This is a genomic window from Agrobacterium sp. RC10-4-1 (assembly GCF_014138475.1).
GTDB lineage: Bacteria > Pseudomonadota > Alphaproteobacteria > Rhizobiales > Rhizobiaceae > Agrobacterium > Agrobacterium pusense.
In genome coordinates this window covers 226,980-283,522 of record NZ_JACJIT010000005.1, presented here as the reverse complement: position 1 = coordinate 283,522, position 56,543 = coordinate 226,980, and the positions used below count along the sequence as shown (strand labels likewise).

Sequence of the window (56,543 nt, the reverse complement as noted above, 5' to 3'; positions counted from 1 at the left end):
TTATCTCGACGATCTGGTCATCGTCCCGCTCGGCATCCTCCTTGCGGTGCGTCTTGTGCCGCCGCCACTGCTGGCGGAGCATCGATTGACGGCCGCGGCCGCGCAATCCCGTCCCGTCAGCCGCGTGGCTGCTGCCATATTCATCGCCCTGTGGCTGGCGGCGTCGTTCACGATTTTGTTTGCGGCAAAAAATTTCTTCTTCCCTTGACCTTCCCATCATGGGAAGCCCTACATAGGGTCTCGAAAGGGGATTTCCCATGAACGAGACAGTCAGACACGCCCATCCAAATCAACCGGTTTCCATTCCCGTGGAAGGCATGACCTGCGCTTCCTGCGTGCGGCGGGTGGAAACGGCCGCGGCCAAGGTGCCCGGCGTCATGTCGAGTTCCGTGAACTTCGCCACGAAGAAGCTTACGGTCGAGCCGGCTGAAGGTTTCTCAGCCAAAACGCTTGGCGCTGCCATCAAGAAGGTGGGTTACGATATTGCACCGGATCGGCATGAATTTACCGTCGAAGGTCTGCACAGCGACGCGGATGCGGCGCGGTTGAAGGCCGTTCTGGAAGCCGTCGCAACCACCATTAACGCCACTGTCGATACCGCAGCCGGCAAGGCCGCCGTGGAGACGATCGGCGGACGGCGTGAACGGGACGCGCTGGTGGAAACGGCAAAACTTGCCGGCTTTGCATTGGCAACGCCAAAGCCGCACGACCATTCCGCCCATCAATCCCACAACAGGCACGAGGGGCATCACCACGGCCACAGCCAGATGGCGACGGCCGGTGAAAGTGGCGGCCATGACCATATGCACCATGCGGGCGAAGAGGGCGCGCTGAAACGCGACCTGACAATCGCCGCCATCCTGACGGCACCGCTTTTCGTGCTGGAAATGGGCGGCCATCTCTATGAGCCGATGCACCACTGGCTGATGGGCATCATCGACACGCAGAACCTCTATTACATCTATTTCGTGCTGGCGACGGCAGTGATTTTCGGACCGGGTCTGCGCTTCCTCAGGACCGGTTTTCCGGCCCTGCTGCGCGGCGCGCCGGAAATGAACTCGCTGGTGGCGCTGGGCGTTACTGCCGCCTATCTCTATTCCGTCGTGGCGACCTTCGCGCCCGGCCTGCTGCCGGCAGAGGCGCAATTCGTCTATTATGAAGCGGCAACGGTCATCGTGACACTGATCCTGACCGGACGGCTTCTCGAAGCCCGCGCCAGCGGCCGCACCGGAGACGCCATCCGCAAGCTGATGAGCCTGCAGGCGAAGACCGCCCGCGTGGAGCGCGATGGCGCCACCATCGATATTTCCCCTGACGATCTGGTGATGGGCGATATCGTCGTCATCCGTCCCGGCGAGAGGCTGGCGGTGGATGGCGAAGTTGTCGAAGGCTCGTCCTATGTCGATGAATCCATGATATCAGGCGAACCGGTGCCGGTGGAAAAGACGGTTGGCGCAGCGGTCGTTGGCGGCACCATCAACAAGACCGGGGCCTTCAAGTTCAAGGCGACCAAGGTGGGCGCGGATACCATGCTGTCGCAGATCATCCGCATGGTGGAGGAGGCGCAGGGCTCCAAGCTGCCGATCCAGCTGCTGGTCGACCGGGTTACCGCGCTGTTCGTGCCCGTCGTCATTGCGATTGCGGTGCTGACCTTTATCGTCTGGGCGATTTTCGGTCCCGAACCTGCCTATACATTCGCGCTGGTCAATGCGGTGGCCGTACTCATCATTGCCTGCCCGTGTGCCATGGGTCTTGCCACGCCGACTTCCATCATGGTCGGCACCGGCCGGGCAGCGGAGCTGGGCGTACTGTTCCGCAAGGGTCAGGCCCTGCAGGAACTGCGCTCGGCTGAGATCGTCGTGGTCGACAAGACCGGCACCGTCACCAAGGGCCGCCCGGAACTGACCGATCTCGTGGTTGCGGAAGGGTTTGCCGATAACGACGTGCTGGCGCTGGTCGCCGCCGTCGAGGGCCGCTCGGAACATCCGATCGCCGAAGCCATCGTCCGGGCTGCGGAAGATCGGGGGGTGGTAGCGGGAGAGGGACTTGAACCCCCAACCGTCGAGAACTTCGAAAGCGTGACGGGTTACGGTATCGCCGCCACCGTCAATGGCCGCAAGGTCGAGGTCGGTGCGGATCGGTACATGGCCAAACTCGGCCATTCCGTCGATATTTTTGCCGAAGCTGCCGCAAGGCTGGGCGACGAGGGCAAGACGCCGCTTTATGCCGCGATCGACGGCAGGTTGGCGGCTGCGATCGCCGTCGCCGATCCGCTGAAACCGTCAAGTGTCACCGCCATCAAGGCGTTGCAGGCGATGGGCATCGAAGTGGCGATGGTGACGGGCGACAATGAGCGTACGGCAAACGCCATAGCCCGGCAGGTCGGTATTTCCCGCGTGGTTGCGGAAGTGCTGCCTGATGGTAAGGTAAAGGCGATCCATGAGATGCGGGCAGGCGGCAAGGTGCTGGCTTTCGTCGGCGATGGCATCAATGATGCGCCGGCACTGGCAGAGGCCGATATCGGCATTGCCGTCGGCACCGGCACGGATGTCGCCATCGAAAGCGCCGATGTGGTGCTGGTTGGCGGCGATCTTCTGGGCGCGGTCAACGCCATAGAGATGAGCCGGGCGACCATGCGCAACATCAAGGAAAACCTGTTCTGGGCCTTCGGTTACAACGTGGCGCTGATACCGGTTGCGGCGGGCGTGCTTTATCCCGCTTTCGGCATAACCCTGTCACCGATGATTGGCGCGGGTGCGATGGCGCTGTCCAGCGTCTTTGTTCTCGCCAATGCGCTGCGGTTGAAACGGGCGAAGGTCGCTCATCGGGAGGTGAAATCGTGAATATCGGCCAGGCATCGGAGGCATCGGGCGTTTCCGCCAAGATGATCCGTTATTATGAGCAGATCGGCCTCATCACCCCCGCCGCGCGCACCGGTAATAATTACCGCGTCTATGGAGAGCAGGATGTCCACAACCTGCGCTTCATCAAACGTGCGAGAACGCTCGGTTTTTCATTGGAAGAAACCGAGACGCTGCTGAAACTCTGGCAGGACAAGAGCCGTGAGAGTTCGGCGGTAAAGGAAATCGCGCTTGTCCACATCGCCGATCTCGAACAGAAGATCGCCGAAATGAAGAGCATGGTGAAAACCCTCTCCCATCTCGCCCATTGCTGCGGCGGCGACCACCGGCCCGATTGCCCCATCCTCGACGATCTCGCGGGTGCCGACAAGACAGACAGCAAGCCCGCCAGAACCCACTGAAAGAATGCCGGTGCGAAAATATCGGCGCCGAGCAATAGGAGAAATCATGACCCCAACCACCTTCCTCATCCCGGACATGACCTGCGGCCATTGCGAAAAGACCCTGCGCGGCGCACTTTCGGACGTTCTTCCCGACGCCGCCGTCAATATCGATCTTTCCACGCATAGGCTTACGGTAACGGGTGACGCCGCAACCGCGGAGGAAGCAATCCGCGAGGCCGGTTACTCGCCGGAACGGGCGGGCTGACGCACGTCGTTCCTGGAATGAAAAGGAAAGATATGCTGCTGAGTAGCATCATTTTTCCTTTGAAGGCAGAACTCCAATGTCCGTCTCGACCATCTCATTCAATCCTATCGCGGCCTTGGCGACACGCTGCCGGAGGCATTCGAGCGGGCGGTCCTGCGCATCGGCGATATTGAGGCGGATATGCAAATCCTCGGCAAGGCACCGTTTCGCGGGACATTCATGCCTGAACTGTTGCCCGGCCTTCGTCGGGTCACAAAAAATCAGGCGATCTTTCATTTTGATGTTGATGACGGCGAGAAGACGTTGCGTGTTCTCGCCATCTTCTTCGGTGGGCAGGATCATCAGCGCCACATGTTGAAACGCCTCGTATCCGGCCTGACAAGCGGTTAAACCTCGTCGAACGCCCCGCCCTCGCGCGAGGGATTGCGGTTGATCACCCGTTCCTCCGCATCGTCGGGCAGGGCCTCGTCGCTTTCTTGATAGGGGTCGTCCTCGCTCTCGGCCTCTTCTTCCTCGATTTCCTGCTCGATGAATTGAGGAATTTCTCCCTTGGCGGGGAGGGCGTCGATGTCGAGGTCGAGCAGGTCTTCATCCATGGCGTCTTCGTTCGAGGGCAGGATTTTTTTGCGGTCCATGACGGTATCCTTTCTATCGGTTATTCGGCAAACGAGCGGAAACGCGCAGGGTTCCTGTCGCCTGCGAATTCCTTCGGATCGAGTGGCGCGAAAAAGCTGTCTTGACCTCAATGGCGCTTGAGGTTCTAGTTTGCCCGCCGTATCGCGAAAATCGAAAGGATGCGGCTTTGACGAGTATGGAAATGACGGAGAAAAACGGCTGGGGTGAATTGTTGAGCGGAACCAATCTCTCGCTTTTAACCGTCATCTCCTCCGGTATCGGCCTGCACGCTTTCAACCAGTTCGCGGTCGTCACGGCTTTGCCGGTGGCCGTGAATGAAATCGGCGGAGCGGCCTTTTATAGCTGGGCCTACAGTCTTTATTTCGTCGGTTCCGTCGCTGGCGGCGTCACCGCCGTGCTGTTTCGCGAACGTTTCGGCGCGCGCACGGTCCTGCTGCTGTGCTGCCTGATCTTTTCTCTGGGTTCCATCCTTTCGGCAATCGCCGACGACTTCTTGTGGGTCGTCGTCGGTCGCGCCTTGCAGGGTCTGGCGGACGGGTTAATCGTTGCCGTGTGCTACAGCCTCATTCCCGCCGGTTTCCGCTCCGGCCTGTTGCCGAAGGTCTTTGCCATCGAGGCGGCGATCTGGGCGGTCGCCTCGTTCATCGGCCCGCTCACAGGCGGTTTCGCAACCGAACATATCTCCTGGCGCGCCACCTTCCTGTTGTCGGCACCCCTGATTCTGTTGCTCGTGGCCTATACTGCCATTGCCGTCTCCGCCGAGCGACCGGTGGTGACGACGCGCAGGCCGCTGGTGCCGCTGGCACTCTGCCTCGTCGGCGCATTGGCGTTTTCCGCTCCCTCTGCCTTCGAGGATGCGAGCCTGCGCGCCCTGTCCCTGCTGGCGGGTGCAGCACTCCTGTGGGCCTCGCTCCGCGCCGGTACACGGCCTTCCGTTGGATTGTTTCCGAAGGATTCGTTTCGGTTGAAGACGGTGCTCGGCAGCGGCTTCTGGGTGCTGTTCCTGATGTCCTACGCCCACGCTCTCGGCAGCGTCTATCTGGCCTATGTCGCCATCAATCTCTGGCGTCATGAACCCACCTTCGCCGGTTTTATCGTGGTAACGATGCCGCTCGCCTGGAGCCTGGTGGCAATGCTGATCGGAAGCCTGCGCTCCGATCGCCTGCGCGAGGTTTGCCTGCATTACGGCCCGTATCAGATGGTGCCGGGCTGCATTTTGCTCGGGCTCGGGCTTTCGTCCGGCAGTTCGGTCGAAATGCTGCTTGGGCAAATCCTGATAGGATCGGCTTTCGGCATGTCATGGGCAGGTATCAGCCAGGCGGCCATGGAAGCCGCACCGGAGGAGGAACGCAAGATGACGGGCGCTCTGCTCCCCACGGTCGCGACACTGGGAGCCGCCGCCGGTGCGGGTGCAAGCGGCACCGTGGCCGCTGCAACCGATCTCGTGACGCAAGTCGATCGGGCAGACGTGACGATGCCGATGATGTATCTTTACGGACTTGGTGTCGTGGTGTCGCTGCTGGCGATCTTCACGGCAAGGGGGCTGCGCAGCGTGCGCTAGCGCCCCCGCCGCGGCCTGGTCAGGACTGGGTAGTGGCGATGGTGATCGCCGTCAGATAGACCACAAAGGCCATGACGGCGATCGCGCCGATGACGATGACGATACCCTTTCCGGCGCGCTTCTTCTCGGTCTTGTTCTCGTTGGCTTCCGTCGGAAACAGGATGGGATCGCTGGTGTCGCGGATTTTGGTCATGCCGTTTCTCCTTTCGGCGGAATTTTTCGGGCGTTTCTGGTCTATCAACCACCCAATCCGCCAAAAGGTTCCTTAGGGACGCAGCGCCCAGGTCGTGGCGTGGACCACCGCCCCGGACTCGGCCTTCAAAAGAGCGGCGCGCACGGGCTCGAAGCCCTCGATGCGTTTCGTGCCGACATACCGTCCGCGATTGGCAAAAACCTCCATAGAGCCGTAATCCAGAAAGATACGGACGCGCGAGGCCCTTGCGCCTTTGGCAATGTAATGTGGGGAGTGGCCCTCCCGCCCATCCTCGTGGCGGATCCAGAGGCCCGTTTCGTCGCTGACGAGACCGAGCGTGACCGTCGGGTGATCAAGCGCGAGTTCGAAGGGCACCCCCGGCGACGCAAGCTCGATCAATATCTCCACTGCGCCGTTGATGAAGGTGACGCGCTCGCCGGCCGCAAGCCGGGTGCGGTCGAGAATGTGGCTGCGCAGGCTTTCGGCCGCGCCGATGGGTGGGGTCAGAAGCTCGCCATTCACATAAGTGATCCGGCGCGGTAACGTCATGGAGGTGGGGAAATCGATCTCGGGATTGGCGTCGGCCCAATTGGCCAGCCAGCCGATGCCGATGATGCTATCCCCGTCCAGAAAGGCCTGAAAGGCATAATTATCGGTGCCGAAATCGAGCTCCTGACCGGATTCCTTGGTGAAGACCTTGCCGTCGAACCAGCCCACATCGGCCATTGTCAGGTTCTTGCGGCCTGTCTCGGGGTCTTCCGAGTGCATCAGTCCGTAGATCAGCACCCAGCGCGTGGAACGGGCATTGGCGGGGCCATCGAGCGGCAGCAGGCAGGGGCATTCGATGGCTGTGGTTTTATACCGCGTTTCCACCCAGAGCTTGCCCACATAGGTCCAGCCGGAAGCAGCCGTGGGGTCGAGCGTTTCGTAAAGCAGGATGACACCGCCGCCCTCGCTCTGGCTGCCGAGCACCATTTTCCATAAGCCATCGGGACCGCGAAAGACGTAAGGATCGCGGAAATCCGGCGTCAGCCCCTGTCCGTCCGGACGATGGCCCAGAATGACGTCTGCCTGCCCTGCCATGATGAGATCGGAAGAGGTGGCGGTGAGCTGTATCTGCTGTTCGGGAATGCGGTCCTGCACCTGCTCGGTGAAGAACACGCGGATGCCGGTGCCTTCCACCAGCGGAATGGTGGAGCCGGAATAGGCGCCGCCGCGCTTGTCCGGCCGGGTGGTCAGGTCTTCTGACGGAAAAAGGAAGATCGGCAGATGCCGCCAGCGAAGATAATCGGAGGAGACAGCATGTCCCCAATGCATGGTGTTCCACCGCAGCCCGTGCGAATAATGCTGATAAAACAGATGCGGACGGCCCTCGAAGCGGCCAAAGCCGTTCGGATCATTCATCCAGCCGAAGGGCGGGCGGAAGTGGTAGCTCCCGGGAAGTTCCGGCGCGGCATTGTCAGGCTTGGTATGAACAACCGTGATGCCGGTTTCGAGTACATCCGATGCCGTGAACCAATAAATCACCGAAACGGCGGTGGTGACCGTGTCGTAACTCAGCTCCACATGGCCGCCGCCAAAAACCTGATAGATCCGAAACCCGTACTCTTCGGTGTTGACGCTTGAAACTTCAGCGAATTTTCCGTTTTGATTGGAGAAGGAAACCGCACCCGGCTCGCCGGCTTTTTTTGCCTTCAGCCAGACATGAAAGGTGGCGTTGACGGGCAGATCGGTGTGAATGGTACGGATGGCGCTTTCCGGTTCGGCGGTTACGGCTTCAACGACGGTCATTGCTTTTCCTTTCCTTTCGGCATTCTGCGGGTCAAGCATAGGAACGATGATGGCGATGGAAAGTTCATTGCGCAAAATTGAATGAGGCGAAGGAGCGGAGCTTTGGCATTTATCGCTCGCATCCGTCGCCCTCCGGCCCCATATAAAGGCAAAGCAGGGAGTTTATCCGTGATGAAATTTGACAATTCCTATGCCCGCCTGCCGGAGCGTTTCAGCGCCGCGGTGCTGCCGACGCCGGTAAAGGCACCGCGCCTCATCGCCTTCAACCGTGGGCTTGCCGACGAGCTTCGTCTCGACGTCACCGGCCTTGACGATGAAAGACTGGCGGCGATCTTTTCGGGCAATGTCGTGCCTCAGGGAGCCGAACCGCTGGCCATGGCCTATGCCGGCCACCAGTTTGGCGGTTTCGTACCGCAGCTGGGCGATGGCCGCGCGATTCTTCTGGGCGAGTTGATCGACAGGAACGGCAAACGGCGTGATATCCAGCTGAAAGGCTCCGGCCCGACGCCGTTCTCGCGCAGGGGTGACGGGCGCGCCGCGCTTGGCCCTGTGCTGCGCGAATATATCGTATCGGAAGCGATGTTTGCGCTGGGCGTTCCCGCAACCCGGGCGCTGGCGGCTGTCCTCTCCGGCGAAAGGGTGCAGCGTGAAGTCGGCCTGCCGGGCGGCGTCTTCACCCGTGTCGCGGCAAGCCACATCCGTGTCGGCACGTTCCAGTTTTTCGCCGCGCGCGAGGATGACGAGGCAATCAGGAACCTCGCGGACTATGTGATCGACCGTCATTATCCCGAGGCGAAAGAGGCAGATAATCCCTATCTCGCCCTGCTGCAAGGCATAGCGCAACGGCAATGCGACCTCATCGCCCGCTGGATGATGGTGGGCTTCATCCATGGCGTGATGAATACCGACAATATGGCGGTCTCCGGGGAGACCATCGATTTCGGCCCTTGCGCCTTCCTTGATGAATATCACCCCAACAAGGTTTTTTCCTCCATCGATGCGCAGGGCCGTTACGCCTATAACAACCAGCCCGGCATCGCCCAGTGGAACATCGCAAGGCTGGCGGAATGCCTGCTGCCGCTGCTCGATCCGCTGGTGGAAAAGGCCGCTGAACTCGCCAATGGGGTTCTCGCCGATTTCGCTGCCGCCTTTCCCAAACGCTGGCTTACCGGCATGCGCGCAAAACTTGGCCTGACGGCGGAGGAAGACGGCGATATGGATCTGGTGCAGGGGCTGCTGGCGCTGATGCAGGCATCGGAAGCGGACTATACGCTGACCTTCCGTCGTCTTTCGCATGCCGTCAATGGCGACGCCGAGCCATTCCGCGGCATGTTCATCGATATTGCGGGCGCGGACGAATTTCTCGCCCGTTGGCGGGAAAGAGCCGGTCGGGAGGGGATTTCCGATTCCGAAAGATCGGCGGCGATGCTGTCAGTTAATCCCGCCATCATCCCACGCAACCACCGCATCGAGGAACTGATCGAGGCGGCAGTGGAGGAGGATGATTTCGAGCCCTTTCACGCCATGCTGAAGGCGATTGCGACGCCCTTCGAGGAGCGGCCGGACAATTTCGTCTATATGCAGCCGCCGATGAGCCATGAGCGGGTGTTCAGGACGTTTTGCGGGACGTGACGACCTCACCGTCATGCCGACTTGATCCGGCATCCAGCCGACGCACGTCTGCGCGGCGAATAGAGTATTTCCAGCCCAAGGACTTGGGCTGGCTGGATACCGGCTCAAGGCCGGTATGACGGAATAAACTGAGGCCGGTAACTCACCCCACCCGAGCCAGTGGCTCATGCGCGCCATAATACCGGCCGAACCGGTTATCGAGGAACTTGGGCAGGTCCACTTCCTCCTGCCGCACGAAGCCCTTCTGCGGCAGCGTGCCTTCGGCAAGCAGATCGAGAACCGTGCAGATGCCTGAGGCGGTTGTGATCTGGATGGCGCTCATCATCCGGCCGGAAACGGGGCCGGCATAGACCTTGTTGGCGTAGGTTTCCTGCAGGAAGCGGCCGTTGCGGGTGCCGCAGACGGTGACGAAGACGATGACCACATCCTGCATGGTGCCGGGAAGGGCGTTCTCGAACAGGTCCTTCAGCACATCGCGGCGATTGCGCAGGTTGAGATCGTTCAGCAGCGCCTTCATGATCGCGACATGGCCGGGATAACGGATGGTGCGGTAATTCATCGTCCGCACCTTGCCTTCCAGCGTGGCGCAGAGCGTGCCGAGACCGCCTGACGTGTTGAAAGCCTCATAGGTGACGCCGTCGAGCGAGAATTCTTCACGCTCCTCAAGCGCCGGAACGGCGGTGAGGCGGCCTTCGACGATCGCTTCGCAGGGCTCGATATATTCGTTGATCAGCCCGTCCGTGCTCCAGGTGAGGTTGTAGTTGAGCGCATTGGACGGATATTGCGGCAGGGCGCCGACGCGCATACGCACGCTGTCCAGCTTGTCGAACTTGCCGGCAAGATCGGCGGCGACGATGGAAATGAAGCCGGGCGCGAGGCCGCATTGCGGGATGAGCGCCGTCTCCGCCGTTTCCGCCAATGCCTTGACCTTGCGGGTGGATTCCACGTCTTCGGTGAGATCGAGATAATGGGTGCCGACCGCGACCGCCGCTTCGGCAATGCCCGCCGTCAGGTGGAAGGGGGCGGCGGACAGCACGGCGAATTTGCCTTTTAGCAGTGCTTCCAGCGCAGGCCGGTCCGTGATGTCGACGATCTCGGTGTCGACGCGTTCGTGAGCAGGCACATTGGCCAGCTGGTCGGCCGAGCGATCGGCAACCGTGATGCGATAATCGCCTGTGGCGGCCAGCATCCAGGCGATGGCCGAGCCGATGTTGCCCGCACCTATGACGACGATGTTTTTCATGTTTTGTTCCCCGCAGAAAAATTCTTAGGGCACAATCATATTGCGGTTTCACTGCGATTCGGAGCTTCACTACGTGCAGATCGCTCGTTATTATTGAACGATAAGACGACAGGATTGATCACTATGACGATCACTGACAAGGACCGGGCGCTGCTGGCGCTGCTTTCCGAGAATGCCCGCATGCCGGTGGCGGAACTGGCACGCAGGCTCGGCCTTTCGCGCACCACGGTGCAGGCCCGCATCGAGCGCCTGGAGGCAGACGGCGTGATCGCGGGTTATGGCCTCAGGCTTTCGGAAAGTTATCTTTCCGGGTTGGTGCGCGCGCATGTGCTCATCACCATCGGGCCGAAGGCTCTGCCAGCGGTGACTGCGGCGCTTGCCGCCATCAAGGAAGTGACGACGCTGCATTCGGTGAGCGGCACATTTGACCTCATCGCCATTCTGGCCGCCCCTTCGATTCTCGATCTCGACCGGCTGATCGACCGTATCGGCGCGCTCGACGGAGTAGAGCGCACGCTGTCATCGATCATTCTGTCGACGCGGATTTCGCGGTAAGAAGCGTTTGAAAGAGTGGAAGATAAGCGAAACCCACTTCCGTAATGCCGGACTTGATCCGGCATCCAGTCGATGCGCGTCTGCGCGGCGAACAGAGTCTTTTCAGCCCATGGACTTGGGCTGGCTGGATACCGGATCAAGTCCGGTATGACGGAAGCGATGGTCTGCAAAACGAAACAACAAAGGAGCTTGCCACTCCTATGTTTCTCTCGCTACGCGAAAGCGAAGCCGTCTAAACCACCGTCCGCTCATCATAAGCCTTCTGTGCCGCCATCACCGCGTCCATATTGCCCTCCGCCCAATGGGCAAGCGCCGCCACGGTGTCCGTCAGCGTGCGCCCCAGCGGCGTCAGTGAATATTCGACTGTGACAGGAACCGTTGGAAAGGCCTGCCGCGAAATCAGCCCGTCACGCTCCAGCTTCTTCAGCGTCTGCGACAGCACCTTCTGCGATATGCCCTTGATCTCGCGCCGTAACAGGTTGAAGCGAACGGCATCACGCCGCAGCTTGTCGAGGATCAGCAGCGCCCATTTGTCGGCGATCCTGTCCAGCACCATGCGGGTGGGGCAGCGGTCCTCATAAACGTCATAGATATTTGCCATCGATTTCACCCTGTTGTTTCAAGGCCATACCGGTTTCCGCGAGGAAACCAGCTAACCGAAAAGTGCTCTCTTTTCATGATTTCTCTAACGCAGTATCTGTGTTTTCGAAACATGGTTTCCATTAGATACTAAGGAGATTTGAGATGGCAGGCAAGATACTCGTAATCGGTTCAACCGGCACCATCGGCACGCCGCTGGTCAGGGCACTGGTGGCCAAGGGCGAAAGAGTGAAGGCGGCGTCGCGCAGTGGCAGGGCGTCGGACGGCGCGGAAGGGGTGCGTTTTGATTATACCGACGTATCGACTTATGCGGATGCCTTCGACGGTGTTGACCGCCTGTTCCTGCTTCTTTCCGGCGGGCGTCTGGATGCCATCGACGCGCTGACGCCCGTTGTCGAGGAGGCCGCACGCCGGAAGGTGAAGATCGTGTTCCTCAGCGTTCTCGGCGTCGATGCCGACGATTCCATTCCCTATCGCCAGATCGAGCTGAAGATCATCGCGTCAGGCACGCCTTACGTCATCCTGCGTCCCAACTGGTTTGCCGATAATTTCCACAGCTACTGGAAAGCCGGCATCGACCACGGCCAGATCGCCGTTCCGGCGGGCGAGGGCAAGTCAAGCTTCATCGATGTGCGCGATATCGCCGATAGCGCCGCCGCCGCTCTGACATCCACGGCCTTTGACGGCAAGGCCTTCAATCTGACCGGACCAATGGCAGTTGGCTACGGCGAAGCGGCAGCACTGATTTCGCAGGCTATCGGCAAGCCAGTGTCTTATGCCGCCGTTTCGGACGAGGTCTTTATCGGCATCCTCACGGGTGCAGGTGTGCCGCAGGACTACGCGTCCTTCCTCGCCTCGATCTTCTATCCCGTTCGTGAGGGCTGGACCGCGGTGGTGACCGGCGACGTGGAAACGCTGACCGGCCATGCGCCGCGTTCGCTGGAGACCTATATCGCCGACAATCTGGACCGGCTTAAAGGCTGAGACTCAACGAGAGCCCGCCGCGCTTAAGCCGGATCGGTGGAGCCGCGGCGGGCCTTGAAGAACATCTTCAGCCGCTGGATATCCTCGGCATTCCAGCCCTGCGGCGCCGTCACCTCCGTCCAGGCATCGATGTAATGTTCCGGCGCATAGACATGGCCATATCCGATCGGCGCCGTGGTGGCGGCGGCAACATCGAGGCCGAGCTGCAGCAGGGTGACGACCGGGAACCAGCGAAAGGATGTGGAAACGTCTGGCCCGTGATGCACCATCCATTGCGGCCGCCGGTAAAGCGAGGCGGCCTCGAAGAAGGTGATGGGGTCGCTGGCATATTGCAGATAAACGATCCGCATCGGCCCCCAGGTCGCATCAGGCATATGCGCGGTGGTATATTGGTTGGCGAAGCGGATGACAGAGGAATCGCGGAAACGCGGCAGCCATTCCGGCGTGCCCTTCACCCGGCCATTGGTGGCCATGCGCCATGTCGGGCTGGAAAAAGGAGGGCCGCTCCACAGCGCGCCCTGGAAGGGGTCGGAGAGCACATCGTAAAGATCGGAGGACTTCTGCGAGTTGAGCGAACCGAGGCTCAAGCCGTGCAGATAAAGCCTCGGCCGCTTTTCCTTCGGCAAGGTGGTCCAGTAGCCATAAACGGCTTCAAACAACGCACGCGCCGTCTCGACGCCGTAATCCGGCTCCGTCAGCAAGGCTATCCAGCTTGAGAGATAGGAATATTGCACGGCAACGCTGGCGATATCGCCGTCATGCAGATACTCGACGGTATCGAGCGCTTCCGGATCGATCCAGCCGGTGCCGGTGGGGATGACCACCAGGAGCACCTTGCGTTCGAAGCCGCCGACACGTTTCAGTTCCTCAAGCGCCAGGGATGCCCTTTCATCCGGGGTCGAGGCGGAGTTCAGGCCTGCATAGACCCGGAGCGGCTCCTTGGCCGGGCGGTGGGTGAAGGCGGAGATGTCTGCGCCACGAGGGCCTTCAGCGACAAATTCGCGGCCGCGACGGCCGAGCGATTCCCATGTCATCAGCGAGGCGCTGCTGCCGGTCTTGAGCGAATCGGATGGGCGCGGCACATCGGGTTCGATCAGCGCATCCACCTGTTTCAGCGAGGAATCGGCAAATCTGAGGCCGATGTCGAATATCAGCCCGTTGAGCAGCATCCAGGACAGAATGATGGCCGCGGCGATGCCGAGCACATTGGCCAGCCGGCGCGGCAGGAAATGCCGGCTGCGCGTCGCAAAGAAACGGCGGATCAGCTGGAACAGCCGGCCGGCGCCGATGAGAATGGCAGCCACCAGTATGGCGATGGCGCCTGTCTTGGTGGGGTGCGCGCTGGGGAGCGGATCGAGCTCCATCAGCACGCGAATGGAGTTCTGCCAGTCTTTCGCCTGCCACAGAAACGCAATCGCCGTAATCGCGGCGGCAAGCGCAATGAGAAACCGAACGCCGCGGACATTATGACGCGAGGGTTCAGGCAGCTCCAGATAAGCCCAGATCGCATGAAGGGCGACGCCGATCATGTAACCGATCGCGAAAGAAAACCCGCACAGCACACCTTGCATCAGCCATGTTCGCGGCAGGAGCGATGGTGTGAGAGAAGCGCAGAAGAGAACCGTGCCAAAGACGATGCCGGTTGCTGAAAGACCCGCAAACAACCGCTCAACCCATTGTTTTACCAACTTGACTTGTCCCTTCTACTCACCGCCTGATGCTAAGTGTAATATGTGACGGACGAGGGTGCAAATCCCGTGATCAGGATAAAAATCACAGAAATAGGAAAATAATCCTTTACACCGTGACGATGGTTTGATAGTGTTTGGCTATAGTCGGAGATTTGCGGCTGAACGGCAATGGTTGTCCTTGGGACTGCCCGTAGCGCTTTCTTCACCACCGCGTTCCTGTGCTTGTCACAGGAATGAGGGTAAGTGAGGTGCAAGCAAACTTGCCTTGTTCGCGGGCTCCTCTTTATTTGTTCTTTCTCTCGCAGGCCAATCCCATGACAACGTCCAGCAATTGCGATCCGGCGCTCTACAGCGTCTGGCCGGAAACGCCCGCCTATGCGGCTGACGACATGCCGGAAGCCGCGCCCGAGACGAAGTCGCGGGCCGACAGGCTGGCCGCCGAAGATGCGGCGCGCAACGGCAGCCTGCGGCAATTGCTGAATGAGCTGACGGAGGAGATGCGCGAGCAGTTCTGCCTGTACCGCAATCTCCGCCAAGTGAGCGAAGCGGCGTTTCTGGCGACGGCGGAGGATGCTTCGGGCAAGCTCGCGCGCGCCGATGTGAAGGCTGCGACGGACCAGCTGTCGCTGATCGTCCGCACGCTGGAGCGGATCGACGCTTTGCAACGGGTGCTGGCGGAAGAAAGGGAAGCTCTTTTCAGCGAAGACGAAACCGATGTCGGGGACTACGAAGCGGCGGTGGCGCATTTCCTCAATCGCATCGATGAACTGGCTGAACAGAAATGCCGCGCAAAGACGGCAACCGATCCCGCTTGCAGCCCCTTCGCAGAAACCGACACATGACGGATATGTCGACCGGACCCCATCTGCCGGCGCAGGTTTTCAATCTTCTGCGCGACTGGCGTTTCATCGGCAACCTGCCGCAGCAACCGCCGGAGGGCGACTGGCGGACATGGCTTCTGATCGGTGGACGCGGATCCGGCAAGACCCGCGCCGGGGCGGAGTGGGTTCACGCCGTCGCTTCCGCCGGCAGGCAATCGGATTTGCGCATCGCGCTGGTTGCCGAAACGCTGGGTGACGCCCGGGAGGTGATGATCGACGGCATTTCCGGCATCTGCCGTATTGCCCGCCGCCATCGTCCCGCCTTCGAGGTGTCGCGTCGGCGGCTGCTTTGGCCCAACGGGGCGATGGCGCAGGTGTTCTCATCGGAAGACCCGGAAAGCCTGCGCGGGCCGCAGTTCCACATGGCTTGGGCGGATGAGCTGGGCAAATGGAAATATCCACAGGAAACCTGGGACATGCTGCAGTTCGGCCTGCGTCTGGGTGAATTGCCACGACAGCTGGTGACGACCACGCCACGGCCCATTCCATTGCTGAAGGCGCTTCTGGCCGATCCTTCGAGCCGGGTGGCCCGGATGCCGACGGCCATGAACGCGCGGAACCTTTCTCCCGGTTTTCTGAAAGCCATGCAGGACCGCTACGGCGGCACGCGGCTCGGCCGTCAGGAAATTGGCGGCGAACTGATCGATGAGCGCGAGGGCGCGTTATGGAAACGCGCCGATCTGGAAGCGATCGTTGAGGTCGCGGCTGCGCCGCTTTCGCGGATCGTGGTGTCGGTCGATCCGCCGGCCGGCAGTGGTGAAAATTCCTGCTGCGGCATCGTCGTGGCGGGACTGGGCATGGCCGGGCGTCTCACGGTGCTTGCGGATTGTTCGGTGGAAGGGGAGACGCCGGCCGGCTGGGCTCGCGCCGTCGTCGCCGCCTTCCGCCGCCACGAGGCTGACCGCGTCGTGGCAGAGGTCAATCAGGGCGGCGAGATGGTGCGCGCCATGCTGCAGAGCGTAGACGCCAACCTGCCGCTGACGCTGGTGCGGGCAAGCCGCGGAAAGTTCGCCCGCGCCGAACCGGTCGCCGCGCTCTATGAGCAGGGAAGGGTGCGCCACGCCGCGCGATTTGAAAAGCTTGAGGACCAGATGACGGATTTCGGACCGGAAGGCCTGTCGACCGGGCGCTCGCCGGACAGGCTGGACGCACTCGTCTGGGCGATCACTGCGCTGACGACGATGGTGACCAGCGAACCGAAGGTGCGGGGGATGTGAGACGGTGATTTAGTGGCTCCAGGGACCTAGAGCCAATAACGCCCCAAGCGTGCCGTCTGTTTCTTCTCCCGTTGGGCAGAAGGACCGCAGCGCGGGATGAAGAGGCAACGGTCAAGATGTGCCGCGAGAGCATGGATGTCAGGACCTTGCCCCGTCATCTGACCCTTGGGGCCATCTTCTCCCCAGCGGGGAGAAGAAAAAGTGAAGGACCCGCCCGATTTCGGACGTCGGGCAAATATTATTTCTTCGGAGATTGCGCCGGCTTCGGCTGGGAGCCGGTTTCACGCATCTGGCGCCACTCGTTTTCGAGACGGTCATAAACGGTCTGGGGGATTGTCGCTGTCATGGTGGCATTCCTCCTTGAATGGTTAACGCTGCAGGATTGCGCGGTAAATGGAGTTAGCGCGCTAAGGTTCCGGAATTCAAGGAATTTTTTACTCCAAAACCCCGGTCCGAGGATTAAAATCGATTAAGGTTTTTTCAAATCGATTTAGTCCTGACGGACGTCAGGGGTCATGAACCCCAAGTCATATCAAGTGTCATATCAGGAGCAGACTATGGTCTTTGACGAGGCGCGATTCGTCGCGTCGGTGCGGAAATCTCTGTTCGGCGGGCGGCTGCAGACGGCGCAGCTTGCCGGGATGAAGACGATCCTGTCGGGCTTTGCGACGGCGCTGCCCGGCGGCGATCCCCGGTGGCTGGCTTATATGCTGGCGACTGCTTTCCACGAGACGGCGGCAACCATGCAGCCGGTGCGCGAGACTTTGGCGACAACCGATGCCGAAGCGATCACACGGCTCGACCGCGCCTTTGCCGCCGGCGGTCTGCCGATGGTCCGCAGACCCTACTGGCGGCGTGATGCGGAAGGGAAAAGCTGGCTGGGACGTGGCTTCGTTCAGCTGACCCATCGCCGCAATTATGAGACCATGTCAGTGCTGACGGGGGTGGATCTAACCGGCCGCCCCGAGCGCGCCATGGAAGCGGACGTGGCGACGGCTATCCTGATCCGGGGCATGGTGGCCGGCAGCTTCACCGGCAGACGTCTTGCGGATTTCTTCGATGCAGAGCGCGAAGACTGGGATGCGGCGCGCGCCATCATCAATGGCAGCGACCGGGCCAGCCTGGTGGGCAATTATGGGCGCGCATTTCATCGGGCGCTTCTTGCGGCGCGGATTGAACCGGCGCGGCCCAGGTGATAACCCGTTACGCAGCGCCGAGAAGGCCGCCTTCGAATTTCGCATGACAGGTGACACCGTGATCCGCCATATCGTCTTTTTCACCGTTCCCGAGGAAAACCGCGACGCCGTCCGCAAGGGCCTTTCCGGCCTTACCGCGATTCCGCATGCGCTGACGCTGGAAATCGGCGAGAATGTGAAGAAGGACCAATGGGGCAATTCCGTCGATTTCATCGTTTATGGCGAGTTCGAAAACGAGGCGGCGCTGGCGGCCTACAAAGCCGATCCCGCCTATGATCTTTCCACCCGCACGGTGAAGCCGCTGCGGGAAACCCGCGTCGCCGCCGATTTCGACAGCGATACGGCAGTAAAAGCACCGATCCGGTAACGGTTCGGTTCAGCTTAGCAAGTGACGGGCATCTGCCCGTCGTCTGCCGAGAGCCGGCGAAAAAATCTTTTTCCGTTTGGGCTTTGAGTCCCGGTATCCCTTATTTCTGTGCCTGTCGCAGGAAACCAGCCGACGCGTGTCTGCGCGACGACAAGACTCTCTTCGGCCCAAAGAGCTGGGCTGGCTGGTTCCCTGTGACAAGCCAGGGATGAGGAACATCACAAACAAGGACACCGTCATGCGATTTCCCTTTTCCCTGCCGCGCAAGCGCCCGGCGGATGGCAACGCCATGCCCGAAAACCGGAAAATGGCTGGCGGCTTCATGGCCGTGGCCATGCAGGGCGGGCAGGCCTTCTGGTCCGGCCGGTCCTATGCCGCGCTTGCCCGTGAGGGTTTCATGAAGAATCCCGTAGCCCACCGGGCTGCCCGCATGGTGGCGGAAGCGGCCGCGTCGGTGAACTGGCTGCTTTACGACGGCGATGACGAGATAGGCGATCATCCGCTGCTGGCGCTTCTGGCGAGGCCGGGCGCGCACATGGGCGGGCCGGATTTCTTCGAGGCGCTTTATGGCCACCTCATGCTGGCCGGAAACGCCTATGTCGAGCCGCTTGTGATCGGCGGGCGGCTGCGTGAACTGCATCTTCTCCGGCCTGACCGGCTCAGCATTGTCGAAGGGCCGGATGGCTGGCCGGCGGCTTATGATTACCGCGCCGAAGGCCGGGCCACGCGGCGCATCGCCGCCGAGCGGGACGGGCTGGGGCTGCTGCATCTCAAACTGTTCCATCCGCTGGATGACCGGGTGGGGTTCGCGCCGCTCGCCTCCGCCGGCGCGGCGCTTGATCTCCACAACGCGGCCAGCCAGTGGAACAAGCGCCTGCTCGATAATTCCGCCCGGCCTTCCGGCGCGCTGGTCTATCAGCCGCGTGAAGGCGGCAATCTTTCCGCCGAACAATATGAACGGCTGAAGCGCGAGCTGGAGGAGGGCTATCAGGGCGCCATGAATGCCGGCCGGCCGCTGCTTCTGGAGGGCGGGCTGGACTGGAAGGCGATGGGACTATCGCCGCGCGACATGGACTTTCTGGAAGCCCGCAACGGCGCGGCCCGCGATATCGCGCTCTCACTCGGAGTACCGCCAATGCTGATCGGCATTCCCGGTGACAATACCTATGCGAATTACCAGGAAGCGAACCGCGCCTTCTATCGCCTCACCGTGCTGCCGCTCGTCAACCGCACGGCGGCGAGGCTTTGCGGCTGGCTTGCGCCGATCTTCGGCGTGGGCCTGCGACTGGAAGCCGATCTCGATCGGATTGCCGGGCTCGCGGGCGAGCGGGACGCGCTCTGGACACGCATCGGCGCAGCCTCGTTCCTGAGCGACGAGGAAAAACGCGAGGCCGTCGGTTATTGAAAGGACGGCGTTTCTTTCGCTTTGACGGTTCAAGCATTGTCTGAAGAAGCGGATTCTCTTTGTGAGCTCATCCGTCCAAGCGATTCCGAAGATTCGTAAAATCACCCGGTGCAGGCGCGCAGGAAGCGGCTGCGTGCGACGCGGCGCGTCCGCCCGATGACAACATCCTAGAACGGAATGATTACCCATGTCTGAATTCGCCAATGAGGCCGGCATCTGGGCCGCCCGCATCACCGGCGCCGTGGCGGGCGCGGGTGTATCGCTCGTTTATCTCCTGCCGAAAAGCAAACGCGAGGCCGCGAGCCGTTTTATCACCGGCGTCTCCTGCGGCATGATCTTCGGCGGGCCTATCGGCCTGTGGATCGTGCAGCAGCTTGATATTGCCGGTGCGCTCTCCGGTCGCGAAATCATGGTGGCGGGTTCCGCCGCCGCCAGCATGGGGGCCTGGTGGGGGTTGGGCGTGCTGGTGCGCATCGCCGACCGTTACAGCGCCCGCCCGCGCGCCTGATATTCCCCTCACATCGCAGGAGTTACCCATGCACGCCTATCGCGGGCCGCGTCCCGCCACGCGTAAATTCGCCAATCTGGAACTGCGCGGCATTGCCGGCGACGGCACTTTTTCCGGTTACGCCAGCGTCTTTGGCGAGATCGATCTCGGCCGCGATGTGATCGAGCGCGGCGCCTTCCGCCGCTCCATCGAGGAGCGCGGTGCGTCCGGTATCCGCATGCTCTACCAGCACGATCCGGCCCAGCCTATCGGCGTCTGGCGCACCATCCGCGAGGATGAGCGTGGCCTTTATGTCGAGGGTATCCTCACGCCCGGCGTCGCCCGGTCGAGGGAAGTCCATTCGCTGATGAAGACCGGCGCTCTGGACGGGCTGTCCATCGGTTTCCGCACGGTTCGTTCGAGTAGGGAAGGGCGTTCCGGCAAGGCGGCCCGCGCCGGCGTCCGGCGCATTCTGGAGGCCGATCTCTGGGAGATCTCCGTCGTGACTTTTCCGATGCTTCCCTCGGCTCGCGTCTCCGATGTCAAGCATGCCCGCTTCTTCCGCGACCGCGACACCGAACTGGTGCGCAGCATGCGCCGTGCCGCCCGTTCGCTTTTCGATACCGCCTTCAAACGCTGATTTCCGGACAAACCGCAACAAGGAAAACCACATGACAGAGCAGACAACGACACCGGCCCCGATGACGGTTGCGCCGCAGTTGAAGGCCGTCCCCGATACGATGACGGCCGCCTTCGACGAGTTCATGGAGGCCTTCGAAGCCTTCCGTGAGACCAACGATCAGCGGCTTGCCGATATCGAACGCAAGATGGGGGCTGATGTCGTGACCCGCGACAAGCTCGACCGCATCGACAGGGCGCTCGACGACAACCGCAGGCTCATGGACGATCTGGCTTTGAAGAAGGCGCGGCCCGCGCTCGGCCGGAAGGACACGCTGTCGCAGGATGCCGAAGAGCACAAGACCGCTTTCGAGGCCTATATCCGCCGGGGCGAGGAAGCCGCGCTGCGCGATCTCGAGGCAAAGGCCTTTGCCGGCTCGGCCGGGGCGGACGGCGGCTTTCTTCTTCCGACCGAGACGGATGGCGAGATCGGCCGGCGCATGACGGCGATTTCGCCTGTCCGGGCGCTCGCCACGGTGCGACAGGTTTCCGCTGCCGTGCTGAAAAAACCCTTCGCCGCCGGCGGGCTCGCCACCGGCTGGGTTTCGGAAACGGCGGCGCGCCCGGAAACGGCGACGCCGAAACTGTCGGAGCTTTCTTTCCCGACCATGGAGCTTTATGCCATGCCTGCCGCCACCCAGAGCCTGCTGGACGACGCGGCGGTCGATATCGAGGCGTGGATCGCATCCGAGGTGGACATCGCATTCGCCGAACAGGAGGCGGCGGCTTTCGTTGGCGGCGACGGCATCAACAAGCCCAGGGGGTTCCTCGCCTATACGACCGTTGCCAATAACGACTGGAGCTGGGGCAATATCGGTTATGTCGCGACCGGCGTATCGGCGGGCTTTTCCTCCGCCGGTCCCATGGACGTGCTGCTCGACGCCATCTATGCGTTGAAAGCCGGCCATCGCCAGAACGGCACCTTCCTGATGAACCGCAAGACGCAGGGTGCGCTTCGACGCTTCAAGGACACGACCGGCGCCTATCTTTGGCATCCGCCGGCTGCCGTCGGTCAGCCCGCCTCGCTGATGGGCTTTCCGGTGACGGAAGCCGAGGACATGCCCAATGTGGCGGCCAACAGCTTCGCCATCGCCTTCGGGGATTTCCGCGCCGGTTACCTCGTTGTTGACCGAACCGGCGTCCGCATCCTGCGCGATCCCTATTCGGCCAAACCCTATGTGCTTTTCTACACCACCAAACGCGTGGGCGGCGGCGTGCAGAATTTCGAGGCGATCAAGCTGGTGAAGTTCGGGGTGAATTGAACCTCGACGGTGCCGCGCGTTTCTTCTCCCCGCCGATGCCCGACAGGGCAGATGAGGGGGCAAGCTCTCGGGTTACCCCGACCCTTGCCCCCTCAACCCGCTGCCGCGACCTTCTCCCGGCGGGAAGAAGGCGAAAGACGCAGCCGCTCGCCCTAATCTCCGGAGACCCCATGACCTATGCCCTCATCCATCCGCCGCAGGCGGAGCCGTTGACCCTTGCCGACGTCAAGGCGCATCTGCGTCTCGACAGCGGTGACGAGGACACCTTGCTTGCCGCGTTGATACGCGCGGCCCGCGAGCATCTGGAACGCACCACCGGGCTGTGCCTCCTGCGCCAGACCTGGCGGCTTTATCTTGATCGGTGGCCCGAAACGGGCGTGATTCTGATTGGCAAGACGCCGGTGCAAGCCATCGAAACGATTCTGGTTTTCGACGGGCAGGGGCGCGTGGCAGACATCACCGCCACCGAAAAGCTGCTCGACGGCGCGGCGCGGCCGGCACGGCTGTGGCTGCGCGAACCGCCGGCCCCGGAACGGGAGCTGAATGGCATCGAGATCGATTTCACCGCCGGTCATGGCGAGGCCGCGACGGATGTGCCCGATACGCTGAAACGCGCCATGCTGATGCATGTGGCGCAGATGTTCGCCTTTCGCGGCGCCGTCGCGCCGGAAAACCAGCCGGCCGCCGTTCCGGCTGGTTATGAGCGGCTGGTGTCTCCTTTCTGCCGTCTGGGGCTTTAGGCCATGAACCTCGTCTTTCTTGATCCTGGCAGGCTGACGGCGCGACTGGAACTGGAAGTGCGGTCGGAAACGCCTGATGGACAGGGCGGCGCCGCCGAAAGCTGGAAGGCCGTGCGCGCGTTGTGGGGCGCCATCGAGCCGGTTTCCGAAGCCTCGCACGAGCGGGCTTCGGCCGAGGGGGCGACGATTACCCATCGTGTCTGGCTCGCCTGGCGCAACGACATCGACATCGGCACCGGGATGCGCTTTCGCAAGGGGTCGCGCATCCTCAACATCCGAACGGCGATGGATCCCGACGAAACCCGCCGCTTCATCGTCTGCCGTTGCGAAGAGGAAAACCGATGAGCGCCGCGAACCCGCTTCTTCAGGCGATCGTCGCAAAGCTCGCTGGCGATGCCGAATTGGCAGACCTCAACCCCGGCGGCATCGTCGACCGGCTTCTGACGCGTGGCCTTTTGCCATGTATTGTCTTCGACGAGGTCGAGACCCGCGATTATTCGACGGCGACGGAAAGCGCGGAGGAGCATTTTCTGACGCTGCAAATCTGGGGTGATGCCAATCGCCGCAGATCCACGGGTGAGATCGCCGCAAGGGTAAAAGCGCTGCTTGATGACGCCGCGCTGCCGCTCGTCGGCTTTTCGCTCGTCAACATGCACATGCTGTCCAGCCGCTCCCGCCGTGAGGCGAAGTCACGGAACTTCGTCCTTGAAATGCGGTTCAGGGCGGTAACGGAATGAAGGGCCCTACGCTTTCTGGCCGGCCACGGTTTTCCACAGCAGGATCAGCAGCAGCAGCGAAAGGGTGATCAGGATGGAAGCGATGCCAAGCATCGCCGCCACACCGCCGCGATCGAGCGCCATGCTGAAAATGACAGGTGCAAAGGCGATGGCGAGATTTTGCGGAAGCGAAATCCGTGCGGCCTGAAGGCCGTATTGCTGCGGAGAAAACACTGCAAGCGGCAGAACGGCGCGGCTGACCGTCAGCACGCCCGCGCCAAAGCCGAACAGGGCGATGAAGCCGGCAAAGGCTGGTATGGCCGGAGAAAAGACGAGCAGGACCAGAAAGGATGTCAGCAGAAGACAGAGGCCGATCAGGCAGGTGATGAAGGGATTGCCGCGTTTTCCCAGCAGGAAATCTAGCCCGCGTGCGGTAATCGCCAGCACGCTGCGCACCGATGCCAGCTGGATTGCAAGCGCTTGCGATGCGCCTGAATGCACGAGAAGCAAAGGCAGAAGCGGCGAGAAGCCAAAGGCGGTGAAGGCGCTGAGCGTGGTCATTGCCGCCAGAAGCAGGAAGGTGCGCCGCGTATCCACCGGCGAGGCCGGGATTTCGCCAGGATGCGGGCGCTGGCCTGGATTGCCGCCCTTTCTCTTCGGAAGAACGAAGAGGTAAAGCGGCAGAAGCAGGAACAGCTGCAGACAGCCGTAGAGGATGAGGGTGCCGCGCCAGCCGAGATGCTGCTCCGCAAAGGCTGTAACGGGCAGGAACACGGCCGCCGAAAGGCCGGTAAAGACCATCAGCAGCGTCAGGGATCGACCACTTTCCGCCCCGACGCGCTCCACCACGGCGGTGTGTGCCGCCGTTGTCAGCCCGCAGGCGCCGGCAAAGCCCATCACCGCCCAGCCCAGCAGATAGCTTGTCACGCCGCCTGCAAAAGCAAGCAGCGCAAAGCCGCAGGCAAAAAGCAGGGTGCCGCTGACCAGCACCGGCGCTGCGCCGTGGCGCACAAGCATCCGCCCGAGCAGCGGCCCGCAAAGCGCACTGATGGTCATCATCACGGTCAGGCCCGCAAAAACGACTTCGTTGGCGATGGCGAGTTCGCTGCCCATTCGTGGACCGAGAATGGCCAGCATGTCGAAACCGGAACCCCAGCTGACGACCTGCCCAAGCGCCAGCACGCCGATAAGGCGTGTACGGAACGTCGGGGAAGCAGCATCGGACATGGCAAGATCGCACAATGCGAGGGCAAGGAACATTTTTGGTCGCAGGCCCGCAACACCCTGCAACCGCAATCGAAACGGAAGGAAACAGGATGGTGGCGCAGAAGGGCAAGGATTTTCTGCTGAAATTCAACAATGCCGGAACATATGTCACTGTTGCCGGGCTCAGAACGCGGCGGCTGGCCTTTAACGCCCAGGCGGTGGACGTTACCGATGGGGAAAGCGTCGGGCGCTGGCGCGAGTTGCTGGCGGGTGCCGGCGTGCAAAGGGCCGCGCTGACGGCGTCAGGCATATTCAAGGATGCGGCGAGCGATGCGCTCGTGCGGGGCGCGTTTTTCGCGGGCACCATTCCCGGCTGGCAGATCGTCATACCCGATTTCGGCACGATTATCGGGCCGTTCCAGATCGTGGCGCTGGAGTATTCCGGCCGTCACGATGGCGAAGTGCAATTTGAGATCGCGCTGGAATCGGCCGGTCTTTTGACCTTTGGAGCGCTGTGATGCCGCAAGGGTTGCGTTATGGGCGGGCGAACCGCCATCGCGGCGAGATCGAAGCGCTGTTCGACGGCGAGAGGCGCATATTGTGCCTGACGCTCGGCGCGCTTGCCGAGCTCGAAACCGCCTTCGAAGTCGATGACCTGACAGCGCTTGCCGAACGTTTTGCGAGCGGACGCATGAAGGCCACCGACATGATCCGGGTGATCGGCGCGGGGTTGCGCGGCGCCGGCAATGTTTTTTCGGATGAGGATGTTGCCAGCGCCACGGTGGAGGGCGGCATTGCCGGCCATGCCGCCATCGTCGCCGAACTTCTGACCGCCACCTTCGGCGGTTTGAAAGGGGAGACGCCGCGGGACCCCTGAATGCCGCAGCAGGCGATGCGACGCCGCGCCCCTTTCCCTGGGATGCGGTTCTCCATGCGGGTTTCTGCCTGCTGCGGCTTTCTTCCGAAGTTTTCTGGCGGCTGACGCCCAGAGAGTTTTTCGCCATGACGGGCGGCGTGCGCTCCGGTTCACACGGCCCGGATCGACAGGAGATGGAGGCGATGATGCGGCGTTTTCCCGACAGGGACGCATCCGATCATCGCTTCGTGAAAATCTTTTAATTCAAACACTTGAAGCTCCAGTTTGAATCGGAAAGGCAGGTACGATGGCGGGTGAAGGATCGATCGCGGAAAATCGGGAGGAGGCGGAAGCCCTGTCCGAAGTGATGGGCGATCTCGAACGCCGCTCCGAACGGTTCGGAGCGGCGCTGACGTCTGCACTGCAGGCGGCAACGACAGGCGGCAAAGGGCTGGACGATGTGCTGCGCGGCCTTGGGCAGCGGCTGTCGGGCATCGCGCTCTCCGCCGGGCTCAAACCCTTTGAGGCCATGATTGGCAATGCCGTCGGCGGGTTGTTGAACGGCGGCGGCTCGCTCTTCGCTTTCGCCGACGGCGGGATGCCGGGGCGCAGCGTCACGCCTTTCGCCGAGGGTGGTGTCGTCTCCAGCCCGGCGTTTTTTCCCATGGGCGGCGGGCTTGGCCTGATGGGAGAAGCAGGGGCGGAAGCCATATTGCCTCTGAAGCGCGGCCCGGATGGTGCACTCGGTGTTGCGGCGCCTTCCGCCGGCGGCGGGTCCCAGATCATTTTCAACGTCACGGCGACGGATGCGGCAAGCTTCCGCAAAAGCGAAGGCCAGATTGCCGCAATGCTGGCGCGCAGCGTCGGGCGCGGCCAGCGTGGATTGTAATATGCAGACCTTGTCCCTGTCCCGAACGGCCTGCCGAGCATGGACAAACCGCGAAGGATGAGGGCCTGCGGCCGGCACACCCCGAACAGCGAAATGAATCCAGGAACAACGACATGGTGGCATTTCATGAAGTGCGGTTTCCGCTGCGGCTGGCGCTCGGTGTGAGCGGCGGGCCGGTGAGACGGACCGACATCGTCAATCTTTCCAATGGGCGGGAAAGCCGCAATCAGCGCTGGCGAAATGCCAGGCGTGCCTATGACGCCGGCTCGGGCATCCGCTCGCTCACCGATCTCTATGAGGTGCTGGCCTTTTTCGAAGCGCGGCGCGGCGAGCTTTACGGCTTTCGTTTTCGCGATCCCATGGACTTCAAATCCTGCCCGCCGGGAGACACGCCGGCATCGACCGATCAGAGGATCGGCGTGGGTGATGGCGCCGCGGTGCGGTTTCAGCTGGTCAAGACCTATGCCGATGCGGGTGGCTTCTTCACCCGCCGGGTGGAAAAGCCTGCCGAGGGCTCCGTCCTCGTATCGGTCGAGGGTGTGCCCGTATCCGCTTCGGATATGTCCTGCGATTACGCGACCGGTATGGTGACATTCGGTTCCGGAAAGGTTCCGCCCGCCGGTTCGGTGGTCCGTGCCGGATATGAATTCGATGTACCGGTACGGTTCGCGACCGACCGCATCGACATCAACCTCACCGCCTTCGAAGCCGGGCGAATTCCCGCCATTCCGCTGATGGAAATCCTGCCATGAAAACGATCGCTCCCGCCCTTGCCGGGCATCTTGAAAGCGATGCCACGACCACTTGCCATTGCTGGAAAGTGACGTTGAAGGATGGCGCCGAAATCGGCTTCACCGATCATGACGAGGCGCTTTTCTTCGCCGGCACGGCCTTTCTGGCCGCCAGCGGTTTTTCGGCCAGCGATAATGACAGCGAAACCGGGCTCGGCGCCGGCGCAGGTGAAGTGGCAGGCGGTTTTTCCAGCGAGGCGATTTCGGAAGAAGATCTTGCCGCCGGCCGTTTCGACGGAGCGAGAGTGGAGCTTTACCTCGTCAACTGGCAGGCTCCGGAAGAGCATGTGCTTCTCTCCCTGCGCGAGATCGGCGACGTAGCCCGGGCGGGCGGGTCCTTTCGCGCCGAGCTGCGCAGTTTCGCCCATCGCCTCAGCCAGCCGCAGGGGCGGGTTTATGGACGGCGCTGCGATGCCGCGCTGGGAGACGCACGCTGCGGCGTTGCTCTGGCGCGGTTCACCGGCAATGGCCGGGTGGTGGCGGTGGACGCGGCCGGCAATCTCGTCGCAACCGGGCTCGATGCTTTCCCGGATGGTTTTTTCAACGGGGGAAAGGTGCGTTTTCTCACCGGTCCGCTTGCCGGGCGCGGGTTCGATCTCGATGGCCATGAGCAGCGCAATGGCGGCGTGCTTCTTTCTTTCTGGCTTCCACCGGATGAGGCGCCGTTGCCGGGAGACAGCTTTTCCGTCACGGCCGGTTGCGACAAGAGCTTCGCCACATGCAGGCATACATTCGCCAATCAGCTGAATTTCAGGGGCTTTCCCCATCTTCCAGGGGCGGATTTCGCCTATTCTTATGCCAGCGGCGGTCACACCCACGACGGCGGGGCCTTGTTCCCATGAGCGAGACGGGAGACAAGGTGCTGGCGCTGGCCGAGCCGTGGATCGGCACACCCTATCGGCATCAGGCGTCGCTAAGGGGCGTTGGCTGCGATTGTCTCGGCCTGATCCGAGGCGTCTGGCGCGAACTCTACGGCAGCGAACCGGAACTTCCGCCGCCCTATGCGCCTGACTGGGCCGAGCGCTGTGGTGAGGACCGGCTGATGGCGGCCGTGCAACGGCATTTTCCTAGCGTTTCGGGCCTGGACGAGGCAAAGCCCGGAGACCTGCTGCTGTTCCGCTGGCGGACCGATGCGGCGGCCAAACATCTCGGCATCCTCGCGGAATCCCGGCATTTCATCCACGCTTATGAGCAGGCGGCGGTGGTGCGTTCCGCCTTGGTGCCATGCTGGAAACGGCGCATCGCCGGCATTTTCCGCTTTCCCGATCCCTGAGATTTTTTGAGGCAGGCATGGCAACCATACTATTTCAGGCAGCAGGTGCGGCGCTCGGCGGTATTTTTGGGCCCGTGGGAGCGATCATCGGGCGTGCGGCCGGCGCGCTGGCTGGCAACGCCTTGGATCGCGCCTTGCTTTCGGACGGTCGTACCGTGTCCGGGGCACGGCTCTCGGCCGCGCGTATTCCCGGTGCGGATGAAGGCGCCGCGATAAACCGGCTTTACGGTACGGCGAGGATCGGCGGCACCCTGATCTGGGCGACACGTTTCGAAGAAAGCCGTGTCGTGCAGAGACGTGGTGGCAAAGGCAACCGTGGCCCAAGGACGGAAACCTATCGATATTTCGCCAATCTCGCCATCGGTCTCTGCGAGGGGGAGGCGGCCCTCGTGCGGCGCGTCTGGGCCGATGGGCGCGAAATTGACCTGACCGGCATCGAGATGCGCTTTTATCCCGGCAGCGCAACGCAATTGCCCGATCCGCTGATTGAGGCGAAACAGGGGAGCGGCAATGCTCCCGCCTTTCGCGGCCTCGCTTATGTCGTCATCGAGCGCCTGCCGCTTGAAGCCTATGGCAACCGCATTCCGCTCATGCAGTTCGAGGTGGTGCGGCCGGTCGGCGGGCTGGAGAAGTCGATCCGCGCCGTGACCGTCATTCCGGGCTCAACCGAACATGGTTACGCAACGGTGCCGGTTTCCGAGCATACGGGCATGGGTGAAAGCCGCGTGATGAACCGTAACGGCCTGACGGCCGAGACGGACTGGCGCGCTGCCATCGATGAATTGCAGGCGCTTTGCCCCGCTCTTCAAAGCGTGGCGCTGGTGGTGAGCTGGTTCGGCACGGATATGCGGGCGGGCGAATGCCGCATCCTGCCGGGTGTTGAAGTGGGGGACCGGGAGGGCGAGACGACGCCGTGGTCCGTTGCCGGCCTGACACGCGCCGGGGCGCATCCGGTCAGCCATCATCATGGCGGTCCCGCCTATGGCGGCACGCCGAATGATGAAGGCGTGCTGCAGGCGATAGCCGACCTCAAGGCGCGGGGCCTGAAGGTCTGCCTTTATCCCTTTGTGATGATGGACGTGCCGGCGGGCAACGGGCTGCCGGATCCCTATGGCAAGGCCGAACAGGACGCCTATGCCTGGCGGGGGCGCATCACCTGCTTTCCCGCACCCGGGAGGCCCGGATCGGCCGATCGTACCGCCGGTGCGCGGCTGGAGATCGATCGTTTCTGTTCCCGCGCCGAGGGCTATCGACGCATGGTGCTGCATTACGCCGACCTCTCGGTAAAAGCGGGAGGCGTCGACGCCTTCCTGATCGGTTCCGAACTGCGGGGGCTGACGGGGTTGCGCGACGACAACGGCGCCTTTCCCTTCGTGGAGGCGCTGGTGCGGCTCGCGCGCGATGTACGGGCTGTCGTCGGAAGGGCGACGAAACTAACCTACGCTGCGGACTGGAGCGAATATTTCGGTCACCAGCCGGCCGACGGCTCTGGGGACGTGTTCTTCCATCTCGATCCGCTCTGGGCGAGTTCCGACATCGACGCCATTGGCATCGACAATTACATGCCGCTCTCCGACTGGCGCGACGAAGATGCCGCAAACGGCAATCCTGACGGCATGACCGGCCCGGATGACGCTGTGGCCTTCCGCCGCGCCGTTACGGCTGGCGAGGGTTTCGACTGGTTTTATGCAAGCGAAGCCGACCGCACGGCCCGGCGGCGAACCCCCATTGCCGATGGCACAACGGCAAAGCCATGGGTATTCCGCTACAAGGACCTTCGAAACTGGTGGGAAAATCTCCATTACGATCGGCCCGGCGGGAAGGAGAGCACCACGCCGACCGTATGGAGGCCGGGCTCGAAGCCCATCTGGTTCACGGAACTCGGCTGCCCGGCGGTGGACAAGAGCGCGACACGCCCCAATGTCTTTCCTGATCCGAAATCGGCGGAAAACGCCTTTCCCCATTTTTCCCGCAAAAGCAGGGCGGACAGCCAGCAGCGGCGTTTTCTGGAGGCGCATCTGGGGCACTGGGAAAATGGCGATGCCGCGATGGTGGATACGAGCCGGATCTATCTGTGGACCTGGGATGCGCGGCCTTTCCCGGCTTTTCCGCAAAACGGTGCGACGTGGAGCGATGGCGGTAACTGGCGCACGGGCCACTGGCTTAACGGCCGGCTGGGAACGGCGACGCTTGCCGACACCATCGCCGCCATTTTGACGGATCACGGCTTTTCCGCTTTCGACGTCTCCGCCATCAGCGGCGATCTCATCGGTTATGTGCAAGGCGAGGTAACTTCGGCCCGCAGCCTGCTGGAGCCGCTGATCGCGGCATTTCAGCTGGATGTGGCGGAGGATGCAGGTACCCTGCGTTTCCGCTCCCGCAACGGGGCTGTCACGCCCGTTCGGGATCTTTCCATTCTCGCCGATCTGGAGGGTGAACCGCTGTGGTCGGAAAATCGCGGCCACGACAGCGATTTCCCCGCGGAAGCCGTTCTGACCTCGTTCAACCCGGCGCTGGAGTACGAGCAGGCGAGCGTGCGTTCGCGGCGCGTGGAGAATGCCGGCAGCCGTGTCATGCGGCTCGATCTCAACGCCGCTCTATCTTCGGAAACGGCGCAAGCGGCGATCGAGGCGGCCTTGCGCGACAGCCGCCAGGCACGGCGCAGCCTGCGTTTTGCCCTGCCGCCGGGGCAGATTGCGCTGGAACCGGGTGACTGCATCCGTCTCTCAACGGATGCCTTTCCGCAGGCGCCCGCAGGTCGGTTCATGGTCAGCCGTATCGAGGATGGCGCGGTGCGGCAGGTGGAAGCGCGGGCCTTTTCCCCGGCCTTGTCAACTTTTGCCGGTGTGGCGGACGAGCGACGTGCCCGTGGCGCAAGCGGCAGCGAGGGTTTCGCGCCGGAAGTGCTGTTTCTCGATCTGCCGTATCAGGACGGTGCGGCGGCCGAGCAGTCGGCGCGAGTTGCCGCCTTCGCGAAACCCTGGCGGCACATCGTCGTCTCGGCCTCATCAGGCACGGAAGGATACGGCCAGCGCGTCGTGCTAGACCGTCCGGCCAGGATCGCAACGCTGGTAATGCCGTTGAAGCCTGGACCCTCCGGTCGCTTCGACCGTGCAAATACCATCGTGCTCGATCTGCCTTTCGGCGAAGTTGCATCGGCCGAACCGCTTTCGGTGCTGAACGGCGAGAACCGCATCGCCGTGAGGGCGGCGAATGGTGTCTGGGAAATCGTCGCTTTCGCGAAGGCAGAGGAAACCGCGCGGTCGCGCTGGCGGCTTTCTGTTCTCCTGCGCGGCCTTGCCGGCACGGAAGACGCGTTGGCCATCGGTGCGCCGGCAGGGGCGCCGGTGGTTGTTCTGGATGCCGCGGTACAGCCGCTCGGTCTGCTCGCCGGAGAGCGTGGCCGGCGAATGAACTGGATTGTCGAGGCAGCGGAACAGGCCGGCGCGCCGGTCGGGCCTTTCTCCGTCGAGGCCGGATTTCGGGCGCTGACGCCGCTTGCGCCGGTGCATCTTGGCGGGCTGCGAAAAACGGATGGCGTTCTCATCAGCTGGAAACGCCGGGGGCGGATGGACGCCGATGGCTGGGACGCAAGCGAGATTCCGCTGGATGAAGCTTTCGAACGTTATCGGGTGGAGGTGCTGGACGGCGACGAGGTGCGGCGTACCGCCGACGTCTCGGAACCCTTCTGGTTTTATCCAGCAACAGCCGAACTCACAGATTTTCCGGCGCTGCGGGATCACATTTCCGTGCGAGTCCGCCAGCTCGGCCGCGCGGTGCCCCTGGGAGTGGCGGCACAGGCCGTTCTCCCGCTTTCATAAATGCCTGAAAACAAAGCAAAGGACGACAAGATGGACAGTACCAAACCGTGGTATCAATCCCGCACGATATGGGGCGCGCTGATTGCGGTCTTCGCCCCGCTTTTCACCATTGCCGGCTTTGATCTGCCCGCCGGACTTCACGGTGAGCTGGCCGACGGCCTGATGACCGTGGCCGGCGGAATTGGCGGTCTCATCGCGCTTTACGGCCGCCTTTCGGCGACCCGTGCGATCCGCTGACGCAGCCCGCGCAAGCGCCGCTCCCGTTCCGTCTTCCCGCTGCGGGGGCGGCATTCATTTGCCATTCAGACGCTTTGCGCTACATATTCGGTCACAATACGGTTCAAGACGCACCCGTTTTTTTTGTGGAAGTTTGTAGAATGGCATCACCTCTCATCATCGCGACGCTTGCAGCCGGGCTTTCCGGTTTCACGGCGCCCGAGGCTGATTTGCAGGGCCACTACATTCTCGCTGCCAGCGACTGCGGCGCGGCCGTGGCCCGCGTTGTACGCGAAACCGGCGGCCAGCTTCTTTCTGTCTATCCTTCCGGCGACGGTCAGTCCTGTGTCGTCACCGTTCTCGTCCAGGGAAATGGCGAGCGCCCGCGCAAGGTGACGATGCGCGTGCCGATGTAGCTTGCCCGCATCGCCGAAATATCGGAAAACGATCCGAGACATCTAGCATGACCGGCCACGCACGCGGGCCGGGACACAGGAAAGGGCGGACAATGCGTATTCTCGTTGTTGAGGACGATGCCAATCTCAATCGTCAGCTGACCGATGCCCTCAAGGAGGCCGGTTATGTCGTCGATCAGGCATTCGATGGCGAGGAAGGCCATTATCTCGGTGACACCGAGCCCTATGACGCCATCGTTCTTGATATCGGCCTGCCGCAACTCGATGGCATCACCGTCGTCGAAAAATGGCGCGCGGCCGGAAAGGCCATGCCTGTTCTCATCCTGACCGCCCGCGACCGCTGGAGCGACAAGGTGGCGGGCATCGACGCCGGCGCCGATGACTATGTGACAAAGCCTTTCCATGTCGAGGAAGTTCTTGCCCGCGTGCGCGCGCTCATCCGCCGCGCGGCCGGCCACGCTTCTTCCGAACTCGTCTGCGGCCCGGTTCGGCTCGACACAAAGTCCTCCAAGGCGACCGTCAACGGCACGACGCTGAAACTCACCTCGCACGAGTTCCGGCTCCTGTCCTATCTCATGCATCACATGGGTGAGGTCGTATCGCGCACGGAGCTGGTCGAGCATATGTACGATCAGGATTTCGACCGCGATTCCAACACGATCGAGGTATTTGTCGGACGTCTGCGCAAGAAGCTCGGGGTTGATCTGATCGAGACGATCCGTGGTCTCGGTTACCGGATGCAAGCGCCGGCAGATGCGAAGTAATTCTCTCACCGCCCGCGTCCTGCTGCTCGCCTCGCTCTGGTCGGTGCTGGCGCTGGTGGTGATCGCCGTCGTGATATCGACGCTTTACCGCCAGGGCGTGGAGCGCAGCTTCACCGATCTTCTCAGGGCACAGCTCTATAACGTCATCAATTCCGTGACGATTTCCAACGAGAATACGTTGGCCGGCAGCCCGCAGCTTGGCGATCTGCGCTTTTCGCAGCCCGATACCGGCTGGTACTGGGTTGTCGAGCCGCTCGGAAATTTCCAGACCGCGCCGCTGGTCTCTTCCTCGCTCGGCGTTTCCACCCTTCCGGTGCCGAGCATTCTCGATGCCCCCTTCGACAACCGCTACGAGCGCTTTTATGCCGTCACCGACGAGGCCGGCAATCAGGTGCGGGTGGCGGAAACCGAAGTCGTGCTGGATGGCGAGGGGCGTGCAGCGCGTTTCCGTGTCTCCGGCAATCTGAACGTCGTGGAAGACGATGTCCGCGACTTTTCCAACAGCCTTTATCTGGCTCTGGCCGTCTTTGGTGTCGGCAGCCTCGTCGTGAACGGTCTTGCGATTCTCTACAGTCTGCGGCCGCTCGATCAGGCTCGCGTCGCACTTGGCAAGATCAGGGGCGGAGAGGCGGAAAGCCTCGAAGGTGAATTCCCGCGCGAAATCCAGCCGCTTGCCAATGAGGTCAATGCGCTGATCGACAGCAATCGAAGGCTCGTCGAGCGCGCCCGTATGCAGGTCGGCAATCTCGCCCATTCACTGAAGACGCCGATTGCAGTTCTCCTGAACGAAGCCCGCACGCTCGATCCGCAGCACGGCGACCTTGTGCGCGCTCAGGCGGACGCCATGCAGGCGCAGGTGCAATCCTATCTCTCCCGCGCCCGCATCGCCGCCCAGCGCGGCTCCATCCTTGCCCGCGTGGAGGCCGAACCGGCGCTGGAACGGCTGGTGCGTGTCATGCGCCGCCTGAACCCCGACAAGCAGTTCGTGCTGAATTTCGAGCAACCCGGCGCGGTACTCGGCATGGAGCAGCAGGATCTGGAAGAGGTCGTCGGCAATCTTCTCGAAAATGCCGCGCGTTTTGCACAGACGCGTGTGGTCATTACGCTGGCGACCGGCACGCACCCATCCTCCGACGCCGAAATCGCCCGTCGCGCCTGGGTGGAGCTGACGGTGGAGGATGATGGGCCGGGACTTGAGCCGGAACAGATCAGCGAAGCGATGAAGCGTGGGCGGCGATTGGATGAGAGCCGCCCCGGCACGGGCCTCGGATTGTCGATCGTTTCAGAGGTGGTGTCAGAGTACCATGGCCGCTTTTCGCTGTCGCGCAGCGCCATCGGCGGGTTGAAGGCAGATCTGATTTTGCCCGGCCTTTCGAAAGAGCTTGCGTGAGCCGAGAAAAAAGGCAAGAAATTCAACGCTGGTATATTGATGCAATGCGGTAGGAAAGAGGACAGGGTTTGGTTGACGTGTATGATGGCTGCCGCTCCGTGACGATGCGTTCGCTGGTGTCACGCCCGGCACTTCTCTCGATCCTGTGCGTTTCCATGCTGAGCGCCTGCACCACCACGGGCACCCGCCCGGCAGGCGGCGGTCTTTTCGGCCGTTCGTCACAGCCCTCCACGCCCTTCCTTGCCAATCTGGAAGGCGGCATTGTCGGGCGAAGCGGCGTGCAGCTTGACAGGGGTGACCAGACAAAGGCGCTGGAGGCCGAATATAAGGCGCTGGAAACGGCCCCGGTCGGCACGCCTGTCATCTGGACGGGCGATGACGCCAAGGGCCAGGTGGTCGCCAATGCGCCCTATCAGGTTGGCAACCAGAACTGCCGGCAATATTCGCACACCCTGACGGTAGACGGACGCGAAACCCGGGCGCGTGGCGCAGCCTGCCGCAATGCCGATGGAAGCTGGTCGCCGCTGACATAACCGGTTTGACGCAAATCAAGGTCACTGGCCCTTTGCGATGACAAGAGAGGCATGGCGGTGCAGCCGGGGGAAGGGCCTGCGGTGCGGCGTGATGTCTCAAATTCGCGTCATCCCTGCGCTTCATGTTTCCATGTGCCGCGCATTCGAGTAATTGAGCCTTATGTTCTGGATTGTCGTTGCGATATTGACGGCGGCTGTTGCCATCGTCCTGATGTACCCGCTGATGCGGAAGACCGAGGCGCCGCAGACGCGCCGTGACGGTGAGGTTGCCGTTTATCGTGACCAGCTGGCCGAACTGGACCGCGAACGCGCCGCCGGCCTGATCGGGCAGACCGAGGCGGATTATGCCCGCGCCGAAATCGGCCGCCGTCTGCTTGCCGCCGCCGAAGCGGAAGAGCAACCCGGCAAAGAAACCCGGCCGCGCCGGCACAATCTCGCCGCCAGCCTGATCACCATTCTGTTGCCGGCGCTGGGTCTCTGTCTCTACATCTGGAACGGCAGTCCGGAGGTACCGGACATGCCGCTCGAGGCACGCCTTGAAAAGCCCGGCAACGACATGAATCTGCTGGTCGCAAGGGCCGAAAGGCATCTGGCGCAGAACCCGGATGATGGCGCGGGATGGGAAATTCTGGCGCCGATCTATTTCAAGATGCAGCGGCTTGGCGACGCCGAGCTCGCCTATCGCAATGCGCTTCGCATTCTGGGCCCGAGCGCCGAACGATTGACGGGCCTTGGCGAAACGCTCGTGGCCGGCAATGACGGTATCGTCATCGAGGCGGCGCGGGATGCATTTGCCGAGGCGGAAAAGCTTAAACCCGGCAACCCGCGTGCCCGCTTCTATCTCGCGCTGTCGCTGGAACAGGCCGGCAAGGCGGAGGAAGCACGCGCGGCCTTCACTCAGCTGGCGGCAGACGCCCCGGCTGGCGCGCCATGGCTGCCCCTGGTGCGCGAGCATATTGCCCGGACTGGCGGCGAAACGAAACCTGCCGCACCCGGCCCGACGGCCGAGGACATGGCGGCGGCAAAAGACATGACGGCGACCGACCGGCAGGCGATGATTGAAGGTATGGTGGCGAGCCTTGACGCCAAGCTGAAGGATAACCCGGCCGATTTCGAAGGGTGGATGCGGCTCGTGCGTGCCTATTCCGTGCTGAAGAACGAAGCCAAGGCCGGAGAGGCGCTGCGGGCGGGGCTGAAAGCTTTTCCGCCGGAGGGTGAGCAGGGCAGGCAGCTTCTGGCGCTGGCGAAGGAACTCGGCGTTTCCGCCGGACCGATCCGCATGAACGGGAAACAGGATGCCGCGCCGCAGGGAGTGACACAATGACCCGCAAACAGAAACGACTCGCGATCATCGGCGGCGGCATGAGCTTCATCGTGGCGGCCGTGCTGCTGGTCATGTTCGCCTTCGGCCAGTCCATCGCCTATTTCTACATGCCGGCCGATCTGGAAAAAACGCCCGTCAACCCCGGCACGCGCATCCGCCTTGGCGGGCTGGTGGCGGAAGGGTCGATCAAGCGCGGCGAGGGCCGCACGGTGAGCTTCACGGTGACGGATGGCGAAGCGACCGTGCCGGTCAGCTATACCGGCATCCTGCCCGATCTCTTCCGCGAAGGGCAGGGCGTGGTGACCGAAGGCATGTTCGATGCCGCGACCCACGGTTTCGTGGCCGACAGCGTGCTTGCCAAACACGACGAGAACTACATGCCGAAGGAAGTTGCCGACCGGCTGAAGGACAAGGGTCTGTGGCAGCAAGGCGCAGAGGGAGAGAAACCCGCGGCCGCAACGCCGGCCGCCGGCACGGCTTCGACTGACAAGACCGGAGCAACCAAATGATCAACGAGATCGGCCATTACGTTCTGGTCCTGGCGCTTGGCGTGGGGCTGATCGTGTCCACGCTGCCGGTCATCGGCGCGCGCCGCAACGACCGGGCGCTGATGGACATCGCTTCGCTCGGCTCGGTGCTGATGTTCCTGCTTGTTGGTTTGTCCTTTGCGGCGCTGACGCGGGCCTATGCCGTCTCGGATTTTTCCGTGCGCAACGTCTGGGAAAACTCCCATTCGCTGATGCCGATGATCTACAAGCTGACCGGTGTATGGGGCAATCACGAAGGCTCCATGCTGCTTTGGCTGCTCATCCTCGTGTTTTTCAGCGCGCTCGTCGCCACCTTCGGCCGCAACCTGCCTGAAACGCTCAAAGCCAATGTTCTTGCCGTGCAGGCATGGATTTCCGTCGCCTTCCTGCTGTTCATCCTGCTCACCTCCAATCCGTTTCTGCGGCTGGAGCCGGTGCCGGCCGAAGGGCAGGATCTGAACCCCATCCTTCAGGATTTCGGCCTCGCCATTCATCCACCGCTGCTTTACCTCGGTTATGTCGGCTTTTCCGTCTGCTTCTCCTTCGCCGTTGCCGCATTGCTGGAAGGCCGTATCGATGCCGCCTGGGCGCGGTGGGTGCGGCCATGGACGCTCGCCGCCTGGACCTTCCTGACCGCGGGCATCTCCATGGGTTCCTACTGGGCCTATTACGAACTCGGCTGGGGCGGCTGGTGGTTCTGGGACCCAGTGGAAAACGCCTCCTTCATGCCGTGGCTTGCCGGCACCGCGCTGCTGCATTCGGCGCTGGTCATGGAAAAGCGCGAGGCGCTGAAAATCTGGACCGTGCTTCTGGCGATCATGACCTTTTCGCTCTCGCTGCTCGGCACCTTCCTCGTTCGCTCCGGTGTTCTCACCTCCGTGCATGCCTTCGCCACCGATCCGAGCCGCGGCATCTTCATTCTCGGCATTCTGACCGTCTTCATCGGCGGCGCCTTCGCGCTCTTTGCATGGCGTGCGCCGTCGCTCAAGGCCGGCGGGCTATTTGCGCCGATTTCGCGTGAGGGATCGCTGGTTCTCAACAACCTGATCCTGACGGTCTCCACCGCGACCGTGCTGATCGGCACGCTCTATCCGCTCATTCTGGAAACGCTGACAGGCGAAAAAATCTCGGTCGGCGCGCCTTTCTTCAATCTCACCTTCGGCCTCCTGATGATCCCGATCCTGATCGTCACCCCGTTTGGGCCGATGCTCGCCTGGAAACGCGGCGATCTCCTGGGCGCATTCCAGCGGCTCTATGTGGCGGCAGCGCTTGCCGCTCTGGCGGGACTGACGCTCTGGTACATTGAAAATGGCGGCCCGGTACTGGCCGCACTCGGCATCGCTGCCGGTTTCTGGCTGATCCTCGGCGCATTTGCCGATCTCTGGTATCGCGCCAATTTCGGCAAGCTCGCTTTCGGTATTGCGTTTCGCCGCCTCAAAGGCCTGCCGCGCTCGGCCTTCGGTACGGCGCTGGCGCATATGGGTCTTGGAATCACCGTTCTCGGCATCGTCATCGTCACCACCTATGAGACCGAGACAGTGCTGGAAATGAAAGAGGGCATGGCGGCGGAAGCGGGCGGCTACAGCCTGACCTTCGACGGCATCCGCCACGCCGTCGGACCGAACTTCACCGAGGATCGCGGCCATTTCACCGTGCGCAAGGCAGGCGTGGAAGTTGCGGATGTCTGGTCGTCCAAGCGGCTTTACACGGCCCGGCGCATGCCGACGACGGAAGCCGGCATCCTGACCTTCGGTCTCAGCCAGCTCTATGTCTCGCTTGGTGACCCCATGGCCGATGGCGGCATGGTGGTGCGCATCTGGTGGAAACCCTTCATCCTGTGCATCTGGGGCGGCACGCTGTTCATGATGGCGGGCGGGTTCATTTCTCTCTCGGACAGGCGATTGAGAGTGGGGGCGCCGAATCGCAAGGCGAAGCCGGTGCGGGCTGCAATGCCGGAGGCGGCGGAATGAGTGTGGAGCGTGCGGCAGGTTTCTTCTCCCCCACGGGGAGAAGTGCCGAGCAAAGCGAGGCGATGAGGGGGAAGCCGCATACACTGAGAGTTATGGCTGGCGTGGGCCCCCTCATCCGACCCTTCGGGCCTCCTTCTCCCCGGCGGGGAGAAGAAATGCGCCGCACTCTTTCGGGATTGCCTCGGATGCTGGCGGGTTTTCTGCTTCTCTTCGCTGTGCTTGTCTCAGCATCTCCCGCTTCCGCCTTCAACCCGGATGAAGTCCTCAAGGACCCCGTGCTCGAACAGCGAGCCCGCAACCTCACCTCCCAGCTTCGCTGCATGGTATGCCAGAACCAGTCGATCGATGACAGCAACGCCGAACTGGCGCGTGACCTGCGCGTTCTGGTGCGCGAACGGCTGGTCGAGGGTGACAGCGACAAGGCGGTCATCGACTATGTCGTGTCGCGCTATGGCGAATTCGTGCTTCTCAAACCGCGCCTCAGCCTGCGCACCGTGCTTTTGTGGGGCGCACCCATCGGCCTCACCCTTGTGGGAATTTTCGCCGTCTTCGTCTTTTCGCGTCGCCGCGCCACCCTTGAACAGCCACAAAAACTGAGCGCGGATGAAGAAGAAAGAATTCGCAACCTCATTGAAAAATAACTGTTTTTCATTTTTTCCCACGGTTCTTTCTCAACATTACGGATTTTTCATTCCTCAGACACTTCGCCGTAAGGTGTCGCCTCCTATATCTTCATCATCCACCGCTTCCCCGGTCACACGGGTTCCAGTCTGAATGAAGAAAGAAGGTACACCATGTCTCATTCGCAAAACGGCCATTCCTCGCTGAAGACAGCCCTGAAGGCCACGACGGTTGGCGGCCTTGCGGCGCTGATGCTTTCCACCGGCATTGCCGCACCTATCCTCCACTCTTTTGCGGCCCCCGTCGAGGTGACTGCGCCGCAGGTTCCGAGCTTCGCCAACGTGGTCGATGCGGTATCGCCCGCCGTCGTCTCCGTTCGCGTTCAGTCGAACGTGCAGCCCGCTTCCGATGATTCCAGCAATTTCTCCTTTAATTTCGGTGGCCGTGGCCTTGACCAGCTTCCGGATGACCATCCGCTCAAGCGCTTCTTCAAGGAATTCGGCGGCCCGAACCAGGATCGCTCCGACCGCGGCCCCAATCGCCACCGTGACGGCAAGGGTCCGCTGCGCCCCGTCGCTCAGGGCTCCGGCTTCTTCATTTCCGAAGATGGTTACATCGTCACCAACAACCACGTCGTCGATGACGGCTCCGCCTATACGATCGTGATGAATGACGGCACCGAACTCGACGCCAAGCTCGTCGGCCGCGATCCGCGCACCGATCTGGCACTCCTCAAGGTCGATGTGAACCGCAAGTTCACCTACGTTCAGTTTGCCGATGACAGCAAGATCCGCGTCGGTGACTGGGTCGTCGCCGTTGGCAACCCCTTCGGCCTTGGCGGCACGGTGACTTCCGGCATTATCTCGGCCCGTGGCCGTGATATCGGCTCCGGCCCCTATGACGACTACCTGCAGATCGACGCCGCCGTGAACCGCGGCAACTCGGGCGGTCCCGCCTTCAACCTCAACGGTGAAGTGGTTGGCATCAACACCGCCATCTTCTCGCCCTCGGGCGGCAATGTCGGCATCGCCTTCGCCATTCCGGCATCGGTCGCCAAGGACGTGATCGCCGACCTGCAGAAGGACGGCAAGGTAGAGCGCGGCTGGCTCGGCGTGCAGATCCAGCCCGTCAGCAAGGACATCGCCGAATCGCTCGGCCTTTCCGAAGCCAAGGGCGCTCTGGTCGTTTCGCCGCAGTCCGGCTCGCCGGGCGACAAGGCAGGCATCAAGCAGGGTGACATCATCACCGCCGTCAACGGCGAACCCGTCAAGGATGCCCGCGACCTGTCACGCCGCATCGGCGGCATCGCGCCGAACAGCAAGGTGGAAATCTCGCTGTGGCGCGGTGGCAAGTCTCAGTCGGTCACGGTGACGCTCGGTGATCTCGCCAGCGACGATGCCTCCAAGGCGACCCCGAGCCAGAACGACGACAAGGGCGGTCAGTCTTCCAGCGAGAAGGTGCTGTCCAGCCTCGGCCTTACGGTGGCCCCCGCCGATGACGGCAACGGGCTTGCCATCACCGATGTCGACCCTGACAGCGATGCCGCTGCCCGTGGCCTGAAGACGGGTGAGAAGATCACCTCGGTCAACAACCAGCAGGTCGCATCCGCCGCCGATATCGAGAAGATCCTCGAGCAGGCGAAGAAAGACGGACGCTCCAAGGCGCTGTTCCAGATCCAGACGGATGACGGCAGCCGCTTCATCGCTCTGGATATCGACCAGGGTTGATAGGCTGAAAGGCGATGCCGGTTCTTTCGGGAGCCGGCGTCGCTAAGGAATGTGTCTCGCCTATAGGACGAGGCAGAACATATGGAATGAGCGCGTGCCACTTGTTTCTTCTCCCCGAGGGGGAGAAGGTCGCGGCGGCGGGATGAGGTGGCAAGGGTAGCGATAGACTGCGCGCTTGCCCCCTCATCCGACCCTTCCCCGGCGGGGAGAAGAAAGGACCTGCAATGCCGGTCCAGGCAGTATCGCGGAGGAAACCTCATGGAAAACAAGGTTCAGGAAATGTCTGTCGCATCTGTTTCCGGTTGTGCGGAAAAGGGCGAGGGCGCTATTGTCCCGCACATGAAGATTCTTGTCATTGAAGACGACCTCGAGGCTGCGGCCTATATGACCAAGGCGTTCCGCGAAGCCGGGATCGTCGCCGACCACGCCAGCGATGGTGAAAGCGGCCTGTTCATGGGCTGCGAGAATGTCTACGACGTCATGGTGATCGACCGCATGTTGCCGCGCCGCGACGGGCTTTCCGTCATCAGCGAACTGCGCCGCCGCGGCATCGAGACGCCGGTTCTTATCCTTTCGGCGCTGGGGCAGGTGGATGACCGCGTGACCGGCCTGCGTGCCGGCGGTGACGATTATCTGCCGAAACCCTATGCCTTCTCCGAACTGCTCGCCCGTATCGAAGTGCTTGGCCGCCGCAAGGGCAAGCCCGAGCAGGACATGATCTATCGCGTCGGCGATCTCGAGTTGGACCGCCTGTCCCACGATGTGCGCCGGGGTGGCAAGGAAATCCTCCTTCAGCCGCGCGAATTTCGCCTGCTGGAATATCTGATGAAGAATGCCGGCCAGGTGGTGACCCGCACGATGCTTCTCGAAAATGTCTGGGATTACCATTTCGATCCGCAGACCAATGTCATCGACGTGCATGTTTCCCGCCTGCGCTCGAAGATTGAGAAGGACTTCGAGAAGCCGCTGCTGAAGACCATTCGCGGTGCGGGCTACATGATGAAGGACGAGGGCTGATTGCCGAAAATGGCCCGCCTCAGAATATTGTTCAGGTCGACAGCGGTGCGCCTTTCGGCGCTCTATATCCTGCTGTTTGCGCTCTGCGCGGCGTTCCTTGTTTTTTATGTCACTGCGCTTTCCGAAAGGCTGCTGAACCAGCAGACGCGTGACGCTGTGCTGCAGGAAGTCTCGGATGTGCAGCGCATCTATAATCGCGGCGGTATCAATCCGCTGCTGAGGATGATGGAGCGCCGTGCCCGCCAGCCGGGAGCGAGCCTTTACATCATCGCCGGGCCGAATGGTGAAATTCTGGCCGGCAACGTCGCCTCCGTGCAGCCCGGTGTTTTCGACAAGGAAGGCTGGACCGGCTTTCCCTTCCGTTATGAGCGTTATTCCGAGAGCGGCGACAGCGTGCAGCATCTTGCCACGGCCAATGTTTTCGTTCTGGACAACGGGCTGCGCATCCTGATCGGCCGCGACCTCGGCGAGCCGACCAAATTCCGCGCCCTGGTGCGGAATGCCCTGATGGTGGCGCTCGCCATCATGAGCGGCGGCGCCCTGCTGATCTGGTTCGGCATCGGCCGCAATGCACTGAAACGCATCGACCGCATGTCGGCGGCAACCAAGAAGATCATGGCCGGCGACCTTTCGCAGCGTCTGCCGCAGGGCCGCTCCGGCGATGAGTTCGACAGGCTGTCCGGCTCGCTTAACGCCATGCTTGGCCGCATCGAGAAGCTGAATGAAGGCCTGCGGCAGGTTTCCGACAATATCGCCCATGACCTGAAGACGCCGCTGACGCGCTTGCGCAACAAGGCCGCCGCGGCACTGGACGATGATGACGAAACGAAACGCCGCGCAGCCCTTGAAGGCATTATCGCCGAGTCCGACCAGCTCATCCGCACTTTCAATGCGCTGCTGATGATTTCCCGTGTAGAGGCCGGTTCCATCGCCGCCGAAATGACTGAAGTGGACGTCTCGGCGATTGCCGAAGACAGCGCCGAACTCTACGAGCCGGTGGCCGAGGATGCGGGGCTCGCGCTGGAAACCGAAATCGAACAGGGCCTCGTCGTCAAGGGCAACCGTGAATTGATCGGCCAGGCGCTTTCGAACCTTATAGACAACGCCATGAAATATGCCTGCGAAGGCGAGGGTGACAAAAAACTCGTCGTTCGTCTGGCAAAGGCCCCTGGCGCAATCCTGCTTTCCGTTGCCGATAATGGTCCCGGTATTCCTGCCGACAAGCGCGGCGAGGTGCTGAAACGCTTCGTGCGGTTGGATGAAAGCCGCTCCAAGCCCGGCACGGGCCTTGGCCTGTCGCTGGTGGAGGCGGTGATGGAACTGCATGGCGGGTCGCTGGAGCTTTCGGACACCGACGCCTCCAACACCGCCTGCCCGGGGCTGACAGTCTCCATGGTTTTTCCAGACAATAGCCGCTGAAGAGAGCCGGCGAGTGTATTCCGGCGGGGAGTTGTGCCCCGCCAGACGACAATCCTCGCGTTAGAATGTGTAGGCCAGGCCCACCATTGCAAACGGCTGGATATCTTTTTTGGACAGCGGGCTGTCCTTGGCATCGCCCAGCAGGAAACCGACGCCTCCGGTGCCGGTGATCGACCAGTTCTCGGTCATCAGGTAGGTGACGGAGGCGCTGGCGTCGACGCGCTTGAAGCCGGATTTGGCGTCGAAGCGACGCAGGCCCGAACGGGCGGATTGCGCCGAGGTCACACCGAAATAGGATTTCATGTGCTTGTCGTCAGCCCAGGTGGCGGAGAGGTCCGCTCCGAGGATGAACTGGTCGACCTTATGGGAAACGCTGGCGCCGATCGAGGCTGTCAGGCCCTCGCTGCCATTGATGGTCTTGTCGACCTTGGCGTAGATTTCGAAGGGTTCAGCGTCATAGGCGATAACGCCGCCAATGACGCCGCCTGCCTTGATATCGCCCATCCCGCGCAGGTTTTTCCTGTCGTCCTTTTCCTTGCGCCCGGGCTCCCAGCCGCCTTTCACTCCCAGCCGGAAGCCATTGCTGTTCAGCAGGTTGACGGTGACGCCGCTGAAATCAATGCTCAACATGTCCCCATAGGCGACGGAGACCAGCGGCACGGCGCCGGCCTCCAGCTTGTCCGACCCCTCATATTTCGGGGCATAGGCGGCGCCGACACCGAGCGTGATTTTCCAGTCGCTGGAACTGCTGTAGCGGGAATTATCGAAACCGGCCTGCGGATCGGCCATGCGGTCCGATTTGCCGATATCGGCGGCGAAAACCGGCGCGTAGACCGCTTGTGCCACCGGCAGCGCCGTCAGGCAAAGCGCCATGGCGCACAGGCTCTTTTGCCATTTCATTGTAAAAATCTGTTTCATGATCATATCCGTTGCAGCACCGCGTGTTTGAAAACCGGGGAGTCGGGTTTCGTTGAGGAGAACGCTACGTGGGCACAATTGCGGAGACATTACGCGGCATTGCGATGCGCCGCCGAAACCGTGGTCGCGCCAGCAGGGTTTCGGAAAATTCGGCAAAAGCGGTTTTCCTGATCGCAAAGCGCGCCGCATTTGTTACAACGCAGGTGATATGTGCCTGCAGGCTTCGGTGATGCAACGGCAGGATGGCTAGCGTGGGGAGAGCGGCCCGTCCTGAAAAATCCGGTATGGCCGAAGGACAAACGGGCTCGGGAGAGGGAGAGAAGCATTGACGAAACCGGAAAGCGCCGAAAGGCGGCTGAACGACGTGCTGGCGGGCGTGATCCGCCCCTATACGCAGACCGAGCTGAAATCCGTGCTCTCCACTCTGAAAGACATCGGCAGAAGCGAGCCGGCGGTGGCCGCGCTGCTTGCCGACGAAAGCGCCCTGAAAGACTTCGTTGCCGCGGCCTTCACGCTCTCCCCCTACCTGCGCGACATGGCGGCGGCCGATGAGGGGCTGTTGTCACTGGCCATTTCAAAACCTCTGGAGCCACTGCTCGCCGATCTCGTGCGTCAGGCGCGCGATTGCTGGAAACCGGGAGAGGACGGCGGCATACCGAGCGAAAACGAGGTAATGTCGAGGCTCCGGATCGCCAAACGGCGGCTCTCCTTCGTCGCGGCACTTGCCGATCTCGCCCGTATCTTCACTGCGCGTGACACGACCCGCTGGCTGAGCGACATGGCGGATGCGGCACTCTCTGCCGCCATCGATCACCTTCTGCTGTCGGCCCATGAGAGTGGCAAGCTGAAACTGAAGGATGTTGCCGCCCCCAGCGAAGGATCGGGCCTCATCGTGCTCGGCATGGGTAAGCTCGGTGCCCGCGAACTCAATTATTCCTCCGATATCGACGCCGTGGTGTTTTTCGAACCCTCCGCCGGGATCATGGACGACCCCTACGACGCGACGGAGAATTTCGGACGCATGATGCGCCGTCTGGTGCGCATCATGCAGGAGCGCACGGCCGATGGTTATGTCTTCCGCACCGATCTGCGGCTGCGGCCAGACCCGGGCTCCACACCGCTCGCCATCCCCGTGGAAGCGGCACTGCTTTATTACGAGGGCAGGGGCCAGAACTGGGAGCGCGCTGCCTATATCAAGGCACGGCCGGTGGCGGGCGATATCAAGGCGGGTGAGAATTTCCTGCGCGAGCTCACGCCCTTCATCTTCCGCAAATATCTCGATTATGCGGCGATTGCCGATATTCATTCCATCAAGCGGCAGATCCACGCCCATAAGGGCCACGGCGCGATTGCGGTGAAGGGCCACAATGTCAAGCTCGGGCGCGGCGGCATCCGCGAGATCGAGTTTTTCGCCCAGACGCAGCAGCTGATCGCCGGCGGCCGAATGCCGGCGCTGCGGGTGCGCGCAACGCAGGAGGCGCTGGCGGCGCTGACCGAGGCGAAATGGATCGACGCCGAGACCCGTGACAGCCTGACGGATGCCTATTGGTTCCTTCGCGAGGTGGAACATCGCATCCAGATGGTGCGCGATGAGCAGACCCATGTGTTGCCCGATACCGAAGCCGAACTGAAGCGCATCGCCTTCATGCTGGGTTTCGAGGATACCAAGGCCTTCTCGGAAAAGCTGGAAGAGGTGCTGCGGCTGGTGGAGCGGCGTTATTCGGCGCTGTTCGAACAGGAAGTGAAACTGTCAGGCGAGGCCGGCAATCTGGTGTTCACCGGTCAGAAGGACGATCCCGATACGTTAAAGACGCTCTCCGCCCTCGGTTTCGAGCGGCCGGAGGATATCTCCCGCGTCATCCGCACCTGGCACAATGGCCGTTACCGGGCGACTCAGTCGGTCGAGGCCCGCGAGCGGCTGACGGAATTGACGCCGGACCTGCTGCGCGCCTTTGGTGAGAGCAAGCGGGCCGACGAGGCGCTGCTGCGCTTTGACAATTTCCTCTCCGGCCTGCCGGCAGGCATCCAGCTTTTCTCGCTGCTCGGCAACAACCCGGCGCTGCTCGACCTGCTGGTAACGATCATGTCCTCCGCGCCGCGTCTGGCCGAAATCATCGCCGCCCGCCCGCATGTCTTTGACGGCATGCTGGACCCGGCTTTGATGAGCGACATCCCGACACGCGACTATCTCGCTCACCGCATGGGCAGTTTCCTCTCCAATGCCCGCCATTACGAGGATATTCTCGACCGGCTGCGTATCTTTGCCGCTGAGCAGCGCTTCCTCATCGGCGTGAGGCTTCTGACCGGCGCGATCCGTGGCGAAGTCGCCGCCCGTGCTTTCACGCATCTTGCCGATCTGGTGATCGAGGCGGCGTTGAATGCGGTGCTGGCGGAGATGGAGGCGGCACATGGGCCCTATCCCGGCGGCCGTGTCGCCGTGATGGGAATGGGCAAGCTCGGCTCCTTCGAGCTGACGGCCGGATCGGATGTCGATCTCATCCTGCTTTACGATTATGATGATGCCGCCCATGAATCGACCGGCGCAAAACCGCTCGATGTGGTGCGTTATTTCACCCGCGTGACCCAGCGGTTGATTGCCGCCCTGTCGGCCCCGACGGCAGAAGGCGTGCTTTACGAGGTCGACATGCGGCTTCGCCCCTCCGGCAACAAGGGGCCGGTGGCGACCCGCATTTCCGCCTTCGAAAAATACCAGCGTGAGGAGGCCTGGACCTGGGAGCACATGGCGCTGTCGCGCGCCCGCCTGATCTGCGGCGATGCCTCGCTGATGGAAGATGCGCGCCGCATCATTGCTTCCGTCCTGTCGCAAAAGCGGGATGTGGCCAAGGTCTCGGCCGATGTGTTGGAAATGCGCAGCCTCATCGAGCAGGAAAAACCGCCGGAAAATAATTGGGACTTCAAACTCATCAATGGCGGCCTGATCGACCTTGAATTCATCGCCCAATATCTGGCGCTCGTAGGGCCTGCGAAGGGGCTTGCCGCGCACGAACCGGGGCGCAACACGGCCGAGGCGCTCCAGGCGCTCGCCGCTCCGGTGATGGAGCCGCAGGCCTTCGATGACTGCATGGCGGCGATGGGGCTTTATACCGAGATATCGCAGATCGTAAGGCTGTGCATCGACGGCACGTTCAATCCGAAGGAAGCGCCGGCGGGCCTCACTGATCTCGTGTGCCGAGCGGGGGATTGCCCTGACATTCCGACGCTGGAGGGAGAGGTGAAGCGGCTGGCGAAGGCGGTGCGGAAGGCGTTTGTGGCGGTGGTGAAGAATGGGGGGTGATGTCGGTGGGTGTGGCTTACCCCCCTCTGCCCTGCCGGGCATCTCCCCCTCAAGGGGGGAGATCGGCAAGATCCGCTATCGCCACTTCATTCTCTAACGTCGAGATGGGCAAAACCTTGCCGCATATCTATCTCCCCACCTGTGGGGGAGATGCCCGGCAGGGCAGAGGGGGGTGAACCACACCCACCAAGCTTCAATGCACCGTCCCACAAACCCCCGCCGCATGCGGAATAATAATCGTCACCACCGTGCCACGCCCCTCACAGGAACGAATTTTCATCGTTCCGCCATGCAGCTTCACCAGCGAGCGGGAAATCGCAAGCCCGAGACCGGAGCCGCCCTGGCTCTTGGCATATTGGCTCTGCACCTGCTCAAAGGGCTGACCGATCTTTTCCAGCGCCTGTGTCGGAATGCCGATACCGGTGTCGGCGATGGTGAGGATCATCGCAGCCTCATGCACATGGGTGCGCAGCGCAATGCTGCCGCCGTCGCCGGTGAATTTCACGGCATTGGAGAGCAGGTTGAGCATGATCTGCTTCATGGCGCGGCGGTCGCCCTGCATGGTGAGGCCGGCGCAGACCTTCTGCTGCACGGTGATGTTCTTCTGTCCGGCCTGGATGGCGGTCAGACGCAGCGTTTCTTCGATCAGCGGCGCGAGATCGATGGTCTCGCGGTTGATGCGCATATGGCCCGCCTCAATCTTCGACATGTCGAGAATATCGTTGATGACGTTGAGCAGATGTTTGCCACTGTCATGGATGTCGCGCGCATATTCGGAATATTTGGGAGAACCCACGGGGCCGAACATCTCGTTCAGCAGTATTTCGGAGAAGCCGAGGATGGCGTTTAGCGGCGTGCGCAGCTCATGGCTCATATTGGCAAGGAATTCCGATTTCGCCCGGTTGGCGGCCTGGGCGCGCTCTTTTTCGGCAAGGTAGTTGGCGTTGGCGTCAGAAAGCTCGGTCTTCTGGCGCTCCAGCTTGTGCTGCGAGGCAGAGAGATCGCCGATGGTGGCCATCAGTCGCCGCTCGGAATCGCGCAGCCGTTCCTGGTGGCGCTTCAGAAGCGTGATGTCGGTGCCGACCGAGACGAGGCCGCCATCGCGGGTGCGGCGTTCGTTGATCTGCAGCCAGCGATCGTCGGCAAGCTGCACCTCCGTGGTGCGGGACAGGCCAGACTGATCGGGATCGGCAACGCGACGTTCGACGACCGGCCGGGCTGCTGCGGCATAAACCGTGGATTTCTCCGTGCCTGCCACCAGCACGCTGTCCGGCAGGCCATAGGCCTTCTGGTAATGGGTATTGCACATGACGAGACGGTCGTTCTTGTCCCACAGCACGAAAGCTTCGGACGTGGATTCGATGGCGTCGGCAAGGCGCTGGTCGGCCTCGGCATAGCGCTGCGCAAGGCGGTGCTGTTCGGTGACATCCATGGCAATGCCGATGACACGCGGCCCATTATTGGTGCGGATGACCTGGGCGCGGGCACGCAACCAGACATAATGGCCCTTGGTGTGGCGCATGCGGAAGATCTGGTCGATCTGGCGCAGGTTGCCGCAGCCGACAGCCCGGGCAAGCTCATAGAGATTGCCGTCTTCGGAATGCATCATTCGCGCCGCATCGGAGAAGGACAGCGGTGTCGCCTTGGGCGGCATACCGAGAATCTCGTAAAGCGAACCGGACCAGAACATGCGCCGGGTGGAAAGGTCGAAATCCCACAGGCCGCAACGGCCGCGCGAGAGCGCCGTCTCCACCCGCAGGTTGGATTCGGCGAAGATGTCGTCGGCATCGCGGGCGCGCTTCACCTGCATGTAATAGGCATAGAGCACCACGAGCAGGATGGAGGAAATGCCCGCGAACAGCGTGACATTCATGGCGATTTCGCTGCGCCAGAACGAGCGGATCGGCTGCAGCGACCGCGCCGCGATGACCATGGCACCATCGTTTCCGAAGGGGATCATCGTCGCGTAATGCTGCTGGCCGTCTATATTGGTCTCGATGGTTCCGGGAGCGCCGGGAAAACGCTGCACGATGGCGATTTCCGGCAGCAGGGCAGGCAGGGAGGTGCCAATGTAAAGCATTGCCTCCTTGCCGGAACCGGCAAAAATACGACCGTTGCTGCCCGACAGCAGCACCATGGTACCATCGGCAAGACTTCCCTGCGGCAACGCGGCGACAAGGCTTGCCTCGGCGCGGGTGCGGTCCTGCGAGGTGAAAACAGTGCCGTCGTTCAGCAGGGCCGCCTTGGCGGTCAGCGCCGTCAAAGCCGTGGAGTGGCGGGCGGCTTCTTCCATGCGGCTGTATTCGGCGACGATGCCCAGCATGCGCGAGGCCGCCACGACCACCAGAAATGCGAGGATGAGAATGGGAATGAGGCGCTTCAGCAGGGTCTCGACCTGCGGCATGGGCCGTTCCGCGCCGCTCATCAAACCCATCAGGTCACTGGAAAGCTTTTCGCCCCAGGCCGCTAGATCAGAAAATTTGGCATACGGCCGCTCATCGCCCGCAGTCGCCCGCCGCACGTTCGTCATTGTCCCGCCTTTTAGATGTCCCCGTGATTCGAAGCGCCGCCGCTCGAATATCTCTAATGAATCAAATGGGATTCGCCCTGTCCAGAGGCAAAAGTTAAAAGAATTTTAACCCCTTGAACCGACTCCGTATTTTTTCGGGACAGTCTGCTTCCGCTTCGGCAAAAGCGGGATTCATGAAGAAAAACAGTGAGGCGGCGCTTCAATTCCGGCTGCTTGGGAATGCCGCGTGTAACGTTTCAGGCTCCGTCGAAGGCATCGAGAGCAGGGCCAAGCGCGCTGATCACGCCATTTCCGGCGGCAGGAAGACCGGTGAGCACCGCGCTGATGATATCGTCGCGGCTCGCGCCGTGGGACTTGGCTTCCATCACATGAAAACCGATGCCGCTTTCCAGGCGGAGGGCGGCAAGAATGCCGATGTAGATCAGGCTCTGTGTCTTCACGTCGAGCGTGGACGCGGCCCCGAGAGCCTGCACGGCCTGAAACCACGCCGCCTTATGGTCTGGAGCATCGCTGATGAAACGCTGAAACGAAGCGCTTGTTCTGGACATATCCGTCATCTGAGGTTCCTGTCTGATCCCGGGCCAACCGCGGCCCTTCGCACGAAGGATGCTGCATGATGCACGACGCCGCCTTGATGGAAATCAAGACGGCGTCGCGGAATGGGTCAGAATGTCGGAGCTTCGGCGGAAAGTCAGCCCTTCAGGATACGCCCGACGATATCGCTTACATCCGTCGAGAGGCCTTTCGCCTCGGCAATGGTGGAAAGCGCTGCTTTCGCATGGTCGGCGCGGCTTGCCTCAAGTGAGCGCCAGGAGCGCATGGACGTGAGAATGCGGGCGGCAAGCTGCGGATTGCGTTTGTCGATGGCGATGATCTGCTCTGCGAGGAACCGATAGGCGGCGCCATCGGCACGATGAAAGCCGGTAGGATTGGAAAAGGCGAGCGTGCCGACGAGCGAACGCACCCGGTTCGGATTGGTGGCGATGAAATGTTTCGATTTCATCAGTGCCTTGATACGATCAAGAGCGCCTTCGCCGGGAATGGCGGCCTGCAGCGAAAACCACTTGTCGAGCACCAGTGCATTGTCGGCGAAGCGTTTTTCGAAAGCGGCAAGCGCTTCCTTCGTTTCCGCACTGTCGGGGAAGCGCTGCGTCAGCACGCTGAGTGCATGGGCGAGATCGGTCATGTTGGTGGCGCCGGCATAGGCCTTCGCCGCCCGCTCCGGCGTTCCCTCGGCAAAGGCGAGGAAGGTCAGCGCACCGTTGCGCAGTGAACGCCGCCCGGCGCTTCCGGCATCGGGGCTGTAGGCCTCGCCATTGGCAGCATCGTCGGCAAGCCGCCGCAGTGTGTCCTGGCCGGCTGTCGCAATCGCCGTGATCGTGGCGTTGCGCGCCTTGTGGATGGCATCGGGATCCGTGTTTCCGCCGAGTTCGCGGGCGATATCGGTCTCGCTGGGCAGGGCGAGTGCCTGCGCCCGGAATGCTGGTTCAAGCGCGTCGTCGCCGATGATTTCGATGAGCGTCGCGATCAGGTCGGCATCGGTGCGGACGTCTTCGCCTTTTTGCACCGCCTTGGTGGCGGCGATCAGCACGGGCAGGGCGAGATCGGTCAGCGCCTGGAAACGCGCGAACATATCCGTCTCATGCCGGGCAATCTGCACCAGGTCGGCAGCATTCTGCTCGAAATGCAGGTTGATCGGCGCGGAGAAGCTGCGGTTGATCGACAGCACCGGCCGCGAGGAAATGCCGGAGAAGGAGAAGGTCTGGTTGCGCTGGGTCAAATGAAGTACGCCGTCGCGATACTCGCCGCCTTCGACGGCCTGCGGTTCGGCGATCTGACCATTATCGAGGATCAGCGCCAGCGAAAGCGGAATGTGGCGTGGCTGTTTCACCGGCTGGCCGGGGGTCGGCGCGGTCGTCTGTTCCAGCGTCAAGCTGAAAGTGGCCTTGCCGGCATCGTAAGCGGACGAAACGGAGACTAGCGGCGTGCCGGCCTCGGTGTACCATAGCGAAAACTGCGAGAGATCGCGACCGCTGGCATCGGCAAAGCTCCTGACGAAATCCTCAACCGTTGCAGCTTCGCCGTCATGACGTTCAAAATAGAGGTCCATGCCCTTTTTGAAGTCTTCAGCGCCGAGGATCGTGGCGATCATGCGGGTGACTTCGGCACCTTTTTCATACACGGTCGTCGTGTAGAAGTTGTTGATTTCGCGATAGGTATCCGGGCGCGGCGGATGCGCCAGCGGACCGGAATCCTCCGGGAACTGCTCCGATTTCAGGTGGCGCACATCGGCAATGCGCTTCACCGGCCGCGAGCGCATGTCGGAGGAAAATTCCTGATCGCGATAGACCGTCAGGCCTTCTTTCAGGCACAGCTGGAACCAGTCACGGCAGGTGATGCGATTGCCTGTCCAGTTGTGGAAATATTCATGCGCAATGATGCGCTCGATATTGGCATAGTCCGCATCCGAGGCGGTTTCCGGGTCGGCCAGCACGAATTTGTCGTTGAAGACGTTGAGACCCTTGTTCTCCATCGCGCCCATGTTGAAATCCGACACGGCGACGATCATGAAGATGTCGAGGTCGTATTCGCGGCCGAAGCGCTCTTCGTCCCATTTCATCGAACGCTTCAGCGCATCCATGGCATAGGCAGCGCGCGGCTCCTTGCCGTGCTCGACATAAATCTTCAGCGCCACTTCCCGTCCGGACATGGTCGTGAAAGTATCTTCCACCACGCCGAGATCGCCGGCAACGAGAGCGAACAGGTAGCTCGGTTTCGGATGCGGATCGAACCAGGCCGCGAAGTGACGGCCTTCGTCGTAATTGCCGCCGCCCAGGAAATTGCCGTTCGAGAGCAGCAGCGGATTACCTTCCTTTGCCGCGATGATCGTCACCGTATAAGGCGCCAGAACATCCGGACGGTCGGGGAAATAGGTGATGCGGCGGAAACCTTCCGCTTCGCATTGGGTGCAATAAACGCCATTGGTGCGGTAAAGCCCCATCAGCTGCGTATTGACCTGCGGGTTGATGTAATTGGTGACGCAGATCTCGAAGGGAGATTCAGCGGGAAGGTCGCGGATGGTCAGGCTGTCCGGTGTGGCCTCATATTGAGCGGCGGGCAGCTCCACCTGGTCGAGCAGCAGGCTGGAAAGCTTCAGCTCGTCGCCATCAAGAACCAGCGGTGCATGCCGGTCGGCGCTTTCGCGCCGGTGGAAGATCAGACGGGCTTCGACCTTGGTATTTTTAGGGTCGAGTTCGAAGGTGAGATCCACCCGCTCCAGAACGAAATCGGTGGGGCGGTAATCCGCCAGGTGAACGATCTGGCCCGTGTCTGTTCGCATGACTGTCCCTGAATAACTTTGCGTGGTCTTCCCGGCATCATGTCGTCATAAGGCCCGGATGTAAAATGGGTAGAATATTCGTCACGATCATGTGCGCGTCGGAGGACATTCTGTCCCGCCATGGAAGGCTTTGCCGGCCATGCAGACGATCCTCCCCGCTGCCGGACCAACGGACCATCGCAGCAAATGTTGAACGATTGCTGAAATTATATTTTATTTTCTTCAAATTTTAGCGCGTGCCACTTTTTGCCTTCGCGCCTGCCTTGCGAGGCTTCGATTTCTCCACGCCATCACCCGAATTCAGGGATAAATCACAATTTTTGTTGTAAAGCGCCGGAGGAATGCTCTAGCCTTGCGCAAATCCAATTCCCCCGCGTCGTCTCCCCCGCATGAAACCTCCCGATGGCGTGTCTGCGCAGCCGATATGAGTAACTGCTAATGAACGCCGAACCGATGAATCCCTTCCGCGGGATCAGCATGAAGCTGATTTCGGTTGGCTTTTTTCTTGTCATGCAGACCTGTATAAAGGCCGCGGGGGATGTGCCGGCCGGCCAGATCACCTTCTTTCGTTCGGCTTTCGCCATCATTCCGATTGTCGTTTATCTTGCCTGGCTTCACGCGCTCGCAAGTGCGCTGCACACCAACAATCTCCTCGGCCATTTCAAGCGCGGTTTTCTTGGAATCCTCTCAATGGCCTGCGGCTTTTACGGGCTGACCATGCTGCCGCTGCCGGAATTCATCGCCATCGGTTATGCCTCGCCACTTCTCGCCGTGGTTTTTGCCGCCTTTATCCTGCATGAGAAGGTGCGCATTTATCGCTGGAGTGCAGTCTTCGTGGGAATGATCGGCGTGCTGGTCATTCTCTGGCCGAAGATGACGCTTCTCAGGGAAGGCGGGTTTGCCGCGGGTGAGGGGCTGGGCGCCATTGCCGTGCTGTGTGGTGCCGCCCTTGGCGGGCTGGCGATGATCCAGGTGCGGCAACTGGTGGAAACGGAAAAGACGCCAACCATCGTGCTTTATTTTTCGCTCACCGCCACCCTGCTGTCGCTCATCAGCGTTCCCTTCGGCTGGAGCGTGCTGACAGTGACGCAGACCCTGCTTCTGATAACCAGCGGCATCTGCGGCGGCGTCGCGCAAATCTTCCTGACGGAGAGTTACCGGCACGCCGAGGTCTCGGTCATCGCGCCCTTCGAATACAGTTCCATCGTCTTCGGCATCGTGGTTTCCTACGTCCTTTTCGGAGACATACCCACGCTGACGATGCTCATCGGCACGGCGATCGTGATCCTGGCCGGCATCTTCATCATTTTCCGTGAACATCAGCTGGGATTGGCGCGACGCGCGGCGCGCAAGGCCTCGACGCCGCAGGGGTGAGGAGCGCTATTGCCGGTGTTTCAGGGCAACCGCTTCCGTCATCCCGGCCTTGAGCCGGGATCCAGCCGACGCGCGTCCGCGCGGCGAAGGAGTTCTTTCAGCCCAAGGACTTGGGCTGGCTGGATGCCGGATCAGGTCCGGCATGACGGAGACTTATGATCGTACACCCACAAAAGCAAAAGGCGCCTTCCCGAGGAAAGACGCCAGCGCGCAATCATATCTGTAAGCCAGTGTAAGCCGGCCTGAGTGCTTCTCAGCGCTCGCGGAAATCCGCGAAGACTGCCGAGGGACGCGTCACGCGGACCTGCTGCATTGCAGCGCGTGCGGTCAACTGTTCGTTAGCGGCTGCGCCGAAACGATGGTAGCCCTGACTGGAGCGAGGGCCGAGGCCCGCCAGGCGGAGCGATTCAAAGCCGGAATGCACCGGACGGAAGCGAGTGGTCATTGCCTTGGTTCCTTTAACCGAAATTCCTCCCAAGACATGGCCGTATATCGCAGCGCAGCATGGATTCGGCAAGTTGACCAAATGCGCCGCTGTTATGCGTAATGCGCATGGCTATTTTCATAATTCATTTACATTGAGCAGGAATGAGGCAATCAGCCTTCGGCGATCTTTGCCCGAAACATCAATAAATCCTGCCATGCCAAGGACTTACTGGCCGGGGCGTTCAATAGTTCCTGGGGGTGCGGGCTGGCGAGCGCCGGCAAAACAAGGTGTCCGGCTGCGACATCACGCCACTGTCCGCGCAATGTATGGATTGTGCCGGTGCCGCCAAAGAAGAAACGTGCGGTAAAGTTGCCCAGAAGCAACAGGTGTTTTGGCTCCGCAAGGGCGATCTGGCGCTCGATGAAGGGGCGGCAGATATCCATTTCGGCTTGGGTCGGCGGGCGGTTGCCCGGTGGCCGCCACGGCACCACATTGCCGAGCATGATGGTGCTGCGCTTAAGGCCGATGGCCGCCAGCATCCGGTCAAGCAGCAGG

55 protein-coding genes (2 of these 55 cut by a window edge) are annotated in these 56,543 nt (G+C 61.8%); 41 read left to right on the top strand and 14 right to left on the bottom strand.

The genetic code is table 11. The features are described from left to right. The 4 genes in view from FHW77_RS15810 to FHW77_RS15795 are tightly spaced (at most 49 nt apart) and all read left to right on the top strand, a layout consistent with a single transcriptional unit that may run on beyond the window. Positions 1-208, top strand: the 3' portion of a protein-coding gene (locus FHW77_RS15810; protein WP_004440697.1) for a YkvA family protein. Its footprint begins 173 nt before the window's first position; 208 of the gene's 381 nt are visible here — the last part of the coding sequence; its start codon lies off the left edge, out of view; its stop codon occupies positions 206-208. 49 nt (positions 209-257) lie between these two features. After that, entirely contained in the window at positions 258-2,843 is a 2,586-nt protein-coding gene (locus FHW77_RS15805) for a heavy metal translocating P-type ATPase (protein WP_044458752.1), read from the top strand. After that, entirely contained in the window at positions 2,840-3,262 is a 423-nt protein-coding gene (cueR, locus tag FHW77_RS15800) for a Cu(I)-responsive transcriptional regulator (RefSeq protein ID WP_004440702.1), read from the top strand. Before FHW77_RS15805 ends, cueR begins: the two co-directional genes overlap by 4 nt. Positions 3,263-3,308: 46 nt before the next feature. After that, positions 3,309-3,509 (top strand): heavy-metal-associated domain-containing protein, encoded by a 201-nt coding sequence (locus FHW77_RS15795; RefSeq protein ID WP_006700082.1) that lies wholly within the window; start codon positions 3,309-3,311, stop codon positions 3,507-3,509. A 48-nt stretch (positions 3,510-3,557) separates the two neighbouring features. On the opposite strand, the gene FHW77_RS15790 is transcribed toward FHW77_RS15795, so the two are convergent. Together FHW77_RS15790 and FHW77_RS15785 are read right to left on the bottom strand one after the other, a co-directional pair. Beyond that, a complete protein-coding gene (locus FHW77_RS15790) occupies positions 3,558-3,860 on the bottom strand; it encodes a hypothetical protein (RefSeq protein WP_156510756.1) in 303 nt (100 codons plus the stop codon). Between the two features lie 35 nt (positions 3,861-3,895). After that, positions 3,896-4,144, bottom strand: coding sequence for a hypothetical protein (locus FHW77_RS15785; RefSeq protein WP_004440706.1), 249 nt, complete (start codon positions 4,142-4,144; stop codon positions 3,896-3,898). A gap of 176 nt (positions 4,145-4,320) precedes the next feature. On the opposite strand from FHW77_RS15785, the gene FHW77_RS15780 reads away from it, so the two are divergent. After that, positions 4,321-5,706, top strand: coding sequence for an MFS transporter (locus tag FHW77_RS15780; RefSeq protein ID WP_182590604.1), 1,386 nt, complete (start codon positions 4,321-4,323; stop codon positions 5,704-5,706). 19 nt (positions 5,707-5,725) lie between these two features. Here the strand turns inward: FHW77_RS15780 and FHW77_RS15775 are convergent, their stop codons facing one another. After that, entirely contained in the window at positions 5,726-5,899 is a 174-nt protein-coding gene (locus FHW77_RS15775) for a hypothetical protein (RefSeq protein WP_004440709.1), read from the bottom strand. Positions 5,900-5,971: 72 nt separating this feature from the next. Then, positions 5,972-7,690, bottom strand: a complete 1,719-nt coding sequence (locus FHW77_RS15770; protein WP_044458786.1) for a glycoside hydrolase family 32 protein — start codon at positions 7,688-7,690, stop codon at positions 5,972-5,974. A gap of 171 nt (positions 7,691-7,861) precedes the next feature. Between FHW77_RS15770 and FHW77_RS15765 the strand changes: the two genes are divergently transcribed. Continuing rightward, positions 7,862-9,322 (top strand): protein adenylyltransferase SelO, encoded by a 1,461-nt coding sequence (locus FHW77_RS15765; RefSeq protein WP_004440714.1) that lies wholly within the window; start codon positions 7,862-7,864, stop codon positions 9,320-9,322. Positions 9,323-9,464: 142 nt separating this feature from the next. On the opposite strand, the gene FHW77_RS15760 is transcribed toward FHW77_RS15765, so the two are convergent. Beyond that, complete coding sequence (locus FHW77_RS15760; protein WP_004440717.1) at positions 9,465-10,565, bottom strand: saccharopine dehydrogenase family protein; 1,101 nt, start codon at positions 10,563-10,565, stop codon at positions 9,465-9,467. A 123-nt stretch (positions 10,566-10,688) separates the two neighbouring features. Here FHW77_RS15760 and FHW77_RS15755 point away from each other — a divergent pair, with 123 nt between their 5' ends. Beyond that, complete coding sequence (locus FHW77_RS15755; protein WP_004440719.1) at positions 10,689-11,120, top strand: Lrp/AsnC family transcriptional regulator; 432 nt, start codon at positions 10,689-10,691, stop codon at positions 11,118-11,120. A 232-nt stretch (positions 11,121-11,352) separates the two neighbouring features. Here FHW77_RS15755 and FHW77_RS15750 read toward each other — a convergent pair whose 3' ends face one another. Next, complete coding sequence (locus FHW77_RS15750; RefSeq protein WP_004440721.1) at positions 11,353-11,721, bottom strand: winged helix-turn-helix transcriptional regulator; 369 nt, start codon at positions 11,719-11,721, stop codon at positions 11,353-11,355. A 143-nt stretch (positions 11,722-11,864) separates the two neighbouring features. Between FHW77_RS15750 and FHW77_RS15745 the strand changes: the two genes are divergently transcribed. Further along, positions 11,865-12,704: an SDR family oxidoreductase gene (locus FHW77_RS15745; protein WP_044458755.1), complete on the top strand. Its 840-nt coding sequence runs from the start codon at positions 11,865-11,867 to the stop codon at positions 12,702-12,704. A 23-nt stretch (positions 12,705-12,727) separates the two neighbouring features. Here FHW77_RS15745 and FHW77_RS15740 read toward each other — a convergent pair whose 3' ends face one another. Next, positions 12,728-14,368 (bottom strand): alpha/beta hydrolase, encoded by a 1,641-nt coding sequence (locus FHW77_RS15740; RefSeq protein ID WP_044458756.1) that lies wholly within the window; start codon positions 14,366-14,368, stop codon positions 12,728-12,730. Between the two features lie 341 nt (positions 14,369-14,709). On the opposite strand from FHW77_RS15740, the gene FHW77_RS15735 reads away from it, so the two are divergent. The 11 genes from FHW77_RS15735 (at position 14,710) to FHW77_RS15685 (ending at position 23,365) form a co-directional block, all read left to right on the top strand. Continuing rightward, on the top strand, positions 14,710-15,237 hold the full coding sequence (locus FHW77_RS15735) for a hypothetical protein (protein ID WP_004440728.1): 528 nt from the start codon (positions 14,710-14,712) through the stop codon (positions 15,235-15,237). After that, positions 15,234-16,493, top strand: a complete 1,260-nt coding sequence (locus FHW77_RS15730; protein ID WP_004440729.1) for a DNA-packaging protein — start codon at positions 15,234-15,236, stop codon at positions 16,491-16,493. The genes FHW77_RS15735 and FHW77_RS15730 overlap by 4 nt, the downstream gene beginning before the upstream one ends. 557 nt (positions 16,494-17,050) lie before the next feature. Further along, entirely contained in the window at positions 17,051-17,689 is a 639-nt protein-coding gene (locus tag FHW77_RS15725) for a hypothetical protein (RefSeq protein ID WP_004440734.1), read from the top strand. 58 nt (positions 17,690-17,747) lie between these two features. Beyond that, complete coding sequence (locus tag FHW77_RS15720; RefSeq protein WP_034496266.1) at positions 17,748-18,056, top strand: Dabb family protein; 309 nt, start codon at positions 17,748-17,750, stop codon at positions 18,054-18,056. 238 nt (positions 18,057-18,294) lie between these two features. Continuing rightward, positions 18,295-19,461: a phage portal protein gene (locus tag FHW77_RS15715; RefSeq protein ID WP_004440739.1), complete on the top strand. Its 1,167-nt coding sequence runs from the start codon at positions 18,295-18,297 to the stop codon at positions 19,459-19,461. A gap of 187 nt (positions 19,462-19,648) precedes the next feature. Beyond that, positions 19,649-19,969 carry a DUF6107 family protein gene (locus FHW77_RS15710; protein ID WP_003509186.1) on the top strand — a complete coding sequence of 107 codons (321 nt, stop codon included), beginning with the start codon at positions 19,649-19,651 and terminating at the stop codon, positions 19,967-19,969. Positions 19,970-19,997: 28 nt separating this feature from the next. Further along, positions 19,998-20,588 (top strand): HK97 family phage prohead protease, encoded by a 591-nt coding sequence (locus FHW77_RS15705; protein ID WP_004440741.1) that lies wholly within the window; start codon positions 19,998-20,000, stop codon positions 20,586-20,588. Positions 20,589-20,619: 31 nt separating this feature from the next. Continuing rightward, positions 20,620-21,888 carry a phage major capsid protein gene (locus FHW77_RS15700; protein ID WP_004440743.1) on the top strand — a complete coding sequence of 423 codons (1,269 nt, stop codon included), beginning with the start codon at positions 20,620-20,622 and terminating at the stop codon, positions 21,886-21,888. Between the two features lie 170 nt (positions 21,889-22,058). Further along, a complete protein-coding gene (locus FHW77_RS15695; protein ID WP_004440746.1) occupies positions 22,059-22,628 on the top strand; it encodes a head-tail connector protein in 570 nt (189 codons plus the stop codon). Positions 22,629-22,631: 3 nt separating this feature from the next. Then, positions 22,632-22,973: a phage head closure protein gene (locus FHW77_RS15690; RefSeq protein ID WP_004440748.1), complete on the top strand. Its 342-nt coding sequence runs from the start codon at positions 22,632-22,634 to the stop codon at positions 22,971-22,973. Then, positions 22,970-23,365, top strand: a complete 396-nt coding sequence (locus FHW77_RS15685) for a DUF3168 domain-containing protein (RefSeq protein ID WP_004440751.1) — start codon at positions 22,970-22,972, stop codon at positions 23,363-23,365. Before FHW77_RS15690 ends, FHW77_RS15685 begins: the two co-directional genes overlap by 4 nt. 6 nt (positions 23,366-23,371) lie before the next feature. Here the strand turns inward: FHW77_RS15685 and FHW77_RS15680 are convergent, their stop codons facing one another. After that, a complete protein-coding gene (locus FHW77_RS15680) occupies positions 23,372-24,571 on the bottom strand; it encodes an MFS transporter (protein ID WP_034496263.1) in 1,200 nt (399 codons plus the stop codon). Between the two features lie 89 nt (positions 24,572-24,660). On the opposite strand from FHW77_RS15680, the gene FHW77_RS15675 reads away from it, so the two are divergent. From FHW77_RS15675 to FHW77_RS15580, 20 genes are all read left to right on the top strand, one after another. Further along, entirely contained in the window at positions 24,661-25,068 is a 408-nt protein-coding gene (locus FHW77_RS15675; protein WP_004440755.1) for a phage major tail protein, TP901-1 family, read from the top strand. Then, positions 25,068-25,427, top strand: coding sequence for a gene transfer agent family protein (locus tag FHW77_RS15670; protein ID WP_004440758.1), 360 nt, complete (start codon positions 25,068-25,070; stop codon positions 25,425-25,427). Before FHW77_RS15675 ends, FHW77_RS15670 begins: the two co-directional genes overlap by 1 nt. After that, a complete protein-coding gene (locus FHW77_RS15665) occupies positions 25,424-25,669 on the top strand; it encodes a rcc01693 family protein (RefSeq protein WP_072494180.1) in 246 nt (81 codons plus the stop codon). The genes FHW77_RS15670 and FHW77_RS15665 overlap by 4 nt, the downstream gene beginning before the upstream one ends. A gap of 44 nt (positions 25,670-25,713) precedes the next feature. Then, the gene (locus FHW77_RS15660) at positions 25,714-26,295 is read left to right on the top strand and encodes a phage tail tape measure protein (protein WP_004440761.1); all 582 of its coding nucleotides are present in this window, start codon (positions 25,714-25,716) and stop codon (positions 26,293-26,295) included. Between the two features lie 113 nt (positions 26,296-26,408). Continuing rightward, a complete protein-coding gene (locus FHW77_RS15655; protein WP_182590599.1) occupies positions 26,409-27,047 on the top strand; it encodes a TIGR02217 family protein in 639 nt (212 codons plus the stop codon). Next, positions 27,044-27,928, top strand: a complete 885-nt coding sequence (locus tag FHW77_RS15650) for a phage/gene transfer agent baseplate hub protein (protein ID WP_004440768.1) — start codon at positions 27,044-27,046, stop codon at positions 27,926-27,928. The genes FHW77_RS15655 and FHW77_RS15650 overlap by 4 nt, the downstream gene beginning before the upstream one ends. Then, positions 27,925-28,359 carry a C40 family peptidase gene (locus FHW77_RS15645; RefSeq protein WP_004440770.1) on the top strand — a complete coding sequence of 145 codons (435 nt, stop codon included), beginning with the start codon at positions 27,925-27,927 and terminating at the stop codon, positions 28,357-28,359. The genes FHW77_RS15650 and FHW77_RS15645 overlap by 4 nt, the downstream gene beginning before the upstream one ends. Positions 28,360-28,376: 17 nt before the next feature. Continuing rightward, complete coding sequence (locus tag FHW77_RS15640) at positions 28,377-32,180, top strand: baseplate multidomain protein megatron (protein WP_034495879.1); 3,804 nt, start codon at positions 28,377-28,379, stop codon at positions 32,178-32,180. Positions 32,181-32,210: 30 nt separating this feature from the next. After that, positions 32,211-32,417 (top strand): hypothetical protein, encoded by a 207-nt coding sequence (locus tag FHW77_RS15635; RefSeq protein ID WP_004440775.1) that lies wholly within the window; start codon positions 32,211-32,213, stop codon positions 32,415-32,417. 140 nt (positions 32,418-32,557) lie between these two features. Then, a complete protein-coding gene (locus FHW77_RS15630) occupies positions 32,558-32,812 on the top strand; it encodes a hypothetical protein (protein WP_003497070.1) in 255 nt (84 codons plus the stop codon). Between the two features lie 92 nt (positions 32,813-32,904). Next, complete coding sequence (locus tag FHW77_RS15625) at positions 32,905-33,576, top strand: response regulator transcription factor (RefSeq protein WP_003509815.1); 672 nt, start codon at positions 32,905-32,907, stop codon at positions 33,574-33,576. After that, positions 33,566-34,966 carry an ATP-binding protein gene (locus FHW77_RS15620; RefSeq protein ID WP_004440792.1) on the top strand — a complete coding sequence of 467 codons (1,401 nt, stop codon included), beginning with the start codon at positions 33,566-33,568 and terminating at the stop codon, positions 34,964-34,966. The genes FHW77_RS15625 and FHW77_RS15620 overlap by 11 nt, the downstream gene beginning before the upstream one ends. Positions 34,967-35,070: 104 nt before the next feature. Continuing rightward, complete coding sequence (locus FHW77_RS15615) at positions 35,071-35,499, top strand: RT0821/Lpp0805 family surface protein (protein WP_034496260.1); 429 nt, start codon at positions 35,071-35,073, stop codon at positions 35,497-35,499. A 160-nt stretch (positions 35,500-35,659) separates the two neighbouring features. Further along, on the top strand, positions 35,660-36,823 hold the full coding sequence (gene ccmI, locus FHW77_RS15610; RefSeq protein WP_004440796.1) for a c-type cytochrome biogenesis protein CcmI: 1,164 nt from the start codon (positions 35,660-35,662) through the stop codon (positions 36,821-36,823). Then, complete coding sequence (gene ccmE / locus FHW77_RS15605) at positions 36,820-37,332, top strand: cytochrome c maturation protein CcmE (RefSeq protein WP_004440798.1); 513 nt, start codon at positions 36,820-36,822, stop codon at positions 37,330-37,332. The genes ccmI and ccmE overlap by 4 nt, the downstream gene beginning before the upstream one ends. Further along, entirely contained in the window at positions 37,329-39,320 is a 1,992-nt protein-coding gene (locus FHW77_RS15600) for a heme lyase CcmF/NrfE family subunit (RefSeq protein ID WP_004440801.1), read from the top strand. The genes ccmE and FHW77_RS15600 overlap by 4 nt, the downstream gene beginning before the upstream one ends. Before the next feature lie 185 nt (positions 39,321-39,505). Continuing rightward, positions 39,506-39,961, top strand: a complete 456-nt coding sequence (locus FHW77_RS15595) for a cytochrome c-type biogenesis protein (protein WP_034495871.1) — start codon at positions 39,506-39,508, stop codon at positions 39,959-39,961. Positions 39,962-40,114: 153 nt separating this feature from the next. After that, positions 40,115-41,668: a Do family serine endopeptidase gene (locus FHW77_RS15590; protein ID WP_004440808.1), complete on the top strand. Its 1,554-nt coding sequence runs from the start codon at positions 40,115-40,117 to the stop codon at positions 41,666-41,668. A gap of 258 nt (positions 41,669-41,926) precedes the next feature. Continuing rightward, positions 41,927-42,685 carry a response regulator transcription factor gene (locus FHW77_RS15585; RefSeq protein ID WP_004440811.1) on the top strand — a complete coding sequence of 253 codons (759 nt, stop codon included), beginning with the start codon at positions 41,927-41,929 and terminating at the stop codon, positions 42,683-42,685. A gap of 9 nt (positions 42,686-42,694) precedes the next feature. Next, entirely contained in the window at positions 42,695-44,104 is a 1,410-nt protein-coding gene (locus FHW77_RS15580; RefSeq protein ID WP_034495866.1) for a sensor histidine kinase, read from the top strand. A 60-nt stretch (positions 44,105-44,164) separates the two neighbouring features. Here FHW77_RS15580 and FHW77_RS15575 read toward each other — a convergent pair whose 3' ends face one another. Continuing rightward, the gene (locus FHW77_RS15575; RefSeq protein ID WP_006700327.1) at positions 44,165-45,028 is read right to left on the bottom strand and encodes a MipA/OmpV family protein; all 864 of its coding nucleotides are present in this window, start codon (positions 45,026-45,028) and stop codon (positions 44,165-44,167) included. A 319-nt stretch (positions 45,029-45,347) separates the two neighbouring features. Between FHW77_RS15575 and FHW77_RS15570 the strand changes: the two genes are divergently transcribed. Beyond that, complete coding sequence (locus FHW77_RS15570; RefSeq protein WP_004440818.1) at positions 45,348-48,317, top strand: bifunctional [glutamine synthetase] adenylyltransferase/[glutamine synthetase]-adenylyl-L-tyrosine phosphorylase; 2,970 nt, start codon at positions 45,348-45,350, stop codon at positions 48,315-48,317. Positions 48,318-48,510: 193 nt separating this feature from the next. Here FHW77_RS15570 and FHW77_RS15565 read toward each other — a convergent pair whose 3' ends face one another. The 3 genes from FHW77_RS15565 to pepN form a co-directional block, all read right to left on the bottom strand. Continuing rightward, a complete protein-coding gene (locus tag FHW77_RS15565; protein WP_004440821.1) occupies positions 48,511-50,847 on the bottom strand; it encodes a PAS domain-containing sensor histidine kinase in 2,337 nt (778 codons plus the stop codon). Between the two features lie 236 nt (positions 50,848-51,083). Next, complete coding sequence (locus FHW77_RS15560; RefSeq protein ID WP_004440823.1) at positions 51,084-51,404, bottom strand: carboxymuconolactone decarboxylase family protein; 321 nt, start codon at positions 51,402-51,404, stop codon at positions 51,084-51,086. 134 nt (positions 51,405-51,538) lie between these two features. Beyond that, positions 51,539-54,187, bottom strand: coding sequence for an aminopeptidase N (gene pepN, locus FHW77_RS15555; protein WP_004440825.1), 2,649 nt, complete (start codon positions 54,185-54,187; stop codon positions 51,539-51,541). 438 nt (positions 54,188-54,625) lie between these two features. Here pepN and FHW77_RS15550 point away from each other — a divergent pair, with 438 nt between their 5' ends. Further along, entirely contained in the window at positions 54,626-55,561 is a 936-nt protein-coding gene (locus tag FHW77_RS15550) for a DMT family transporter (RefSeq protein WP_004440828.1), read from the top strand. 253 nt (positions 55,562-55,814) lie between these two features. On the opposite strand, the gene FHW77_RS15545 is transcribed toward FHW77_RS15550, so the two are convergent. Together FHW77_RS15545 and FHW77_RS15540 are read right to left on the bottom strand one after the other, a co-directional pair. Then, positions 55,815-56,006 carry a hypothetical protein gene (locus FHW77_RS15545; protein ID WP_004440829.1) on the bottom strand — a complete coding sequence of 64 codons (192 nt, stop codon included), beginning with the start codon at positions 56,004-56,006 and terminating at the stop codon, positions 55,815-55,817. 152 nt (positions 56,007-56,158) lie between these two features. After that, positions 56,159-56,543, bottom strand: partial view of a uracil-DNA glycosylase gene (locus tag FHW77_RS15540; RefSeq protein ID WP_004440832.1) — the end only. It continues 515 nt past the right edge of the window; 385 of the gene's 900 nt are visible here — the last part of the coding sequence; the start codon falls outside the window, past its right edge; its stop codon occupies positions 56,159-56,161.

What these genes read in the sequence shown, in the direction of transcription:
- FHW77_RS15630 (WP_003497070.1), top strand. Translation starts at nt 32,558, where the DNA reads ATGGCATCACCTCTCATCATCGCGACGCTTGCAGCCGGGCTTTCCGGT.
- FHW77_RS15675 (WP_004440755.1), top strand. Translation starts at nt 24,661, where the DNA reads ATGGTGGCGCAGAAGGGCAAGGATTTTCTGCTGAAATTCAACAATGCC.
- FHW77_RS15660 (WP_004440761.1), top strand. Translation starts at nt 25,714, where the DNA reads ATGGCGGGTGAAGGATCGATCGCGGAAAATCGGGAGGAGGCGGAAGCC.
- FHW77_RS15695 (WP_004440746.1), top strand. Translation starts at nt 22,059, where the DNA reads ATGACCTATGCCCTCATCCATCCGCCGCAGGCGGAGCCGTTGACCCTT.
- FHW77_RS15805 (WP_044458752.1), top strand. Translation starts at nt 258, where the DNA reads ATGAACGAGACAGTCAGACACGCCCATCCAAATCAACCGGTTTCCATT.
- FHW77_RS15710 (WP_003509186.1), top strand. Translation starts at nt 19,649, where the DNA reads ATGTCTGAATTCGCCAATGAGGCCGGCATCTGGGCCGCCCGCATCACC.
- FHW77_RS15795 (WP_006700082.1), top strand. Translation starts at nt 3,309, where the DNA reads ATGACCCCAACCACCTTCCTCATCCCGGACATGACCTGCGGCCATTGC.
- ccmI (WP_004440796.1), top strand. Translation starts at nt 35,660, where the DNA reads ATGTTCTGGATTGTCGTTGCGATATTGACGGCGGCTGTTGCCATCGTC.
- FHW77_RS15765 (WP_004440714.1), top strand. Translation starts at nt 7,862, where the DNA reads ATGAAATTTGACAATTCCTATGCCCGCCTGCCGGAGCGTTTCAGCGCC.
- FHW77_RS15680 (WP_034496263.1), bottom strand. Translation starts at nt 24,571, where the DNA reads ATGTCCGATGCTGCTTCCCCGACGTTCCGTACACGCCTTATCGGCGTG.
- pepN (WP_004440825.1), bottom strand. Translation starts at nt 54,187, where the DNA reads ATGCGAACAGACACGGGCCAGATCGTTCACCTGGCGGATTACCGCCCC.
- ccmE (WP_004440798.1), top strand. Translation starts at nt 36,820, where the DNA reads ATGACCCGCAAACAGAAACGACTCGCGATCATCGGCGGCGGCATGAGC.
- FHW77_RS15575 (WP_006700327.1), bottom strand. Translation starts at nt 45,028, where the DNA reads ATGATCATGAAACAGATTTTTACAATGAAATGGCAAAAGAGCCTGTGC.
- FHW77_RS15615 (WP_034496260.1), top strand. Translation starts at nt 35,071, where the DNA reads ATGCGTTCGCTGGTGTCACGCCCGGCACTTCTCTCGATCCTGTGCGTT.
- FHW77_RS15735 (WP_004440728.1), top strand. Translation starts at nt 14,710, where the DNA reads ATGACAACGTCCAGCAATTGCGATCCGGCGCTCTACAGCGTCTGGCCG.
- FHW77_RS15565 (WP_004440821.1), bottom strand. Translation starts at nt 50,847, where the DNA reads ATGACGAACGTGCGGCGGGCGACTGCGGGCGATGAGCGGCCGTATGCC.
- FHW77_RS15755 (WP_004440719.1), top strand. Translation starts at nt 10,689, where the DNA reads ATGACGATCACTGACAAGGACCGGGCGCTGCTGGCGCTGCTTTCCGAG.
- FHW77_RS15655 (WP_182590599.1), top strand. Translation starts at nt 26,409, where the DNA reads ATGGTGGCATTTCATGAAGTGCGGTTTCCGCTGCGGCTGGCGCTCGGT.
- FHW77_RS15640 (WP_034495879.1), top strand. Translation starts at nt 28,377, where the DNA reads ATGGCAACCATACTATTTCAGGCAGCAGGTGCGGCGCTCGGCGGTATT.
- FHW77_RS15690 (WP_004440748.1), top strand. Translation starts at nt 22,632, where the DNA reads ATGAACCTCGTCTTTCTTGATCCTGGCAGGCTGACGGCGCGACTGGAA.
- FHW77_RS15685 (WP_004440751.1), top strand. Translation starts at nt 22,970, where the DNA reads ATGAGCGCCGCGAACCCGCTTCTTCAGGCGATCGTCGCAAAGCTCGCT.
- FHW77_RS15650 (WP_004440768.1), top strand. Translation starts at nt 27,044, where the DNA reads ATGAAAACGATCGCTCCCGCCCTTGCCGGGCATCTTGAAAGCGATGCC.
- FHW77_RS15545 (WP_004440829.1), bottom strand. Translation starts at nt 56,006, where the DNA reads ATGACCACTCGCTTCCGTCCGGTGCATTCCGGCTTTGAATCGCTCCGC.
- FHW77_RS15600 (WP_004440801.1), top strand. Translation starts at nt 37,329, where the DNA reads ATGATCAACGAGATCGGCCATTACGTTCTGGTCCTGGCGCTTGGCGTG.
- FHW77_RS15625 (WP_003509815.1), top strand. Translation starts at nt 32,905, where the DNA reads ATGCGTATTCTCGTTGTTGAGGACGATGCCAATCTCAATCGTCAGCTG.
- FHW77_RS15770 (WP_044458786.1), bottom strand. Translation starts at nt 7,690, where the DNA reads ATGACCGTCGTTGAAGCCGTAACCGCCGAACCGGAAAGCGCCATCCGT.
- FHW77_RS15775 (WP_004440709.1), bottom strand. Translation starts at nt 5,899, where the DNA reads ATGACCAAAATCCGCGACACCAGCGATCCCATCCTGTTTCCGACGGAA.
- FHW77_RS15760 (WP_004440717.1), bottom strand. Translation starts at nt 10,565, where the DNA reads ATGAAAAACATCGTCGTCATAGGTGCGGGCAACATCGGCTCGGCCATC.
- FHW77_RS15635 (WP_004440775.1), top strand. Translation starts at nt 32,211, where the DNA reads ATGGACAGTACCAAACCGTGGTATCAATCCCGCACGATATGGGGCGCG.
- FHW77_RS15590 (WP_004440808.1), top strand. Translation starts at nt 40,115, where the DNA reads ATGTCTCATTCGCAAAACGGCCATTCCTCGCTGAAGACAGCCCTGAAG.
- FHW77_RS15785 (WP_004440706.1), bottom strand. Translation starts at nt 4,144, where the DNA reads ATGGACCGCAAAAAAATCCTGCCCTCGAACGAAGACGCCATGGATGAA.
- FHW77_RS15750 (WP_004440721.1), bottom strand. Translation starts at nt 11,721, where the DNA reads ATGGCAAATATCTATGACGTTTATGAGGACCGCTGCCCCACCCGCATG.
- FHW77_RS15700 (WP_004440743.1), top strand. Translation starts at nt 20,620, where the DNA reads ATGACAGAGCAGACAACGACACCGGCCCCGATGACGGTTGCGCCGCAG.
- FHW77_RS15705 (WP_004440741.1), top strand. Translation starts at nt 19,998, where the DNA reads ATGCACGCCTATCGCGGGCCGCGTCCCGCCACGCGTAAATTCGCCAAT.
- FHW77_RS15620 (WP_004440792.1), top strand. Translation starts at nt 33,566, where the DNA reads ATGCGAAGTAATTCTCTCACCGCCCGCGTCCTGCTGCTCGCCTCGCTC.
- FHW77_RS15645 (WP_004440770.1), top strand. Translation starts at nt 27,925, where the DNA reads ATGAGCGAGACGGGAGACAAGGTGCTGGCGCTGGCCGAGCCGTGGATC.
- FHW77_RS15560 (WP_004440823.1), bottom strand. Translation starts at nt 51,404, where the DNA reads ATGACGGATATGTCCAGAACAAGCGCTTCGTTTCAGCGTTTCATCAGC.
- FHW77_RS15550 (WP_004440828.1), top strand. Translation starts at nt 54,626, where the DNA reads ATGAACGCCGAACCGATGAATCCCTTCCGCGGGATCAGCATGAAGCTG.
- FHW77_RS15580 (WP_034495866.1), top strand. Translation starts at nt 42,695, where the DNA reads ATGGCCCGCCTCAGAATATTGTTCAGGTCGACAGCGGTGCGCCTTTCG.
- FHW77_RS15730 (WP_004440729.1), top strand. Translation starts at nt 15,234, where the DNA reads ATGACGGATATGTCGACCGGACCCCATCTGCCGGCGCAGGTTTTCAAT.
- FHW77_RS15715 (WP_004440739.1), top strand. Translation starts at nt 18,295, where the DNA reads ATGCGATTTCCCTTTTCCCTGCCGCGCAAGCGCCCGGCGGATGGCAAC.
- FHW77_RS15745 (WP_044458755.1), top strand. Translation starts at nt 11,865, where the DNA reads ATGGCAGGCAAGATACTCGTAATCGGTTCAACCGGCACCATCGGCACG.
- FHW77_RS15725 (WP_004440734.1), top strand. Translation starts at nt 17,051, where the DNA reads ATGGTCTTTGACGAGGCGCGATTCGTCGCGTCGGTGCGGAAATCTCTG.
- FHW77_RS15780 (WP_182590604.1), top strand. Translation starts at nt 4,321, where the DNA reads ATGGAAATGACGGAGAAAAACGGCTGGGGTGAATTGTTGAGCGGAACC.
- FHW77_RS15595 (WP_034495871.1), top strand. Translation starts at nt 39,506, where the DNA reads ATGCTGGCGGGTTTTCTGCTTCTCTTCGCTGTGCTTGTCTCAGCATCT.
- FHW77_RS15585 (WP_004440811.1), top strand. Translation starts at nt 41,927, where the DNA reads ATGGAAAACAAGGTTCAGGAAATGTCTGTCGCATCTGTTTCCGGTTGT.
- FHW77_RS15670 (WP_004440758.1), top strand. Translation starts at nt 25,068, where the DNA reads ATGCCGCAAGGGTTGCGTTATGGGCGGGCGAACCGCCATCGCGGCGAG.